This window comes from Methylomonas sp. MgM2, from assembly GCF_054172045.1.
In genome coordinates this window covers 57,022-102,595 of the sequence record NZ_JBSYXO010000017.1, presented here as the reverse complement: position 1 = coordinate 102,595, position 45,574 = coordinate 57,022, and the positions used below count along the sequence as shown (strand labels likewise).

General features: G+C 48.8%; 40 protein-coding genes (1 of these 40 cut by a window edge). 26 read left to right on the top strand and 14 right to left on the bottom strand.

Translation table 11 applies throughout. From position 1 onward, the window contains the following. Both ACW73I_RS13915 and ACW73I_RS13910 read left to right on the top strand, forming a co-directional pair. The coding region (locus ACW73I_RS13915) for a pyridoxine 5'-phosphate synthase (protein WP_458029988.1) at positions 1 to 590 on the top strand (590 nt) is incomplete at its 5' end. Beyond that, positions 590 to 1,333, top strand: coding sequence for a PP2C family protein-serine/threonine phosphatase (locus ACW73I_RS13910; protein ID WP_458029987.1), 744 nt, complete (start codon positions 590 to 592; stop codon positions 1,331 to 1,333). The genes ACW73I_RS13915 and ACW73I_RS13910, both read left to right, overlap by 1 nt. Positions 1,334 to 1,375: 42 nt before the next feature. Here the strand turns inward: ACW73I_RS13910 and ACW73I_RS13905 are convergent, their stop codons facing one another. From ACW73I_RS13905 to epmB, 5 genes are all read right to left on the bottom strand, one after another. Beyond that, positions 1,376 to 2,332, bottom strand: a complete 957-nt coding sequence (locus ACW73I_RS13905; RefSeq protein WP_458029986.1) for a sigma-54 interaction domain-containing protein — start codon at positions 2,330 to 2,332, stop codon at positions 1,376 to 1,378. A gap of 11 nt (positions 2,333 to 2,343) precedes the next feature. After that, positions 2,344 to 3,069 (bottom strand): sulfite exporter TauE/SafE family protein, encoded by a 726-nt coding sequence (locus ACW73I_RS13900; protein WP_458029985.1) that lies wholly within the window; start codon positions 3,067 to 3,069, stop codon positions 2,344 to 2,346. A 71-nt stretch (positions 3,070 to 3,140) separates the two neighbouring features. After that, a complete protein-coding gene (locus ACW73I_RS13895) occupies positions 3,141 to 4,067 on the bottom strand; it encodes a diguanylate cyclase domain-containing protein (RefSeq protein ID WP_458029984.1) in 927 nt (308 codons plus the stop codon). Beyond that, positions 4,064 to 8,035, bottom strand: coding sequence for a PAS domain-containing protein (locus tag ACW73I_RS13890; RefSeq protein ID WP_458029983.1), 3,972 nt, complete (start codon positions 8,033 to 8,035; stop codon positions 4,064 to 4,066). Before ACW73I_RS13890 ends, ACW73I_RS13895 begins: the two co-directional genes overlap by 4 nt. An 89-nt stretch (positions 8,036 to 8,124) precedes the next feature. After that, a complete protein-coding gene (gene epmB / locus ACW73I_RS13885) occupies positions 8,125 to 9,111 on the bottom strand; it encodes an EF-P beta-lysylation protein EpmB (protein ID WP_458029982.1) in 987 nt (328 codons plus the stop codon). A 74-nt stretch (positions 9,112 to 9,185) separates the two neighbouring features. Between epmB and efp the strand changes: the two genes are divergently transcribed. From efp to ACW73I_RS13860, 5 genes are all read left to right on the top strand, one after another. Further along, positions 9,186 to 9,755, top strand: a complete 570-nt coding sequence (gene efp / locus ACW73I_RS13880) for an elongation factor P (RefSeq protein ID WP_458029981.1) — start codon at positions 9,186 to 9,188, stop codon at positions 9,753 to 9,755. Continuing rightward, entirely contained in the window at positions 9,755 to 10,735 is a 981-nt protein-coding gene (epmA, locus tag ACW73I_RS13875; protein ID WP_458029980.1) for an EF-P lysine aminoacylase EpmA, read from the top strand. The genes efp and epmA overlap by 1 nt, the downstream gene beginning before the upstream one ends. 181 nt (positions 10,736 to 10,916) lie before the next feature. Then, the gene (locus tag ACW73I_RS13870; RefSeq protein ID WP_458029979.1) at positions 10,917 to 11,846 is read left to right on the top strand and encodes a ZIP family metal transporter; all 930 of its coding nucleotides are present in this window, start codon (positions 10,917 to 10,919) and stop codon (positions 11,844 to 11,846) included. 97 nt (positions 11,847 to 11,943) lie between these two features. Further along, entirely contained in the window at positions 11,944 to 12,597 is a 654-nt protein-coding gene (locus ACW73I_RS13865) for a TMEM165/GDT1 family protein (protein ID WP_458029978.1), read from the top strand. Positions 12,598 to 12,633: 36 nt separating this feature from the next. Further along, positions 12,634 to 16,731 (top strand): EAL domain-containing protein, encoded by a 4,098-nt coding sequence (locus ACW73I_RS13860; RefSeq protein WP_458029977.1) that lies wholly within the window; start codon positions 12,634 to 12,636, stop codon positions 16,729 to 16,731. Between the two features lie 9 nt (positions 16,732 to 16,740). On the opposite strand, the gene rnd is transcribed toward ACW73I_RS13860, so the two are convergent. Continuing rightward, positions 16,741 to 17,895 carry a ribonuclease D gene (rnd, locus tag ACW73I_RS13855; protein ID WP_458029976.1) on the bottom strand — a complete coding sequence of 385 codons (1,155 nt, stop codon included), beginning with the start codon at positions 17,893 to 17,895 and terminating at the stop codon, positions 16,741 to 16,743. Between the two features lie 202 nt (positions 17,896 to 18,097). On the opposite strand from rnd, the gene ACW73I_RS13850 reads away from it, so the two are divergent. After that, a complete protein-coding gene (locus tag ACW73I_RS13850; RefSeq protein WP_458029975.1) occupies positions 18,098 to 20,425 on the top strand; it encodes a TonB-dependent receptor in 2,328 nt (775 codons plus the stop codon). Between the two features lie 61 nt (positions 20,426 to 20,486). On the opposite strand, the gene ACW73I_RS13845 is transcribed toward ACW73I_RS13850, so the two are convergent. The 3 genes from ACW73I_RS13845 to lptD are packed head-to-tail and all read right to left on the bottom strand — an operon-like array spanning position 20,487 to position 25,138. Beyond that, positions 20,487 to 21,020: a DbpA RNA binding domain-containing protein gene (locus ACW73I_RS13845; protein WP_458029974.1), complete on the bottom strand. Its 534-nt coding sequence runs from the start codon at positions 21,018 to 21,020 to the stop codon at positions 20,487 to 20,489. A gap of 15 nt (positions 21,021 to 21,035) precedes the next feature. Beyond that, a complete protein-coding gene (locus ACW73I_RS13840) occupies positions 21,036 to 22,319 on the bottom strand; it encodes a peptidylprolyl isomerase (RefSeq protein WP_458029973.1) in 1,284 nt (427 codons plus the stop codon). An 8-nt stretch (positions 22,320 to 22,327) separates the two neighbouring features. Continuing rightward, positions 22,328 to 25,138 (bottom strand): LPS assembly protein LptD, encoded by a 2,811-nt coding sequence (lptD, locus tag ACW73I_RS13835; protein ID WP_458029972.1) that lies wholly within the window; start codon positions 25,136 to 25,138, stop codon positions 22,328 to 22,330. Between the two features lie 92 nt (positions 25,139 to 25,230). On the opposite strand from lptD, the gene ACW73I_RS13830 reads away from it, so the two are divergent. From ACW73I_RS13830 to ACW73I_RS13820, 3 genes are all read left to right on the top strand, one after another. After that, the gene (locus tag ACW73I_RS13830; protein WP_458029971.1) at positions 25,231 to 26,232 is read left to right on the top strand and encodes an aminoglycoside phosphotransferase family protein; all 1,002 of its coding nucleotides are present in this window, start codon (positions 25,231 to 25,233) and stop codon (positions 26,230 to 26,232) included. Beyond that, positions 26,229 to 26,909 carry an N-acetylmuramate alpha-1-phosphate uridylyltransferase MurU gene (gene murU / locus ACW73I_RS13825; protein WP_458029970.1) on the top strand — a complete coding sequence of 227 codons (681 nt, stop codon included), beginning with the start codon at positions 26,229 to 26,231 and terminating at the stop codon, positions 26,907 to 26,909. Before ACW73I_RS13830 ends, murU begins: the two co-directional genes overlap by 4 nt. A gap of 231 nt (positions 26,910 to 27,140) precedes the next feature. After that, positions 27,141 to 27,311, top strand: a complete 171-nt coding sequence (locus tag ACW73I_RS13820; protein WP_458029969.1) for a rubredoxin — start codon at positions 27,141 to 27,143, stop codon at positions 27,309 to 27,311. An 81-nt stretch (positions 27,312 to 27,392) separates the two neighbouring features. On the opposite strand, the gene ACW73I_RS13815 is transcribed toward ACW73I_RS13820, so the two are convergent. Further along, positions 27,393 to 29,102, bottom strand: coding sequence for a proline--tRNA ligase (locus tag ACW73I_RS13815; protein ID WP_458029968.1), 1,710 nt, complete (start codon positions 29,100 to 29,102; stop codon positions 27,393 to 27,395). Between the two features lie 171 nt (positions 29,103 to 29,273). On the opposite strand from ACW73I_RS13815, the gene ACW73I_RS13810 reads away from it, so the two are divergent. Further along, positions 29,274 to 29,912 carry a response regulator gene (locus ACW73I_RS13810; protein WP_458029967.1) on the top strand — a complete coding sequence of 213 codons (639 nt, stop codon included), beginning with the start codon at positions 29,274 to 29,276 and terminating at the stop codon, positions 29,910 to 29,912. 40 nt (positions 29,913 to 29,952) lie between these two features. Here ACW73I_RS13810 and ACW73I_RS13805 read toward each other — a convergent pair whose 3' ends face one another. The 3 genes from ACW73I_RS13805 to ACW73I_RS13795 all read right to left on the bottom strand — a co-directional run bounded on the left by ACW73I_RS13805 (position 29,953) and on the right by ACW73I_RS13795 (position 32,706). Next, positions 29,953 to 30,858, bottom strand: a complete 906-nt coding sequence (locus ACW73I_RS13805) for an NAD(P)-dependent methylenetetrahydromethanopterin dehydrogenase (protein ID WP_458029966.1) — start codon at positions 30,856 to 30,858, stop codon at positions 29,953 to 29,955. 49 nt (positions 30,859 to 30,907) lie between these two features. Continuing rightward, a complete protein-coding gene (locus ACW73I_RS13800) occupies positions 30,908 to 31,816 on the bottom strand; it encodes an NAD(P)-dependent methylenetetrahydromethanopterin dehydrogenase (protein ID WP_458029965.1) in 909 nt (302 codons plus the stop codon). 95 nt (positions 31,817 to 31,911) lie between these two features. Beyond that, positions 31,912 to 32,706, bottom strand: coding sequence for an inositol monophosphatase family protein (locus ACW73I_RS13795; RefSeq protein ID WP_458029964.1), 795 nt, complete (start codon positions 32,704 to 32,706; stop codon positions 31,912 to 31,914). Between the two features lie 91 nt (positions 32,707 to 32,797). Here ACW73I_RS13795 and ACW73I_RS13790 point away from each other — a divergent pair, with 91 nt between their 5' ends. The 5 genes from ACW73I_RS13790 (at position 32,798) to ACW73I_RS13770 (ending at position 36,306) form a co-directional block, all read left to right on the top strand. Further along, positions 32,798 to 33,523, top strand: coding sequence for an RNA methyltransferase (locus ACW73I_RS13790; RefSeq protein ID WP_458029993.1), 726 nt, complete (start codon positions 32,798 to 32,800; stop codon positions 33,521 to 33,523). Positions 33,524 to 33,528: 5 nt separating this feature from the next. Beyond that, the gene (cysE, locus tag ACW73I_RS13785) at positions 33,529 to 34,281 is read left to right on the top strand and encodes a serine O-acetyltransferase (protein WP_458029963.1); all 753 of its coding nucleotides are present in this window, start codon (positions 33,529 to 33,531) and stop codon (positions 34,279 to 34,281) included. A gap of 97 nt (positions 34,282 to 34,378) precedes the next feature. Next, complete coding sequence (gene iscR / locus ACW73I_RS13780; RefSeq protein ID WP_458029992.1) at positions 34,379 to 34,864, top strand: Fe-S cluster assembly transcriptional regulator IscR; 486 nt, start codon at positions 34,379 to 34,381, stop codon at positions 34,862 to 34,864. Then, positions 34,865 to 35,986, top strand: a complete 1,122-nt coding sequence (locus ACW73I_RS13775) for a cysteine desulfurase family protein (RefSeq protein ID WP_458029962.1) — start codon at positions 34,865 to 34,867, stop codon at positions 35,984 to 35,986. Beyond that, positions 35,983 to 36,306 (top strand): HesB/IscA family protein, encoded by a 324-nt coding sequence (locus tag ACW73I_RS13770; protein WP_458029961.1) that lies wholly within the window; start codon positions 35,983 to 35,985, stop codon positions 36,304 to 36,306. The genes ACW73I_RS13775 and ACW73I_RS13770 overlap by 4 nt, the downstream gene beginning before the upstream one ends. A gap of 43 nt (positions 36,307 to 36,349) precedes the next feature. Here ACW73I_RS13770 and ACW73I_RS13765 read toward each other — a convergent pair whose 3' ends face one another. Beyond that, the gene (locus ACW73I_RS13765; RefSeq protein WP_458029960.1) at positions 36,350 to 36,658 is read right to left on the bottom strand and encodes an HvfA family oxazolone/thioamide-modified RiPP metallophore; all 309 of its coding nucleotides are present in this window, start codon (positions 36,656 to 36,658) and stop codon (positions 36,350 to 36,352) included. 184 nt (positions 36,659 to 36,842) lie between these two features. Between ACW73I_RS13765 and def the strand changes: the two genes are divergently transcribed. From def to rapA, 9 genes are all read left to right on the top strand, one after another. After that, entirely contained in the window at positions 36,843 to 37,370 is a 528-nt protein-coding gene (def, locus tag ACW73I_RS13760) for a peptide deformylase (RefSeq protein ID WP_458029959.1), read from the top strand. 10 nt (positions 37,371 to 37,380) lie between these two features. Then, positions 37,381 to 38,295 (top strand): quinoprotein relay system zinc metallohydrolase 2, encoded by a 915-nt coding sequence (locus tag ACW73I_RS13755; RefSeq protein ID WP_458029958.1) that lies wholly within the window; start codon positions 37,381 to 37,383, stop codon positions 38,293 to 38,295. A 31-nt stretch (positions 38,296 to 38,326) separates the two neighbouring features. Continuing rightward, a complete protein-coding gene (locus tag ACW73I_RS13750; protein ID WP_458029991.1) occupies positions 38,327 to 39,145 on the top strand; it encodes a quinoprotein dehydrogenase-associated SoxYZ-like carrier in 819 nt (272 codons plus the stop codon). 9 nt (positions 39,146 to 39,154) lie between these two features. After that, the gene (locus tag ACW73I_RS13745; RefSeq protein ID WP_458029957.1) at positions 39,155 to 39,481 is read left to right on the top strand and encodes a DUF2845 domain-containing protein; all 327 of its coding nucleotides are present in this window, start codon (positions 39,155 to 39,157) and stop codon (positions 39,479 to 39,481) included. A gap of 67 nt (positions 39,482 to 39,548) precedes the next feature. Further along, positions 39,549 to 40,160, top strand: a complete 612-nt coding sequence (gene cysC / locus ACW73I_RS13740; protein WP_458029956.1) for an adenylyl-sulfate kinase — start codon at positions 39,549 to 39,551, stop codon at positions 40,158 to 40,160. Positions 40,161 to 40,175: 15 nt separating this feature from the next. Then, positions 40,176 to 41,165 (top strand): DHH family phosphoesterase, encoded by a 990-nt coding sequence (locus ACW73I_RS13735; protein WP_458029955.1) that lies wholly within the window; start codon positions 40,176 to 40,178, stop codon positions 41,163 to 41,165. A gap of 23 nt (positions 41,166 to 41,188) precedes the next feature. Beyond that, positions 41,189 to 41,593 (top strand): hypothetical protein, encoded by a 405-nt coding sequence (locus ACW73I_RS13730; RefSeq protein WP_458029954.1) that lies wholly within the window; start codon positions 41,189 to 41,191, stop codon positions 41,591 to 41,593. Between the two features lie 128 nt (positions 41,594 to 41,721). Further along, positions 41,722 to 44,988, top strand: a complete 3,267-nt coding sequence (locus tag ACW73I_RS13725) for a VanZ family protein (RefSeq protein ID WP_458029953.1) — start codon at positions 41,722 to 41,724, stop codon at positions 44,986 to 44,988. Positions 44,989 to 45,001: 13 nt separating this feature from the next. Further along, positions 45,002 to 45,574, top strand: partial view of an RNA polymerase-associated protein RapA gene (rapA, locus tag ACW73I_RS13720; RefSeq protein ID WP_458029952.1) — the start only. The gene runs 2,199 nt beyond the window's last position; only the first 573 of its 2,772 coding nucleotides appear in the window; the start codon lies at positions 45,002 to 45,004; its stop codon lies beyond the right edge, outside the window.

The following is a 45,574-nucleotide window of genomic DNA, read 5'->3' as shown; positions in this document are numbered from 1 at the left end:
GTCATATTCAAGATAGGGATATCCATTTGTTGAAAGATCTTTTGCATACCAAGCTGAATTTGGAGATGGCGGTTACCGATTCGATGATTGAGATCGCGCAGGAAATAAGGCCTCACGCGTGTTGTCTGGTTCCGGAGAGGCGAGAAGAACTGACTACTGAAGGCGGACTGGATGTCGCAGCTTCTGCCGGAAATATGTTGGATGCTTGTCGGACCTTGACTGCAGCCGGGATTGAAGTGTCGCTGTTTATCGATCCCGAGTTCAAGCAAATCGATGCGGCCGTCAGAGCCGGCGCGCCCGTAGTCGAATTACACACCGGCCGTTATGCCGACGCCCCTACATCACAAGAGCGTAGGCAAGAGTTGCTTCGCATTCAGCGTGCGGCGGAATATGCCAATCGCGCAGGTTTGCAGGTCAACGCGGGGCATGGTTTGAATCTTTACAATGTGGAGGCAATTTGCCGGATACCTCAAATTGTAGAGTTGAATATTGGTCATTCAATTATTGCGCAAGCCGTTTTTTCGGGTTTGGATCAATCTGTTAGGGATATGAAACGCTTGATGCGCGATGCCCGATTACAGGTTTCCTGATGAGGACCAAACTCGAATTTTACCAGTTGACTTCGGCAGGCGATAGGAAGCTTAATCAAGATTGCATGGCGCATAAGATATGCGCCGACTATGCGGTTTTTGCCGTGGCCGACGGTTTGGGCGGGCATCATGCCGGCGAAAAGGCCTCGCATTTCTTTTGTAGTGCATTAATTTCGCTGGCATCCAGTTTTCATCCCCAAATCAAGTTTAACGCAAACCAAGCGGTCAACAATTGGCTTATTGCCACCGTGGCGAAAATGCGTGATTTGTTCGGCGACGACCCTCACGCGGCTGATGCGCATACAACCTGTGTGCTCTTATATCTAGACGATGAACGAGTGATCACCGCGCATTGCGGCGACTCGCGTATTTACCGCCTCAGTCCCGAGCGCATGATATGGCGAACCAAAGACCACTCGCGTATTCAGCAACTGTTTGACGACGGTGAACTTAGCGAATGGGAAATGGGGATACACCCCGAACAAAACCAATTGACGCGTAGTATTAATATCGGCGTTCAACCGTGTGTCGATATACAGGAGTTTTCGGCGATGCAAACAGGCGAAACCTTTCTGTTGTGCAGCGATGGTTTTTGGGAGTCGATCAAAGAACAGGAGTTGCTCAGTCTGTCCCAGCCCGAAAGCGGGAAAGCCGAACTTAAAAAGATGGCGAAAATGGCGATTTTACGCGCTCAGGGGAGGAGCGATAATTGCACGGTGCAGTGGGTGCGAAAGCTGTGCTAGCAAAGGAGCTGCAGGCGCATTGGCCGGCAACCCCGATATACACTAATGCGTGGCTAAACCGTGCTTTTGAATACGGTAAAGCAATGTATCTCTTGATATGCCCAATAAGCGTGCCGACTTGCTGCGGTTGCCGTTAGTCCTGGTTAGTGCTTGATGTATCATGTTGGCTTCGAGTTCATCCAATTGTATGCCGGATTCAGGCAATTTAAAGTCGGTGGCTTTCGCATCATCTGTGCCACGGGTAAATTCGTGAGGCAGATTTTCCGGCTCTATGACTCTGCCCGCAAGCAAAATGCTTAAGCGCTCGCAAAGGTTGCGTAATTCCCGAATGTTACCAGGCCATCTATAGGCAGACAGGGTTTTCAACGTCTGTTTGCTGAGGGTGGGCGCTTGCAGCGAATGGGTTTCAGCGAAGTGGGCAAAGAAATGTTTGGCAAGTAATTCGATGTCTTCGCACCGCTGGTACAAAGTCGGGATTTCCAGAGGAACTACGTTTAATCGGAAATATAAGTCTCTACGAAATTCACCGGTTTCTATCAGTTTGTTCAAGTCTGAGTTCGTTGCCGCGATGACTCTGACATTGACACGATAAGGCTTGGTGCTGCCGATAGGTAAACATTCACCGGACTCTAAGAATCGGAGTAATTTGGATTGAATCGATAAAGGCAGCGAGTTGATCTCATCAAGGAATAAGGTACCCCCGTCTGCAGCTTGAAAGAGTCCCTGTTTATCGTTTATCGCGCCGGTAAATGCTCCTTTTTTATGACCGAATATCTCCGATTCGACCAACCCTTCCGGTAACGCGGCGCAGTTCAATGTGATAAATGGTTTGTCGGAACGGTTACTGTCTTTCTGGATGGCGCTGGCAAGCACTTCCTTTCCAGTGCCGGTTTCACCTTTAATTAAAACTGTGACGTCAGTAGCGGCGATCATTCTGGCGCTACGAATCAATGATTCCAGTGCCGGAGAACGACCAATAATTGAACTGAAATGATCCACTGTAAAACCCCTCAAAACGACATGATGTGTTCAATACGCATCGGATTAAGCCATGGGAAGGCCGCCAGTAGCGCGAAAATAATTAGTAAAATCCCGACTGCTTGTTTGAAATGCTGAATCCTGGAAAGTTTAGCCAGCATCGAAGTCATTATACCAACCCCGACAACAGCAGGTAAAGTACCTAGTCCGAATGCCAGCATGGTCATGGCGCTATGCATTACGTTACCCGTCGTTGCCGCTAACGCTAATGCAGTATAAATCAAGCCGCACGGCAGCCACCCCCAAACCATACCGAATAGTAAAGCTTGGATGCGAGTTTTGACGGGAATCAATTTTCGGCCGAACGGTTCAATGAGTTTCCAGAAACGCGACCCAAGTTTCTCGATATAGGCGAAGCGAGGAAACCAGCCACCGATATATAAGCCCGCTCCACTCATGATGACGGCTGATGCGACCTGTAGAATCCGATATGCTTGTCCTTGACTGAAAGGGAGGCTTAGAAACGCGTGCAGAGTACCGACAACGGCGCCCGCCAATGCGTAACTGGCGATGCGGCCTAAATTATAGCTGAGTACGATACTGAATAAGATCCGCTTGTTATTACGGATATCCGCGCTAAGACTGTAGGTCAGGGTGCCTATGATCGAACCGCACATGCCGATGCAATGCAGACTACTGAAAAGGCCTATGAAGAAAGCGGCGGCATAGGACGCATTAAAATCGAGATAAAGGTGCATAAAGTGAAACTTTGACTATCGAACTGGCTCGATTATAAACGGGATACCAAAAAACAAGCCAAAATTGATGATTATAATTCCGGGCTGGACAAGTTTTTGTAACAGACTTGGTTGCGGCCTTGATTTTTAGCCTGATACAACGATTTGTCCGCGGCTTTAAGCAAGTCGCTTATATGGTTAGTTTGTTTAGGAGTGATTGTCGCTGCACCGATAGATATCGTCACGCAACGAGTAGGATCATTTGATTCGTGTTGGATATTCAGACCTTCCACGCTTGCTCGGTACTGTTCGGCTCGCATGGTTGCGCCCGTGCTGTCCGTATTCGGTAGCAAGATGGCAAATTCTTCGCCGCCTAGTCGCGCCACTAAATCTTCAGGCCTGTGAGTGATTTCCATCAAGGTCGAAGCGACCCGGCGTAAACACTCATCGCCCATGGGGTGGCCGTAATGGTCGTTAAATTTTTTAAAATAATCAATGTCCAGAATCAGCAACGAAAGTGGCGTTCGTGTGCGCTGGGCCTGATTGAATTGGCGTTCTAGCGCGTTGTCGAAAGCTCTCCGGTTGGGAATCTCGGTCAGGCCATCGAGTGAGGCCAATCTTTCCAGAAGATCGGTTTTCGCTTTTAATTGAATATGGGTCTTGATACGCGCAAGCATGATGGCTGGCGAAAAGGGTTTGGTGATGTAGTCGCAGCCGCCGATTTTAAAGCCCTGTATTTCATCCGCTTCCGAACGTTTGGCGGTCAGGAATATGACGGGAATATTGCGCGTCTTATCGTTAGATTTTAGCTCATGGCAGATTTCATAGCCGTTTATGTCGGTTAAAACGATATCCAAAAGCACCATGTCCGGCTGTTGAGTACGAGCAATATGCAGGGCTAGTTCACCTGTCGGGGCCACTTTTACCGAATAATAGGGCTCTAGTATGTTTTTGATCAGGTCAAGATTTTCCGGACTATCGTCGACGGCAAGGATCGTATAACAGGGGTGCTTTTTCATGTCGTATTTGTCCGAAAATCTAGGATTTTTTTCAAAGCGTTAGCCGCATCGACGAATTGGTAATCGGCTATTTGATTTTTGATCCGATTCAGTTCTTGGGTCAATGACGATTGCGTCGTATTCGCCAAAACAAGTTCCAATTGCTGATCGGCATCGGAATCGAATGCTTGAAGCTTGTCGAGTAATATTTCGAGTTGATGTTTAGTTTCGGCTGCTGAAAACGATTTTTCCCGTTTTAAAGTTGCTACTTCGGCTCCCGGTAGCGAGGTTTGGATACTGTGAATTATCCGGCTTAACTCAACGGTGGCCAAACTGACGAGTTTGCTAGTAAGCGTGGCGTTAGCGTCGGTTTGCAAAAGCAGCTCTTCCAGGCGAATCAGATGTCCCTGCAGTTGAACGGCGCCTATCGAACCTGCTAAGCCTTTTAACGTATGGACCAACTGTCGCGCTAGGCTTTTATTGTTATCGTATAGGGCTTGTCCAATTTCGTCCATGTCGTCGATGTGATTTTCGGCAAACTTTCGTAAAACATTTCTGAAAACCGATTTGTCCTCGGCCGTGTGCAGCAGGCCGATTGAATGATCGATACCGTACAGATAAGGAATATCATCCTTAAGTTCCGGGAATTGGTCGAATTCGGTGTTACTCATACGTTCCGGCTTTATCCATTTGATTAACGCGGCATAAAGGGTTGCGGGCAGTATCGGCTTGCCGATAAAGTCGTCCATACCTGCTTGCAAACATCTTTTGCGATCGTCACTCATGACATTCGCAGTCATCGCGATTACGGGTATTGAGGTGCAGTTAGATAATTTTCGTAGTTTATGGACGGTTTGATAGCCGTCCATTACAGGCATTTGTAAATCCATCAGCACGCAATCGTATTGATTTTGCCGTAATTTGGACAATGCAATTTCGCCGTTTTCGGCAGTATCGACTTGTAATTGAGCTTGAGCCAATAGCTCAGTGGCAACTATGCGATTCACTTCATTGTCTTCCACCAATAGAATACGGGCATTGCGAATGGTTTGAAATCGAACGGTGTCGAAATATTTAACCGGTTCTTCGGGCCGGTAAAGAGTATCGGTAATCCCCAGCTTCACAGTAAAGCTAAAACAGGAGCCGATATTTTCTTGACTGCTAACTTTTATGGTTCCACCCATTTGTTCGATCAATTGTTTGCTGATAACCAAACCAAGCCCTGTGCCGCCATAATGCCGGGAAACGCTGTTGTCGCCTTGCGTAAAGGCATGAAATAATTTGTCTTGCTGCGCTTGAGACATACCAATACCGGTATCGCTAATACTGAATTCCAAAGTCGTTTGTCGATTAGTACGGTCCAGTTCTTGCAGCGTTACGCTAATTTGTCCTTGATGGGTGAATTTAATCGCGTTACCGATTAAATTGATCAGTACTTGCCTTAGCCGCTGAGGGTCACCGATTACGCTTTGGTAAGGAAGATTAATGGTCGGGCGAATTAAGGTAAGTCGTTTCCCGTTACACAGTCCGGCCATGGTTGAAAAAACTTGATCAAGCATATCTTCCAACACAAATGGTACAGAGTCTAAGCTGAGTTTGCCAGATTCCATTTTCGTGAAATCCAGAATGTCGTTAATCAAAGACATTAAACTATGGGCTGCGGTTTCCGTGCGTTCGAGGTACTCACGCTGCTTGGCGTTAATCGGGCTGTTCAAACATAACTCTACTAGTCCGACGATGGCGTTCATCGGCGTACGAATTTCGTGGCTCATATTAGCTAGAAATTCCGATTTAACCCGGTTAGCTTTTTCCGCTTCCTGTTTGGCTTCCAATAATCGTTCTTCCGTTTCCAGGCGGTCGGTGATGTCCTGCATGGTGCCTTGAATGCCGATTGCCCTATTTTGGTCGTCGTGGATAACCTTGCCGCGCTGGTGGACATGACGGATTTCTCCCTCAGGCGACATGATGCGATGTTTAAAATCGATGGCATCGTTCGTATTGGCATTTTGTAGCGCTGTTTTGAACAAGTTTCTATCATCGGGATGCACCAGCTGCGTCAAAATGCTGGCAAACGACGGAATGAACACGGATCGGCTGGTCCCTGTGATTCGGTACATTTCGTTCGACCAGCTAAACCGGTTGTCAGACCAATGCCATTGCCAGTCGCCGATGTGCGAAATGCTTTGAGCGTCAACCAGGCGTTGTTTTTGGGTTTCCAATGCTTTCATTGCCGACGTTCTTTCGAGTTCCGACGTAATTTGCACGGCAAAAAGTTTGAGGATACCTTCGGCAAACTGCGAATCCGGTATCGCATGGCAATACATGGCGATTACATAGCCGATCGTTTGTTGTCTGTCGTTTTGTAATGGTATGCCGATAAAGCCTTCTATGTCGTGTTTGATTAACCACGCTTCACCGGGAAAATGCTGGCTAACGCTGTGCCGGTAACTGCATATTTTGCCGGTCGCCAACATTGCTCCGATACTCGGATGCATGGTGTAGTCGTTCTGGTCACCGGACCGAGACGTCGGATAAAAAGATAACGTCCGGCAAGTCCGGTCAGGCCGTATCTCGCCGATTAAGGTGTAATCCGCGTTCAGCGTTTCCGCGGTTAACAAGGTCAGGTTGTCCAGCGTCAAAGGAGATTGTTTTTGCCGAGCGCTGGAAATAATGTTGCGGATCGCGCTGTTTTGCTGACTTTGACGGCTAATATCGGTCACCAAACCTTGATAGGCGATGACTTCTCCGCGATCATTACGGCTAAGGACTTTGTGATCGTAGACCCATTTGGTGGTGCCGTTTCGAGACACAAGGCGATACGGTTGATGGGTTATTTCAAAGCAGTCCGGTTTGTCTCGGCAGCTGGCGAGTTCTTCAACAACCGCGGGCCTATCCTCGGGATGGATCAGATTTAGATAAAGCACTTTGTCTTTCAGCAGGTCTTCCGCGGAATATTCGAGTAGCAGCGATGCATTTTCGGTAGCGAATTCAATGGGTAAGCCGTCAGCGCCATTCCACTTAAATACCACGGAAGGGCTTCGGCTGATGACTTGGTAGGCCGTTTTCAATTTATTCTCGATTCGCTTTCGAGCGCTGATGTCTTGGTTGACTCCGCAAAGTCTGACGGGGCGGCCGCTAACCGGGTCTCGTTGCGCCACGGCCCCGGAACATTGAACCCATATCCAATGCCCTTTTTTGTGTCGTATTCGGAATTCGACTGTATACGGTGTATTCGATGCGATATGTTTCGCTATCACGCTTTGGACTTGTTCGCGGTCCGCGGGGTGTATGCGGCGCCCCCAATCGCTTAGGTCATGATCCAATTCGTCCATGTCTAAACCAATCATATCCAGCAGGCGAGAATTAACTTGAACTTTAGCCGTCGTGTAGTCCCAATCCCAATAACCTAATCCGGCGCTATTAATGACTAACGCCATTTGTTCTTCGTTTCGTTTTCGTCTGGTGATGTCGATATGTAATTCAATCAATAGATCTGTGTTTCCATTGGCGACTTGGTTCAACGAAATCTGCTGCCAGTTTTGACCTGCAATAGCGAAATCGGTCGCCGCCAACGTCGCGCCCATCCTAATATGTCGACAAATCAAGCACTGTTCGCGAGGCGTTTTCGGCGGATGGAATAAGTCATGGATTGGTTGGTTGATTATTGCGTTTGGCGCGAGTTTGACGGACCGTGCCGCCGCCGGGTTAACGCTCAAAATCCTGCCTTGCCGATTCACCAAAATGGCGGGAAGCGGTAAACGGCTTTGGCGAAGACCGTTGATGTCGCTTTCCGGAGGGGCGTTTATCGGAAAACGCCGCATGCTGTACACCAGTAACACGAGGAAAGCCGCTGCAATTGTCAGGTGCATCAGTGGAGCAACAACGCCGGCTCCGGCTTGTTGTTCCAGAACGGCAACCGCTAGTTCCGATATAAACAATATCAGTGCAATCAGCAGAACGTGGCGTAATCTATGCGGGCTGGAGAACATGGGGAATTGATGTCATAAGCTTCACACGGAAAGAAATTGCGTTTTGAATCTTAGACGGCATATTCTTGAACAATTCCTATTCATATAGCTTAGCCAATCCTAATTTTATAAGGAGCGCCGCGCTGTTCCCGAACGAGTTTCGGAACCAAATAACCCGGCATTTTTTTTTGTACTGCTTGTATGAGCTGTTTGGCTTGATGTTCAAGAACTTCGAAATGCGTAACGCCGGCCGCGCGATCGAGGCAATGCAAATAATAAGGTAGAACACTGAAGTTGAACAGTTTTTCACTGAGTTCGCACAGCGTATCGCAGTCGTCATTGATTTCTTTTAACAGCACGCTTTGGTTCAAAAGCATCACTCGGTGTGCTTTTAAACGCTCGCAGGCTAGTCCGACGTCATGACTCAACTCGTTCGGATGGTTGGCATGTAAAACCAATGTCACGAGTTGAGCCTGCTTGGCCAGAATATCCAGCAGTTGGCCGGTAATCCTGGCAGGCAATACCACAGGGATACGGCTATGAATGCGGATGCGACGGACATGCTTGATGTTTCCAAGCCGCCGAAACAGGCGTTCCAATTTGTCGTCGCTCAGTAACAGAGGATCGCCGCCACTGAGTATGACTTCCTTGATGTCTTCGCGTTCGCCGATATAAGCCAAGGCTTGATTCAATTTTTGGCTGGATAGCCGCACCTCGTCGTAGGGGAAATGGCGACGAAAACAATAGCGGCAGTGAACCGCACAACCGCCGGTCGTAATTAATAATACCCGGCCGTGGTATTTATGTATGACGCCGGTTTCGGCAGTTGCTTCCAAATCACCCACCGGGTCAAGGCTATAACCGGGATAAACCGCGAGTTCCTGCCGCAAAGGCAGAATTTGTTTTAATAAAGGGTCGTCGGGGTTGCCTTTTTCCATACGGTCCACAAAGCTATGCGGCACGCGCAGCGGAAAGTCCTTAAAATTTGGTAATAGCGGGACGTCGGATGGGTCAATTTCCAGATGCCGGCATAAATCGTTAACATTGGAAAATGCCTCGGCGAGTTGACGTTGCCACGGTGCGGTAAGGGTGTTCAATGATGCTCCGGTTTCCGAATAAAATCCTTATCCATTATAATCGTCCGGATTATTGTTTGTTTCACGAGGAAAAAATGGCGACTTACAGCACCAACGAGTTTAGGGGCGGTTTAAAAATCATGTTGGACAACGATCCTTGCTCGATTATCGAAAACGAGTTCGTTAAACCCGGCAAGGGCCAGGCCTTTAATCGGGTCAAAATCCGTAACTTGAAAACCGGCCGTGTCATCGAGCGCACGTTCAAATCCGGCGAGACCGTTGAGGGAGCTGACGTCGTCGACATCGAAATGCAATATTTATACAGCGATGGCGAGTTTTGGCATTTCATGGTGCCGGATAGTTTCGAACAGTATCAAGCCGATGCCAATGCTGTTGGTGAAGCGATCAAATGGCTGAAAGAGCAGGACAAGTGTACGCTGACTTTGTGGAACGATTCGCCCTTGTCGGTATCCCCACCTAATTTTGTCGAATTGGCAATTACCGAGACCGATCCGGGGCTGAAAGGCGATACCTCCGGCGGCGGCGGTAAACCGGCGACGCTGGAAACAGGGGCCGTCGTGCGTGTTCCGCTTTTTGTGCAAATCGGCGAGCTCATCAGGGTCGATACCCGTACCGGCGAATACGTGTCACGCGCTAAAGAATAGTGACTGCCAATTGGCGGCCTGCGGCCGGGATGCGGCAATTGCGGTTGCGGGCGCAATTGTTGGCCCGGATTCGCCGATTTTTCGCCGAGCGCGGCGTATTGGAAGTCGAGACGCCGCTGCTATGTCGGGCGACCGGAACCGATCCTAATTTGGATTTTTTTTCCAGCCGGTTTCATCATTCTCCGCAGAATGAGTCCCTATTTCTGCAAACCTCCCCGGAATTTGCGATGAAACGCCTGCTGGCCGCCGGCAGCGGCAGCATTTATCAAATTTGCAAGGCCTTTCGTAACGGCGAATCCGGACGTTACCATAATCCGGAGTTCACGATTTTGGAATGGTACCGTGTCGGTTTCGACTTGCAACAGCTGATGACCGAAGTTGCCGCTCTACTGTTGAGTGTGTCGGAAGGGCTCATGCCGCGAATGCCCATCAAGCAGATTAGCTATCAAGAACTTTTCGTCCAGATGACGGGAATTGCCCCGTTGCTTTTTAGTCGCGAGAAATATAAGCAATTCGCTTGTAATCGAGGTTATCCGGAGGCGGATGCCATATGCGGGGACGACCATGCCATGTGGTTGGATTTTCTATTCAGCCATTGTGTACAAGAATATATGCCGAAAGATGTCATCTGTTTTGTCCATGGCTATCCGGCCGTTCAATCTTCATTGGCCCGGCTTGACCGCAACGATTCCCGCATAGCGGAACGCTTTGAAGTCTTTGTTAACGGTATCGAACTAGGCAATGGTTTCTTCGAGTTGAGTGACGCCAAAGAACAAGAAATGCGATTCGAACGGGAAATCGAATATCGCCGCGCGCAAGGTTTGGCGGAGGTGAACAAAGACCGGTTGTTTCTGGCGGCGTTGAAGGCGGGTTTACCGGATTGCAGCGGAGTGGCGATCGGTTTGGATCGACTGTTGATGATAGTTTGCGGTTGCAATTCTATCGACCGGGTTCTGGCTTTTCCGATTGCCAACGCCTGAAGGTTTCTTCCCATCGCTCCGGTCACGCATGAAGAATTAGGCGGATTCCGCCGCTTGTTTGCCGACGCCTCAGGCAAGGCTTCGCTTCATTCAGAGTCAAAGTTTCGAAGAAATCACCTACTAATTTTGCGGTGTTCAGTATAATCGTCTGTTGCTATCTGACCATAAGACGGGGATTCCAATGTTCAATATCAAAACCTTTTTCGAAACCCAATACTCAAACTTACAGGCCCACCCGCAATACATAAAAGTAATGTCCCTGCCAACTCCGCAACGTTGGGCCGTTCTTGCCGGACTGTTCTTGCTGAGTCAGGTTTTCATATTCGGTAGTCTGTATTTGATTTTCGACGAAATTGTCGTCGTGGGGTTTTTGGCCAGTATTCTGGCCGGGTTGGCGACAGGGCTGGGCGCATTGCCCGCGTTGTTTTTTAAGGATATCTCCGTACGTTTGTTTAATGGGATGCTGGGCGCGGCCGCTGGGGTTATGTTGGCCGCCACGGCGTTTTCTTTATTAGTGCCCGGCATGGATTACGGCGAATTGGTTTGGCCGGGGAAAGGTTTATTGATCGTATCCGCCGGTATGCTTATCGGTGCGATATTTTTGCATTTAGCCGACGAAAAATTACCGCATCTGCATTTCGATGCGGTGGCCGATGAAAGTCTGGATTCGCTGCAAAAAATCTCTTTATTCATCATTGCCATCACCATCCATAATTTTCCCGAAGGCATGTCGGTGGGAGTGAGCTTCGGTTCCGGCGATATGAAAAACGGCCTTGTGTTGTCGATTGCAATCGCCTTGCAGAATTTGCCGGAAGGTTTGGCGGTGGCGTTGCCGTTAGTGGGATTGGGCTATAACAAATGGAAAGCCGTCGCAATAGCGACATTGACGGGTTTGGTAGAGCCTGTCGGAGGTTTGTTGGGGATTACTATGGTAACGATATTTTCTTCGGTTTTGCCCATTGCCATGGGGTTTGCCGCCGGTGCGATGCTGTTTGTAATTAGCGAGGAAATCATTCCGGAAACGCATTCCAAAGGCCGGTCCCGCGTAGCCACATTTTCGTTGATGGCCGGTTTTATCATCATGATGATGCTGGACAAGATATTGGGCTGACGAGGCTAAAATAAAAGGAGGAAGGTAAACGGCATACTGGCGGCCGCATTGTTTACCTCCCGTCAATCAGAATTGTCACTGTTATTTTTTTTTCGCTATGGACGCTTTCGCTCAAATTCCTGCCTATTTGCACAGCGCTAACATTCCTCAATTCGCTACCACTACTATCACCAGTTTTGCGTTGATCGCAGCAGCGGAAATTGGTGACAAAAGTCAGTTGGTGTGTATGACTTTGGCATCTCGGCATCGGGCGATTCCCGTTGTCTGGGGGGCGATTTTCGCTTTTGCTTTTTTGAATACGCTGGCGGTGGTGTTCGGGGCTGCGATAGCCAGGTGGTTACCCGCTTATCTTGTTGCAGCCGCCGTCTCGTTGCTGTTTGGTGGTTTTGGTTTGCACGCGCTTTTAAATCAAGCGCATGAGGATGACGAAGAAGTCGTCGAAAAAAGTGGACATGGGATTTTTTTTACGACCTTTTTGTTGATTACCGTCGCCGAATTTGGTGATAAAACCCAGCTGGCAGTGGTTGCTTTCAGTAGCACGGCTTTGCCGTTCGCGGTTTGGACGGGTTCGACATTGGCGTTGACGTTTACTTCCGGGTTGGGAGTATTAGCGGGGCGCACGGTATTGCAGCGCATTCCGCTGACACTGCTGCACAGAATCAGTGGGTTAATTTTCCTGGGATTGGCGGGAATGGCGGCATTTAAAGCTTATGAGGATTGGTTGGCAGCAGGTATATCCCGGGTGTATTAGCATCCTAGTGTCGTCTTATTTTATAAGGGCTCTAGCATGAGAATTCGCCGCTATCGTTGGCAAGACTTATCGGGAATGCTTATTCTGGCGGGACTTTACGCAGGCATCGCGAATTTAGTCCTTAGCCAATTTTCTGAAACCGGTAATGTGACCCTCATCTGGTTTTCGGGAGGGGTGGGGCTTTCCGTATTGTTGCTTAAAGGCATCCACTATTGGCCGGGTGTTTTCATCGGTGCCTTCGTGGCTGGATTGACGGTGGATGACGCCATTTGGATGTCCTTGTTGATAGCGTCCGGCAATACCTTGGAATCGGTAGCTGCAGCCTGGTGGTTACGCCGGAATCCCAAATTTTCGATTTTACTGAACCGGCCGTGGCATTTTTTCCACTTAGTCTACATTGCCGCCGCTTGTTCGGTGATTAGTGCAATTTTGGGGCCTTGGGCGATATGGTGGGGGGGATTGATTCCCACGCCGCTAATGTCGCAATCGATGTTGCATTGGTGGATGGCCGATGTATTCGGTATTGTTTTTACCACGCCCGCCTTACTGATTTGGCGGCGATGGCCGCAGGAATGGTTTAGGCGCGAACGGGCACTGGAAGCCGTGGTGTTTATCCTTGCCTGCCTGTTTTTCGGCCAGCTGGTGTTTCTCGGAAAATTCACAGGGTGGTTCGAAAAAATTCCCCATGGATACTGGATGTATTTATGCATGGTTTGGGCCGCACTGCGCTTCGGTCGCCATGGTGTGATGTTGGTTTCCAGCATCGTAGTGGTGATGGGCTTATTTGGCGCCGTGCGTCACCATGGCTTGTTTGCCGGCGATTTTCAGCAAACGGGCATGTTGAATTTCTGGTGTTACACGGCCATTTTGTCCTGGACCGGTACCATTTTGGTACTGACACTACAGAGTAACCGGCATTACGCGCAAAATATAAGGATTAGTCAGCGCCGATTGCAAGCTATTATCGACGCCTCGCCGATACCTTGCGCGTTGAACGATAAACACCAAAGAATTACTTCACTGAATCCTGCGTTTGTTAAAACCTTCGGATATACGCTAGACGACATTCCAACCTTGACGGATTGGTGGCGGAACGCCCATCCGGATCCGGATTATCGAGAATGGGTTAGGTCCACTTGGCGAGCACATTTGCAAAAAGCCGAACAAACCGGCAAGCCGTTTGAGCCTTTTCAGAAATCGCTTCGCTGTAAAAACGGCGATATTTGTCACGTGATGGTCGGGTCCGGACCCTTAGGCGGGATATACGATAACGAGTATTTAGTCACGTTTATGGATCTGACCGAACAAGTCCGAACCAATAAAGCGTTGTCGGATTCCGTGGTATTGCTGCAGACCATTCTGGAGACTTTGCCGCTAAGAGTTTATTGGAAGGATAAGCAGTCCCGTTATTTAGGCGCTAATCGATTATTTGCGTCTGATGCGGGAATAGAGAGCGTAGATGCTGTAATCGGTAAAAGTGATCATCAGCTTGATTGGTGGGCGCAAGCCGAGCAATACCAGTCGGATGACCGGAACGTTATGGAAAGCGGTCTTAGTAGGGTCGGCTACGAAGAACCTCAAATCAGATCGAATGGAGAAACCGTTTGGTTACGTAGCTCCAAATTGCCGTTACGGAATGCCGACCGGGAAGTGATTGGCGTGTTAGGTATTTATGAAGACATCAGCATGCGCAAGCGCATTGATGATCAGTTACTCTGGCGCACTACGTTTCTTGAGGCCATCATGGAATCCACGTTAGATGGTATTCTCGTGGTCGATGCGGATGGAAGCAAGCTGCTGCAAAACAAACGCTTGGCGCAATTATGGGACATACCGGATGACATTGTTGAACAAGACGACGATCGGGTTCAGCTTGAATTTGTTAAAGATAAAACCAAAAACCCGCAGCTATTCGTAGAAAAAGTGGTTTATCTGTATGAGCATCCGGATGAAGTTAGCAGGGATGAAGTCGAGTTATCTAATGGTACGATCCTTCAACGTTTTTCGTCGCCGGTCCGGGACCGGCTGGGTAATTATTACGGCCGCATCTGGTATTTCAGCGATATTACCGAAAGACGTGAAATCGAACAAAGATTAAAGCAACAAGAAGATCGGCAGCGTTCGCTGCTGGATAATTTCCCGTTTTCAGTTTGGCTGAAAGACAATGAAGGCCGCTATTTGGCTGCGAATAAAACCTTTTGCGATCAATGTCACGCCGATAGAAACCAAATCATAGGCCGAACCGATTTCGACATCTTTGCTAGGGATTTGGCCGAACTTTATTGCCGGGATGATGAAACGGTGATGGCCGAAAGGCGGCAGAAGACAGTTGAACGGAAAGCGATAATAGAAGGAGTGAGCCGCTGGCTTGAGGTCTATAAAGCGCCGTTAATCGACATTAGCGGCGAAGTCTTGGGAACTGTGGGATTTTCCAGCGATATCAGTCAGCGTAAGGAATCCGAAGCGGCATTGAAGCTCGCGGCCTTAGTCTTCGATAACAGCAGCGAAGCGATGGTGGTTACCGATGCGGACAACAAAATCTTAAAAGTAAATAACGCTTTTAGTGAAGTGACAGGTTATTCGTTTGCGGACGTCGACGGAAAAGATCCGAAAGTCCTCGCCTCGGGACTTCATGACAAAGACTTTTATCAGTCGATGTGGCAATCCATTCTTGCTACAGGTAGATGGCGAGGAGAAATTAAAAATCGTCGGAAATCGGGCGAATTGTACGTCGAGGAAATTGTGATCAACACGATTTTCGATCGTGACGGACAAGCGTTGAGGCGGGTTGCGCTATTTTCCGACATTTCTCAGCGTAAGCAATCGGAAGAACAAATTTGGCAGCACGCCAATTTCGATCCGCTAACCGGTCTGCCGAATCGGCGCCTGTTGCGCGAACGCTTAAATCTGGAAATTAAAAAGGCGCATCGTATGCAGCAACGCTTCTGCTTAATGTTTATCGATTTGGATCGATTTAAGGAAGTCAACGATACCATGGGGCACGAAATGGGCGATGTGTTGTTGCAAGAGGCCGCGCGACGTTTGGCATCCGCGGTTCGCGAATCGGACACCGTCGCTCGGCTCGGAGGCGATGAGTTTACCATCATATTAAGCGACCTCGATCATATCGACAGTTCCGAGCGGATTGCCCAACATTTGATACGCCAGTTCAGCGAGCCTTTTTTATTAGACACGCAGCCGGTTTATGTCTCGGCAAGTATCGGTATCACCCTATATCCGGATGATAGTCTTGAGCTTAGCCAACTGCTTAGAAATGCCGACCAAGCGATGTATGCCGCCAAAAATTTAGGTAGAAACCGTTACAGTTTTTTTACTTCATCCATGCAGGAAGCTCTGAATGCGAGAGCGGCGCTGATCAGCGACCTGCGTGGAGCGTTAAGCGGCCGGCAGTTTTCGCTGGTTTATCAGGCCATCGTGGATTTGGCGTCCGGCAGTGTGCATAAAGCAGAGGCTTTGCTGAGATGGCGGCATCCGGAGCGAGGTATGGTGAGTCCTGCGGAGTTTGTGCCGTTGGCCGAAGATGCGGGCTTGATTAAAGACATTGGCGACTGGGTATTCAGAACGGCGACTGAGCAAGTCGCTATTTGGCGGCAAACCTTGCACCCTGATTTTCAGATTAGCATTAATAAATCACCCCAGCAATTTTTGGACGGCCGACACGATGCCAACGATTGGTTGGCATGGCTGCAAAAATTGGGCTTACCCGGCCAAGCCGTTGTCGTTGAAATTACCGAAAGTCTCCTATTGGAAGCCAATACCAAGACGAGCAAACATTTGCTGGTATTTCGAGATGCCGGTATTCAAGTGGCTATCGATGACTTTGGAACAGGTTATTCCTCTTTAGCCTATTTAAAAAAATTCGATATCGATTATCTGAAAATCGATCAATCTTTCGTACGCAATTTAAATCCGAATTCAAGCGATTTCGTATTGTGTGAAGCTATCATCGTGATGGCTCACAAACTGGGATTAAAGGTCATTGCCGAGGGCGTGGAAACCGACGAGCAGCGCGCCCTGTTAAAGTCGATAGGTTGCGATTTTGCACAGGGCTATCTGTTCGCCAAGCCAATACCGGCGGGCGAATTCCAGCACCGCTATTGCGCCGGAGCTTGATTGGTTCGGCTAGGTCGGTTTATCGGTCAGTACTACCGTGTCCGGCGTCAGGCTTAGGTGATATTCGCCTTGCAATAAACTTTGTAATTCTTTGCCCGCCATTTTGTAACGCCAGCCATGTAACAGCGCGCAGCTTTCTTCACCGAACAACAACTGTTCGAGGTCTTTACGCGTCGCAAGTATTACGGGATTCAAAGAGTTTTCTTCCGCGCGAATGCGGACGACCGCATTTAGGACGTCCAGTATGGCTTCATGTTGCTGTGTTTTCTTGACCGGGCGGTCTTTTTCTTTCAGCGGTTTGGGAGGGTTCTGGCGGGCGGCTTCGATTAACGCGCAAATGGTCTTTCCGTAACGGTTGACGCTACGCTCGTTGATATTGCGAATTTTGTTCAGCTCCGGCATCGTCACGGGTTGTAGTTTGGCCAGTTCCAGCAGCATATCGTCCGGAAACAACCAATTGCGAGGCTTGTTTTCAGTTTGAGCGGTTTGTTCCCGCCATTCACTTAACGCTTGCAAAATCGAGAGTTGGCGGCCGGTCAGCTTATTTTTTCCGCGTATTTTCAGCCAGGCGTTCTCCGGGGTTAGTTGATACAGCTCGGGATCATTGAGCAACGCAAAATCGCTTTCCAGCCAGTCCAGCCGACCCAATTTTCCGAGTTGCTCGCACATGAGCGAATAAATTTTGCATAGATATATAACGTCGTCCGCAGCGTACTGAATTTGGTCCCGGCTGAGTGGACGTGTGGACCAGTCGGTACGAGTATGAGCCTTGCTGAGGTTGATGTTTAAAAAGCTGGAAACCAGCATGGCGTAACCGGGGTTTTCCTGAAAACCCAGCAACGGTGCGGCAATTTGAGTATCGAAAATCGGGCCGGGGATTCTGCCGGTGATCTGATAAAAAATTTCCAAATCCTGACGGCAAGAGTGTAAGACCTTGGTGATGGCGGGATTGTATATGGCGGTGAATAACGGACCGAGGTCGGCAATCGAGAGCGGGTCGACGCAAGCGACCCAGCCGGGCGCCGCAATTTGCAACAGGCAAAACCTTGGATAATAGGTTCTTTCGCGCAAAAATTCGGTGTCCAGGGCTATCCAGGGTTCGCGGCTGATTTGTTCGCACAGTTGAGGCAATTGTTCCGGGCGGTCGATATATTGAATATTCATGAGGCCTAATGGGGAATGATCTTTCAGAAATTTTAACTTTGTATTTTAACCCGCCCATATTAGACGGTGTGGCAAATATTCAGCGACCGTTCGTACTTTAATACAGGGAAAAATTCCTTTTTCAAGTATGGCTGTGGCGGCAATTGCGCGTGCTAGCTATCATGCGGCATTTTTCGATTGATAGATGCGTTACGGTGAAGCTATGAGAACAATTGCCGCGGGTTTATTACCCTGGTTTGTGTTGTTGCCCTTGACTAAGGCCGTCGCCGAACAAAGGGCCGGCGAAACTGTGGCTTTGGATGATGTGACGGTGGTTGCGGTGTCGCCTTTGCAATTCGGCGCTATGGACGTCAACAAGATTCCGGCCAATGTGCAGACCTTGACATCGGAAGACATACAAGAATCTCAAGCTCTGTCTTTGGCCGATTACATGAATCGTTATATGGGCAGTGTCAACGTCAACGATGCCCAAAACAACCCTTTGCAGCCCGATATTCTATATCGCGGGTTTAGCGCTTCTCCGTTAATGGGAATGCCGCAGGGCTTGGCAATTTACGTCGACGGTGTGCGTTTCAACGAGCCGTTCGGCGACATGATCAACTGGGATTTGATACCGCAAGGGGCGATCGACAACATGGCTTTGCAGCCGGCTGTCAATCCGGCGTTCGGTTTGAATGCATTAGGCGGTGCAATTACGATCAACACCAAAACCGGTTTTTCCGCGCCCAAGCATGTTTTGGAAGTACAGGGCGGTTCTTGGGATAGAAACTCGGAAGAAATTAGCAGCGGTTGGAATAACGGCACCTGGGGGTATTTCATCGATTTCAATCATTTTTCCGAAGCCGGCTGGCGCGATCATTCACGCAGCGATGTCAATCGGGGATTCGGTACTCTGAGTTGGCGCGGCGACGCATCCAGCCTGGATTTGAATATCGCCGGCGCGGACAATTCCCTGCGCGGCAACGGGGCGGTGCCCGAAGAGTTGCTGCCGTATGGCCGGGACAAAGTCTTTACCTATCCCGATCAGACCACGAATCAATTCTTGATGGTGTCTCTGGACGGAGAGACTTGGTGGAACGACAAGAACCAATTGTCCGGCACGGCTTACTATAGGCGCAACAATATCAGTACTTATAACGGCGATGGTAGCGAACTGGGCGCATGCGACGACGATCCCAATTTGATTTGTGAAGAGGGTGACGATGATCCGGTGCTCGATCTCTCGGGCAACGACATTGCCGCTAATGAAGATCTATTGGGCGGGACTATCAACACTTCGGAAACGAACCAACAATCCTTCGGCTTCGTGTTGCAGAACGCGTTTCACCACAAACTGTTAGATATGCCCAACCAATTGGTTGCCGGAGCTACTTACGATCACAGTACGGCGCACTATAGCGCCGACACGGAATTGGGCAGTTTGACCTATGACAGAGGTGTGGATGCCGGTGGTGTTTATTTGCTTGAGTCCCATGTGCGCTTAAACACTGAAGCCAGTAATTACGGCGTTTATTTGACCGACACTTTGTCGGTCACCGATAAATTGGATGTGACCGTGTCGGGGCGATACAACATGACCCATCTGGAATTGAAAGACCAGTTTCCCGGAGACGATCCCGACGAGAACCTGAACGGGTACCACAGTTATAACCGCATCAATCCCGCGGCAGGCCTGACCTACGCCTTCATGCCGGAGTTAACCTTTTACGGCAACTACAGCGAGTCTTCGAGGGTGCCGACCCCCATGGAACTGAGCTGCGCCGATCCGTCCGCCCCTTGTAAATTGCCCAATGCTTTCGTGTCCGATCCGCCTCTTCAACAAGTGGTTGCCAACAATTGGGAAACGGGTTTCCGTGGTCGTCTGAAACAATTGATGAATGGCTACATGGACTGGAATGCCGGTTTTTTCCATATTGTCAACAATAACGATATTATCTGGCAGGGCGACGGCTCTATCAATAGTATGGGGTATTTCGCCAATGTCGGAAAAACTCAACGGCAAGGCGCGGAAGTGGGACTGTCCGGCGTGTTTTACGATCGCTGGCGCTGGTCGGCTAATTACACCTACATCGACGCTACCTACCAAACCTCGTTCTTGAGTCAGAATGCCGCGAATCCGGAAGCCGATGCAAACGGGAATACCGCCGTCAATCCTGGCGACAAGATTCCCGGAATCCCGGCGCATATGGCTAAGTTCAGCACGGATTACGACATACTGCCCGAGTGGACATTGGGCTTTGACATGCATTACAACAGCTCGCAATATCTGCGCGGCGATGAAGCCAATCTAACCGCCCAAATTCCGGGATTCGTCATTTTCAATCTGCGCAGCGAATATCGGTTCAACCAGTACGTTGCTTTGTTTGGCCGGGTCAACAATTTGTTTGACAAAGACTATGTCAATTTCGGTGCGTGGGGAAATACGGGCGATGTTTTGGAGGATGACTTCGGCATAGGCGAACAAAACAGCCGTTTTGTTGGCGTAGGTGCGCCAAGGGCTGCCTGGATCGGGGTGCGGTTTACCTTGTAAGGAACGGTTGAGGTTTCATGTTTATTTTTGCGCGATACCGCTATTTGCGGAAGATACCGACTTAGCCGACATCTTCAGGCCGCCGATTGCCCGCTAGTTTGGGATCTCGATATTTTCGGCGGTTTTGTTTAACCCGCTTGATATTGAGCCGCCGGTCTCCTACCGCCGCTTCGCTTAACAATTGGAAAATGTCTGCCGGCATTCCGTCAGGCAAGTCAACCAAGGAATAAGTCTCGTGCATTTCAATGCGGCCGATACGTTTTCGATCGACGCCGGATTCTTCGATCAGCACCTCGATTAAATCTTCCGCTGTAACTTGATGTTGAGTGCCGACATCCAATCGGTAGCGAACGTTACGCCGTGTTGCCGGCTTAAAATGCGAGGTCAGTGTCTTTACCGATTCGTTTTCTTTCGGGCATTGAAATAAGTGCGGCTGGCTAATAAACAATAGTCCGGCCGCGCAATCGGTTGGATCTATCATCAATTCCTGACTAAGCTGCTCGACTACGGCACGGTGTGTCTGAAGATTTCTTTGGTTTAAAACGGTTTGCAAACGTTTCTTCAGTTTTTCCAGCTTACGAGGTTGAACGGGCATATGGTTTATTTCCGTTTAAAGTCTATCCAAGTCGATTTCCACATAGGCTTCGTCGCGCAAACGTCGTAACCATAATTCGGTTTCTTCTTCAATTTTTTGTTTGCGGATTTCATCTCTAACTTTGTCTTTTCTATATTGTTCGCTATCGTCCTGACTTTCACGGCCCAATACTTGGATGATATGCCAGCCGAACTGGGTTTGCACGGGCTTGCTGATTTCGTTGATGGCAAGTTTGTTCATGGCTTCTTCGAATGGAGGGACGAGGGCGCCGGGACCGACCCAATCCAATGAACCGCCATTGATCGCAGACCCTTTATCGTCGGAATGAGACCGGGCCAGTGTGGCAAAGTCATCGCCATCGATGATACGTTCTCTTAGTGCCAATAAGCGTTTTTTGGCTTCTTCGTCGTCAATCAGTTCGTTGGTTTTGATCAGGATGTGGCGGACGTTAGTTTTCGTGACGATATGGTGAACAGCGCCTTCGGTTTCCAGCATTTTGATGATATGAAAGCCACTGGGACTGCGAATAGGGTCGGAAACATCGCCCTGCGCCATATGAATGACTATATCGGTGAAAAGGGTGGGGATTTGCGCCATGCTCCGCCAACCAAGGTCGCCGCCGTTCAAGGCATTGTCATCGTCCGACACGCTGATTGCCGTCTCACTAAAGTCCTTGCCTGCGCGTAACTCGTTTACGGTTTTTTCAGCTTTGTCTTTAGCTTTAGCAATCGTAGCGGACGACGCGCCGGAAGGTATCGAAATTAATATGTGGCCTAGATGGTATCGCATGTCGGCCGAACCGGTATTTTGGTGGGTTTCCAGATAATGGTTTACTTCGGCATCGGTGACTTTGATGCGCGAGCTGATTTCACGGCCGCGTAGCTGATTGATGATGATCTCATTGCGTAGATTTTCTTCAAAGGCCTGATAATCCATGCCTTGATCGGCTAGTTCCCGTTTAAACCGGTCCATTGACATATTGTTTCTGGCCGCGATATCGGCAACCGAATTTCTCAACATTTCGTCGCTGACTTGAATGCCTGATCTTGCCGCCAATTGACGCTGCAATTTATCGACGATCATGCGCTCCAAAACTTGCTTTTTCAGCACAAACTCGGGGGGCATCATCACATTTGTGCTGCGTAATTTATTACTAACCGCGGCGACTTCTCTGTCGAGTTCGCGCTCCAAGATCACATCATCCTCGACGATGGCTACGATTCTATCCAGAGTTTGAGCTTGAACTTGCAACAGTATGCCGAATGTCACTAACAACGTAGTGAAAAAAATTGTTTTCATGTGAAGGCTTAATCTTGAAAATAGTCGTAAGGATGATAGCCGGGCAAACCGCGTTGTAGAAATTTATCAATTTGGTTGCCGAAGCCGGTCAAGCCTTTGAGTTCCAATTGCACAAAAATAGCATTCTCCGGTTTGGCGTCCGGCTCTAGAAGGCTGCTATTAGTCGCGCCGTTGATATAACGGCGGCCAATCAGGCGCAAACGCCAACAGCAGGTTTCCTTTTCGATGCCGATAAAACTTTCAGTGGTTTCGCCGAAGTCAAACGAATATTGCCACCTACCAAGGCCATACCAGCCTTGCGCTATCGGCCAGCGAAACGAGGTGTCGAATTGTGATATCGGTCTTTGTGCCAATGTAGACTCGTCATAAGGCACTTTTCGGCGGTAACGATAGCTGATGTCAAAAATCTGATTGGGTTGGTTGCGGAATTTTAAGCCGATTTGATTGCGGGTGAAGCTGTTTAAGAAAGGGTCCCATTGGGTACCGGCCGCATAAGACAAATGATGACTAATCTGGCCGCTGATCTCGCCGATAAAGTTGGAAGTAGTGCTCGTGCGCGGCGCCTGGACATTAACTAAATAATCTAAATCGACAGTACGGTCCTCAAAATAAATGATTTGGCCGAGGTTCAGTTTTACCGGTTCCAAGCCGGTCTGCGAGTCGACCAATCGCGTCGTACCTGCAAGAGTGATCTGGTTGGCGTTTTGTATCCTATCGATGCCGTTGTACCGGTTTTCACGAAATAGACTGTAGAAGTTGGTGTCGTAAGCGGAGGTGTCGAACAAAGGGATTTCGGTTTGATCCTTGCGCGGAATATACAAATAAAATAGGCGAGGCTCCAAGGTATGGACGTAGTTGGACCCTCCAAGCGTAATGTCTTTTTCAAACGTCAGTCCGCTGTCTATCGAAAAGATAGGTAGAAGACGGCTGATGCTGGTAGCTTGATCGGGTACGTTGGTATTGCTTAGTTGATACTGCGTATATTCGCCGGTAATTTTCGGAATAAAAAATCCTGCGCTGGATTCGAAAGGGAAACTCACCGATGGCGCGATATTGAGCCGTTGTGCGTTGACTTTGATATCGTGATAAAAGTGGACGTATTGATTATTCAATGCCAAGTAAATCGGCAGGTTGTTAAACTCGTGCGCATAATTTAAGTCAACGCGCGGGAGTCTATCGTAAGGCACGCTGGTATCGGGTACGCTTATATCAACAGATTGATAATAATCGATTCCGGCTCTGAAAGATGTTTCCGGCAAACCTGAGTAGTTTACGTAAGCGTTGCTAGGCAAGAAACGGTTGGTTTGAAAGCCCAGGACATTATTAAAATCGTTGAAATACGTCTTGTCCGATACGTAGTTCAGATTGGTATCCGTTCTTAAGTGCGGTGTAAATTGCGTGATATCTTTAATCGACCCTAAATAGCGAGTCTTGTTTTCCTCTTGATCATAAGGCACGATTTCGCCGGCAAGAGTGCCGCGCGACATCTCGGTTAAATAGCGAAATTTATTTCGCAACATAAAACCGCGTTTTTCCATGTAGCGAGGCGTGACGATAGTGTCGTAGTTTGGTGCAATATTCCAATAAAACGGTTGCGAAAAGTCGAAGCCGTTACGCTGTGAATACCTAAACATGGGGGATAACAAACCCGTGGTGCGGCGATCATCCACAGGAAAAGAAATATAAGGGGTATATAAAAACGGGACGCCTTTGAATTCTAACCAGGCGTTTTTTGCCGATCCTTTACCTGATTCTTTGTTAATTTTGACGCGCGAGGAGTGGGCGACCCAATCCTGATTGCCGGGCGGACAACTCGTGAAGGTTGCTTCGTGATAACGCGACAGGCTGGCGCTGTCTCGATACATGACTTCGGCAGTGCCTCGCATCGGTGCTTCGGCTGTGATGAACTGGGTTTGTCTAAGACGCGCCTGATCTTTGCCTAAACTTAAGGAAGCTGTGTCGGCGGCTAATGCCAAGGTCGACTCGCTATAAATCACATTGTTTTGGGCATCCAGCGTATCGGCAACCGTATCGTAGCTAGCCTTATTAGCGGTTAAGTGCTGATCGGCTCGAGTTAAGTCGACATTACCGCTAAAATTTAAAATTTCGCCGTCGAACACTTCGGAAAAATCAGCCGTCACATCGGTATCGGCTGCAGCACGGGCTTCGTTGGATACTCTGGCAAATTTGGGTTTTTCCGCCGCCCACGAGTCGCAATTTTGCCATGGGTCTTGTTTGAATTCGCTGCGCAGTGTCTGAAACATGCGTTCTTGCTGATTATTGTAAGTCGGTGTCAGCCAAAATGAACTTGGTTGTGTGCCCGCGACAATTCGCGCTTCGCCTTTGGGATCGGGGCCGACTAAGTTACAGTTCCAGTTGTTGTTTTCGTCGCCGGATTTGCATGTCCAGCCGGGCACTTGCGCGATTTTTTCAGTGGGTTCGCTCCGGGCCGGCGGTACTTTTTCGATGATGGGCGTTTGATTCTCCCTGATTTTGGCGTGCAGTTTTTCCGGCTTGCCGGTTGCGGTCTGAACCGGTTTACTTTCAGTCGGCTCGTTTGCCTGTATCACGGGTTTAGCCGGCTCGGGTGTCACCGGTTCGGGCACTGCGACAATCGGCTCGCTTTCTTGTGCGGCTGCAGGTGGTTTTGTATTAATAATCTTGGGCTGTTCCGGCACCGGTCCGTTTCCTTCCTGATTTAAGCAGGTCCATTCGCCGTTCTTGGCTTGCTCACAGTCCCAAGCCGCATTGTTGGCTGCCGCGGCGAATTCTGTGCATGAAAGCAATGCCAAATAAACAGTATAAAACCTAAGATTCATAGAAAGATGAATTGCTAAACTAACTTAGCGGAACGGAAATCGAATAGAATACCGAGTCATTTTACCTTAGGTTGCTTTTCTGTTAATAAATAATGTATTACCCTAGTTCGGATTCGCGTGCAAAGACTCTCTTACATTGGCTCAGCAATGATCTCGTATTACCAATTCAAACAATAGAATCGGCATCCAGCGATGCCAGTTTCAGGCGCTATTTTCGAGTAAGACACTCCGGTGCTTGTTATATCGTTATGGACGCACCGCCGGACAAAGAAGACGTCGGCCTTTATATCCGTAATGCGGATTTATTCAGAAAAGCCGGTATTCATGTGCCGGACATTTTTCAACAAAATCGCGAACTGGGTTTTTTATTGCTTGAGGACTTGGGCAATCGGCGATACCTCGAATGCCTAGCGCAGGATAATGCGGATGCTTTGTATCGAAATGCGCTGGATAGTTTATTCAGGCTACAAAGCGAAATCGATATTGATGCATGCGAACTGCCGCAATACGATCGTAGTCTATTGAGCCGGGAACTGGGAATTTTTCACGAATGGTTTTTAGAGAAACGACTGGGTATTGTGCTGCCGGTTTCCATCAGGCAGGCTTTAGAGGCGTGTTTGATCGAATCGGCGATGCAGCAGCCCAGGGTTTGCGTACACCGCGATTTTCACTCTCGTAACCTGATGATCCTAGACAATCATTCGCCGGGAGTGATTGACTTTCAAGATGCGGTGGTCGGACCCATTACTTATGATTTAGTTTCTTTGCTGAGGGACTGCTATATCCGCTGGCCCGAAGCGCGGGTACAGGAATGGATGGAGCGGTATTATCGACGATTGATAGATGCCGAGTTGACGGACGTTACTCTTGCAAAGTTCAAGCGCTGGTTTGATTTGATGGGATTGCAACGCCATCTGAAAGCGGTGGGTATATTTTCGAGGTTGCATTTGCGTGACGACAAGCCCGGCTATTTGTCCGATATTCCACGTACGATAGGCTATATCACTGATGTATGTGAAAAGTATTCCGAATTGGAAAGCTTTAATGCTTTTTTGCAGCTGCAAGTGCTACCGTTCTATCAGACCAAGTTATGAAAGCCATGATACTTGCCGCTGGCCGGGGAGAGCGGATGCGGCCCTTGACCGATGCAACGCCTAAGCCTTTGCTGAAAGTGGCGGGCAAAGCTTTGATCGAATACTGCTTGGAGAGTTTAGCGAAAGCGGGTTTTCGCGATATTGTGATTAATGTGGCCTATCTTGGCAGGCAGATTATGGATTATTGCGGAGACGGAAGCCGTTGGGGGGTAGTCATTCGTTATTCCGACGAAGGCGAAACGGCATTGGAGACTGCGGGCGGTATAGCGAACGCCATGCCCTTGTTAGGGAGTGATCCGTTCCTCGTCGTAAACGCCGACGTCTTGTCCGATTACCCGCTGGAGGAACTGCGCAGAAAGACGATTCATTCGGCTCATCTGGTCATGACTGAAAATCCGCCTCATCATCCGCAAGGCGATTTTTGTTTGCATGCTAACGGTCGGTTGTCGGAACAGGGTGGCGAAAAGCTGACATTCAGCGGGATTGGGGTGTATCGCCCTTCCTTATTTGCTGGAGCGGAAGCAGGGCGGCCGTTAAAGTTACGAGCGGTTTTGACTCGCGCAATGCAACAAGGCAAAGTCAGCGGTGAGCGTTATGAAGGATTATGGCTGGATATCGGCACCCCCCAGCGCCTGCAGCAAGTGAGCAATCGGTTTTACTCGCTTCGCGCCGTCTGAATGTATCCCTATTCGACAGTCTACGCTGTCCGGCTTGGTTTCCGATATTTGAATGCCCATCGTATCAACATCCGCAAAAGGTAACGAATTGTTTGGTTCTAGCGTTGCAGGCAGACGGCATAAGCAAGTATTCCCGGCCTATTCAAGTAGAATATTCATGGTTTTTTTTCGATAAACGCTTGGGCTACAATCCGTTCGCATTTCAACCCGTCATTCATAGTGGAGAATAAAATGGCAGAATTTAGAAAGTACAAATGCAAAACCTGTGGTCATATATATGATGAAGCGGTCGGCGACCCAAGAAATGGAATTGCTCCGGGCACGCGGTGGGAAGATATTCCTGACGATTGGGGATGTCCAAAATGCGGCGCAGTTAAGTCTATGTTTACCTTGATGAGATAAGACTTGCGATTTTGTTCGGTCGAATAAAGACTGACGAACCGAAAAAATAAAAAGGGCGCTTTAGCGCCCTTTTTGTCTAGGCTAGCTTAATTTGCTTTTGATGAAGTCGACCAGTTCGGCAACCGGTACTTGTCGGCTTTCTTTGTCGGTGCGGCCTTGGTACTCGATTGTTCCGCTATCCAGGCCGCGGTCACCGATGACTATGCGGTGCGGAATGCCGATTAGTTCCATGTCCGAGAACATAAAACCGGCTCGAACTTTTCGGTCATCCAACAGTACTTCAATACCTGCGTCTAGCAAGTCTTGGTAAATTTGCTCGACTGCGTCGGCCAAACGATCGGATTTATACATATTCATCGGGCAGATGGCGACTTGGAACGGGGCAAGTTCATTCGGCCAGATGATGCCGCGTTCGTCATGGCCTTGTTCGATCGCGGCTGCAACGACGCGGGATATGCCGATGCCGTAACAGCCCATGATCATGATCTGGTTTTTGCCGGCTTCGTTGACTATGGCAGCGTTCATGGCTTCGCTGTATTTGACGCCGAGTTGGAAAATATGGCCAACTTCTATGCCGCGGGCTATGGTTAGTTCGCCTTTGCCATCCGGGCTTGGATCGCCTTCGACCACCATGCGCAAATCGGCGGTTTGTGCCGGCAAAGGCAAGTCGCGTTCCCAATTTACTCCGCTGTAATGTTTGCCGTCTTGGTTTGCGCCGCAGATGAAATCCGCCATAACCGCGGTGCTGTGATCGGCGATGATTGTCATGTTCAGTCCGATTGGCCCAAGAGAGCCGGATTTGCAGCCGCAGGCGGTAACGATTTCTTCATCACTGGCAAATTGTAGTGGCGAAAGCATGCCGGGAATCTTTTCGGCTTTGATTGGATTTAACTCGTGGTCTCCGCGCAGCAGTAGCGCAATCAGTGTCTCGTTCTCGCCCCTTACGATCAGGGTTTTCAAGCATTTGTCGGGTGAGACATTAAAGAACCGACTGACTTCTTCGATGCTGTGCTGATTGGGCGTGTCGACTAGGCTTATGTTCTCGGTCGGTTCCGGACGCGAACCCTGCGGATTAAGGGCTTCGGCTTTTTCAACGTTGGCGGCGTAATCGCTGCTATCGGAAAAAGCGATGGCGTCTTCGCCGGAATCGGCAAGTACGTGAAACTCGTGTGAAACCGCACCGCCGATAGCGCCGGAATCGGCAATTACGGCTCGAAACTTCAAGCCGAAACGCGTAAAGATATTGGTGTAGGTTCGATACATAAGCTGGTACGTTTGCTGCAGCGACTCCTGGTTGAGATGGAAGGAATAGGCGTCCTTCATGATAAACTCGCGTGAACGCATCACGCCGAAACGCGGGCGAATTTCGTCGCGGAATTTGGTTTGGATTTGATAATAGGTGACGGGCAGTTGCTTATAACTCTTCAGCTCATTCCGGGCCAAGTCGGTAATGATTTCTTCGTGGGTGGGGCCTAAACAAAAGTCGCGTTCATGGCGGTCTTTCATGCGAGCTAATTCCGGGCCGTATTTGTCCCAACGCCCGGTTTCCTGCCATAATTCGGCCGGTTGTAACGCCGGCATCAATACTTCGAGCGCGCCGGCTTTGTTCATTTCTTCACGGGTGATTTGCTCCACTTTTCGCAGCACTCTCAATCCGAGCGGCAGCCATGTGTAAATGCCGGCCGCCAATTTGCGGATCAACCCGGCGCGTATCATGAGTTTATGGCTGGCGATTTCGGCATCGGCAGGGGTTTCTTTGACTGTGCTTAGTGGAAATTGAGATGTGCGCATGTTGATGAAAAAGGTTGAGTAAACAAACCGGCATTTTACCGTTTAAGGGGTGAACTGAAAATTTTCGCTGGTGTATTTTTGTTCGGAAACTTATCATGTTTCCTGCATGGGTGCTTAATCTAGAGGAATTTACGATACTCCATCGATAGTGTCTTCGACGTATGGGATAAGATGATTAAGGTTTTGTTGGTTGATGATCACGAATTAGTCAGAAGCGGTATTGAGGCGTTATTGAATACGGTTGCAGGTATTAGCGTCGTAGCCGTTTGTGAATGTGGCGAAAAAGCCTTGCAGGTAATCACGGACGATGCTCCGGATATAGTCTTAATGGATGTCAATATGCCGGGCATGGGGGGATTCGAAGCGTGTCGCCGGATTTTGCATGATTTTCCCAAAGTTAAAATTATCGGATTGTCGGTGCATAATGCGGGGCCTATTCCGCACCAATTATTGAAAATAGGCGTCTCAGGATTTGTGTCCAAGGCTTCGTCCGCTAGCGAGATGGTAGCGGCGATTAGAACCGTGATGGCTGGAAAGCGCTACTTGTGCCAGGATGTGGCCAGCAACTTGGTGTTTGAATCCATCGAGAGCGAAGAGGTTTCACCCTTCTTTCAGCTTTCTCAACGTGAAGCCGAAGTGGCGCAGATGATATTAAGAGGCAAAAAAATTCAGGAGATCGCCGAAGCGCTGACATTGAGCGATAAGACCGTCAACACGTATCGCTACCGCTTATACGCCAAACTCAAAATCAAGAATGATGTGGAATTAACCAGGCTAGCGGTGAAGTACAATCATTTCGAGACCTTTTGACCTGGTTTGCCCGGCTTACAATAACAGCCGGGCAATGCCTCTACGCCAAGCTACGCGCCTTGATAAAGGCCTCTCTAAAGTCGATGAATACCGGCTTTTCCGTTTCCAGCATCGATTTAAGCAGCTCGTGCTGGGTCTGATATTTGACATTGCCAACTGCCAGTGCGCCTACGCCGACGGCATTCGGTGCTTGAGCGGCATGAATCAACGGCGCGGCCATATCGTTCAAGCCTATGCCTTCGATGCCGGCCGGCGGTACGGCGTTGACGTCGCCCGCCACTTTCAATTGTTGAGTTTGACTCAATACTGCAGCGCTTAATACCCGAATGCCTGCTTTAGCGGTACAAAACACGATATCGGCATCCGCCAACAAAGCAATTTTCTCGGCGTCGTTTTTGGCGACGGCGCCGGTCAATTTAGCATTGAAGCGTCGATTGTATTGCTTAGCGGCGTCGTTTGCGGTGTCTAGCGACAAATGATCCACCAAGCTTGCATCGGCGCCTTGCAACGACGCAATGACGCCGGTAGCGATACCGACAGGGCCTGTGCCACCAAAAACCAAAGCCTTGCAATCGGTTAATTTCTTGCCGTGATTCTGTTGCAGAGCCTTTTCGACGCAGGCTACCAGCGCGGCAGCCGTTGTGTAGGCGCCGCTAGGGTCGGCAAAAACCGAAACCTCGAAGGGCGGAACCATGGCTGGTTTGGTCGCTTCCAGCATGTCGATAGCCAACCCGATGTCCCGGCCGCCGATAAAGATGCCGGTTTTTCTTATGCCGGACGGGCTACGGGAGAAGATCGCGTCCTGAGTTAAATGTTGTATGTTTTCCAGCTTAACGTTGGAGTAGGGCATCAAGACGTCAAAACCGGCGTCAAGCGCCATATTGATGTCAAACGGGCTGTTGTTTGGCATCGGATCGAACATATGAAGTATGCTGCGTTTCGACATTTTGATTGGACTCCCGGTTGTTGACGGATATGGCGGCTTACAAAACGCCTTAATCAGACGATTTAATGAAATCGCGGGCGACTTCAAAAGCGTGTTCGAAATGTAAATACAATGGTTCGTCGCATTCCAACATGCGTCTCAGTAAGCGGTTTTGCGCTTGATATTTGATGTTGCCGATCGCAAGTGCGCCGATCGCAACTGCGCCGCTCTTGGAACCGGCCAATGGTTTACCGTTATCGAATGCGTCGACGCCGGCGATACCTGCGGGCGGTACCGCGTTAACATCCGCAACGACTTTCAGTTGCGGTGCCGCAGCGATCAGCTCCGCACTCAACAGTTCGATGCCCGCGGCACCTGTGGCGAACACGATATCCGCGGCTTGCATATATTCGGCTTTGTCGGCATCGATTCCAGCGGTGACGGTGATTTTGCCGTCACCAAATTCTTGGCTGCACAGCTCGGCGATGCGTTGGGCCCTGTCCAGTTGTCTGCCGATGATTCTGACATGGGCGCCCGCTTGCGCGGCGATGACTGCGGCGGCTTGGCCGACAGGGCCTGTGCCGCCCAAGGCTAATACGGTTTTACCTTCCAGAGTACTTTGGAATTTGTCCGCCAATTCTTTCTCTACAGCAGCCACCATACCTGCGGCAGTAGTGAATGCGCCGCTCGGGTCGGCAAACACCGAGACCTCAAACGGCGGAACCATGGAATTCTTCGCAATCTTTAGCATGTCCATCGCTTGCTTGGTTTCGCGTCCGCCGATGAAAATACCGGTGCGTTTCAGATTTTTCGGGCTGCGCGAAAAGATCGCATCCTGAACCAAACCTCTGACTTCACTGGGTTCAACGTTGATATAAGGAACAGCTGAAATCCAGCCGGCATCCATCGCCATGTTGACGTCGAAGGGACTTAAGTTTTTAGCTGTGGTCAGCATGTGTAGGATGTAAGGTTTTTCCATGGTTTCCTCTTAGATTTACAGTTAGCCTTCAAGTATAAAGAAAAGCCTATTCGATAACAATTTTAGGGTTGAAGCTCATAGCGGCACGCTAGGGCCTATTTCAGTTTGTCGGTCACATGCGGTTCGATCGCGTGATACATCAATTGATGCATGCGCGGGTTGGCCGCGATGATGTTGCCGGATTGCAAGTATTTGTCGTTAAAGGAAAAGTCGGTCACGACGCCGCCGGCTTCGTGAACGAGCAATACCCCGGCCGCAACATCCCATTCCCTGACGCCGATTTCCCAATACGCATCGAGGCGCCCGCAGGCTACGTATGCCATGTCGAGTGCGGCCGCTCCTGCGCGGCGTATGCCGGCGGTGTCTGCGGAGATCGCTTTAAACATGCCTAAATATGGCTCGATGTGGTCCATGGTCTTGAACGGGAAACCCGTTCCGATTAGGGCGCCACGCATACTGTTTTGTTTTGTCACGCGTATGCGGCGGTTGTTAAGCATGGCGCCTCCGCCACGCTCAGCGGTGAAGAGTTCGTCGCGAAGCGGGTCATATATGACGCCGATCTCCAGTTTTTTTTTATGTTTTAATGCAATCGATACGGCGTATTGCGGAAAACTGTGTAAAAAATTGGTAGTGCCGTCTAAAGGGTCGATGACCCAGACGTAATCGTTTCCTTTGTGTTCGCCGCTTTCTTCCGCCAGAATCGCATGATCAGGGTAGGAGGTGCGAATGATTCTGATGATTTCTTGTTCGGCGGCGCGATCGACTTCCGAGGCATAGTCGTTACGACTTTTGTGATCGATGGTGAGTTTGTCGATGTTTTGTGAGGAACGTTGAATCAAATCGCCGGCACTGCGCGCTGCGCGCACGGCTATATTGAGCATGGGATGCATAGATCGAATTGACAATGAGCAGTTGGGAAATCCGATTAGGATAGCAAATCTTTTGTTAGAATGGCCGGCTTTTTAGCATATGGGGCGAATGTTGCTGTCGAACTTTAAAGTGGTTTTGGTGGAGACATCGCATCCGGGCAATATAGGTGCGGTAGCGCGCGCAATGAAAAACATGGGTATGAACCAATTGCGTCTGGTCAAGCCGAAGTTATTTCCGCATGCTGACGCCACAGCCAGAGCATCGGGAGCCGATGATGTGTTGCGCGCGGCCAGCGTTCACGCGTCATTGCCTGATGCTGTTGCCGATTGCCGGATTGTATTGGGGGCAAGCGCACGGGACCGGACCATCAGCTGGCCGTCGATGACCGCGCGCGAGTGCGCCGGAAAATGGGTGGAAGCTCCTGCTCGAGATAACATAGCGTTGGTGTTTGGCCGAGAAAATTCCGGTTTGAATAACTGTGAACTGGATTTATGCCATTACTTGCTGCGTATTCCCTGTAATCCGGCTTATAGTTCGTTGAATCTGGCGGCCGCCGTGCAGGTCGTCTGTTACGAATTGTTTGTCGCCAGTGCTCGAGAACATGCGACTAGTATCGGGGACCGCGGTGAAGAGCCTTTAGCCACGGTTGAGCAGATGGAGGCTTTTTATGAACATTTGTATCAAACCATGGCGGATATCGGTTTCTTGCATCCGGAGCGTTCGAAATCCATCATGCGCCGATTGCGACGCCTTTTTAACCGTACTCATCTCGATAAGAAGGAATTGGATATTTTGCGCGGCATCTTACGTTTTTCACAAAACCATAATCTGAAGTAGACAGTATGTTCAGAAGAATAAAAGAAGATATCCAGTGTGTGTTCGCGCGCGATCCGGCTGCGCATTCGGTTTTCGAGGTGATTACCACCTATCCGGGGTTTCACGCTTTGTTGCTACATAGAGTCAGCCATCGCTTATGGATGCGGGGCTTTCATTACCCGGCGCGTTATCTGTCTTTTCTTGGGCGCTGGCTCACAGGCATAGAAATTCATCCGGGCGCGCAAATCGGTAGGCGTTTTTTTATCGATCACGGCATGGGTGTGGTGATCGGCGAAACTGCCGTGATCGGCGACGACTGTACGCTCTATCACGGGGTGACCTTAGGCGGCACCAGTTGGAATAAAGGCAAACGACATCCGACATTGAAAAACGGCGTGGTTATTGGTGCTGGTGCTAAGGTACTAGGGCCGATCGAAATCGGCGAGGGCGCTCGCATCGGCTCGAATTCGGTGGTGGTGAAGCCGGTGCCGGACGGAGTGACGGTGGTCGGGATTCCTGCCCATATCATCGACGCTCAGGCCAAGCAAGATAAGGCGCGGCGCGATGCGATGGCACAGAAAATAGGTTTCGATGCTTACGGCGCGACGGGCGATATGCCTGACCCGATCGCGAATGCGATTAATTTGATGCTGGATCATATTCATCAGATGGATAAGCAGTTGGATGTTATGTGCCAGAAATTGACCGAAGCAGGGATTCAATGCGGAGAGCCGGTGATTCCGCATCTGGATGATTGTCAAATTAAAGATAAAGATTGAGAAAGCCCGGCGTCGAGTGCGGTTATAATACTTGACTGAATTACTAGGTTTATTTATAGTCACCATACAAAATTTGGGTTTTATTTTTGGGGGCTTTATGCGATTAACCACAAAGGGGCGCTATGCGGTCACAGCCATGTTGGATTTGGCCTATCACAGTCAGAAGCATCCGGTAACGTTGACTGATATTGCTACTAGACAAACGATTTCGTTGTCGTATCTTGAGCAATTATTTGCGCGCTTGAGGAAGGCCGGTATGGTCAAGGGCGTCAGAGGGCCGGGTGGCGGTTACACTTTGAGTCGTAATGCCCACGATATCAATATTGCCGATATTATCGAAGCGGTCGATGAACCGGTAGACTCGACCAAATGCGGCGGTAAATCCAACTGTCATAATGATCAGCCTTGCATTACCCATGATTTGTGGATGGGCCTGAGTGAGCAGATACGTTCTTACTTGAAGCAGATTACGCTTGGTCAGCTCTTAGAGAGAGACCAGGTTAGCGAAGTTGCGAAAAGACAAGAAAAGACTGCGGAGAAAGTGATCGATATGCAGAATATTCAGGGAAGAAAATTGGCTTAAATGATCTATTTTGATCACAATGCCACTACTGCGGTTGATTCCCGTGTGTTGGACGCCATGCTGCCGTACCTGACGCGGTTTTACGGCAACCCTTCCAGCTTGTATAGACTTGGCCGAATCGCGCGCAGCGCGATTGACACTGCGCGAGAACAAGTCGCCGCCCTAGTCGATGTCCCTGCCTCGCAGGTTTTATTTACCAGTGGAGGAACGGAAGCTAACGCGATTGCCCTATTCAACGCTTGCGGTAAGCGGTTGATGCTTTCTGCAATCGAGCACCCTTCGATAACTGAAAATGCTGCTCGATACCCTGAGCGTTTTCGAGAAATCATTTCGCTTCGGGTCAATACCGATGGCGTTTTTGATCCGGAGTCTATAGACCGGTTTGCGCCCGAAGCGGGCGATTTCATCTCGCTAATGTTGGCAAATAATGAAACCGGCGTTATCCAAGATGTAGGGGGCCTGATTAATCGGCTTAACGGGATTGATGTGCTGGTACACAGCGATGCGGTACAGGCGCTGGGTAAAATACCGGTTAGTTTTCGTCATATCGGTGTGGATCTGATGAGTTTATCCAGCCATAAAATATACGGTCCTAAAGGTTGTGGCGCGTTGGTCTATCGCGCCGACCTTGGATTGCACGCCTTGCAATATGGCGGGGATCAAGAGCATGGGTTCCGAGGTGGAACCGAGAATGTGGCGGCGATTGTCGGTTTTGGCAAGGCTGCTGAACTGGCACGCCTGGAATTTGAACGGCGAAGCGCACATTTGCTGCGGTTAAGGCAGCGGCTCGAACAGCAGTTGAAAACGATTCCGGGCTTGCTTATCTTTGCCGAACAAGCGCATCGTTTACCGAATACAGTGCAATTCGGTATTCCCGGCGTTAACGGTGAAATGCTATTGATGCAGTTGGACCAAAAAGGGATCGCTGTTTCCAGCGGCTCCGCTTGCGCGACCGGCTCGGAACAAATCAGTCCTGTGTTGGCCGCGATGAATGTCGAAGCCGGTTTGGCCAAATCTGCGGTCCGCATCAGCTTGGGCAAAGACAATAGCGAACAGGAAATTGATCAATTTGTCAGCGTGTTGAAGGCGCTGCTTGTTAGAAGAGAGGAATTCCAAGTATGACGATTAATGTAACAGAACGGGCGGCCAAACAAATTCAGAAGCAATTGGAAAAGCGGGGCGCCGGGATAGGGTTGCGCTTGGGGGTGAAAACTGCGGGTTGTTCCGGCTTCGCTTATGTGTTGGATTACGCCGACGAACCTGCGGCCGACGAGATCACGTTCGAGCAGTACGATGTCAAGCTTTTGGTCAAGCAGGCCGATTTGGATAAGTTGGACGGCGTGGAGTTGGACTATGCCAAGGAAGGATTTAACGAAGCGTTTAAATTTAACAACCCAAATGCCAAAGCAACTTGCGGCTGCGGCGAAAGTTTTAGCGTCTGAGGTTGCTGGACACCGGCTTTGCAGCAAAGCCGGTGTCTTCGGCTTATTTTTTCTCTTCTGATTTCTTGTCGTCGCTTGGTGCCGGAGCCGGCTTATTGCCAGCGCATTTGCCTTCCATCGCTTTGCTATCGGTGCTCTGCTCCATCATTTTTCCGCCGCATTTGCCTTCGCCGCATTTGCCCTCGGGCATTTTGGCTTCACCGGACTTTTCGGCTTCGGCTGTCTGCATATAACCTGAATTCAAATCCGATAAAACGAATGGATTGGCGTCGATTTCAGTTGCATTGGAAGCAAAAGGTAATAAAGAAGCGCTCATTGCGATAGCAAATGGCGTTTTTTGGATTTTTTTCATGTTATCTCCTGGTTTGTCGGTGAGGTTAAACAATTTAAAGCCGTTAGCTGTTACGTGGCGCGTTGACATTTACTATCACAAAAAAAACGAACAAAGTAAAGGTGAGTAAACTCTAATAAACCACGTTATACTGATATTTCAGACCTAAAGAGTGGTCGTTTAATTTGTCTACCAGGTTTTTAAAATGTTCGAAAAAACCGAAATTGTACAACTTGGCGCCGAAGTGTTACGCCTAAAAGCGCAAGCTGTTGACGATTTTACCGCTGCCGAGTTCCATCGTTTTATCGATGTGATGCATGCCGCGATGTTGGAGAGTAACGGCGTCGGTATCGCAGCCCCGCAATTGGGATACTCACGGCAGCTTGTAATCATCGCGTCACGGCCTACCAAGCGCTACCCCAACGCGCCGGAAATGGTGCCGCTGCTAATGGCGAACCCCCGCTATGAAGTGATCGACAACACCGTTATCAGGGATTGGGAAGGCTGTTTGAGCGTGCCCGGCATCCGGGCTTTGGTTCCGCGATACCGATCACTGAAAGTGCATTACTGCGATATTGATGGCAAAGCCTGTCAAATCGAGTTACACGACTTTCCGGCGCGAGTGTTTCAGCATGAATATGACCATTTGCAAGGTTTAGTCTATTTGGATCGGGTGGAAAGCAATCGAGACATCATCTCGGAGAGCGAGTTTTTTAAACGTTTGGCCGCATAAGGTGAAGAGCATGCGTTCCATGGTCATATTTTTTGGATTACTGATCAGTTATGCCAGTTTTGCGGTAGCGCCGCTATCAGTGTCCGAAGTGGCGCCGGGCATTTATTTACATTTATCGGATCATCATTGGCCGGATAGGGACAATCACGGCGAGATCGCCAATATCGGTTTTATAGTCGGCGAACAGTGTGTAGCGGTCATCGACAGCGGCGGCAGTCCAAGGCAGGGTATCGCGCTGCGCAATGCGATCAAACAAACCACGTCCACTCCGGTTTGCTATGTCATCAATACCCATGTCCATCCCGATCATATCTATGGAAATAGCGCGTTTAAAACGCCGGGTGTTCGCTTTATCGGACATCATAAGTTGGCACGGGCCATGGCTACACGGGCACCGCATTACTTGAGCAAGGCCGATGAGTTGCTGGATATTCGCGTTACCGCCGACAATATCATCCCGCCGGATTTGCAAGTCAAAGACACGATGACGCTGAATTTGGGTAATCGGGAATTGGTATTAACGGCGCATTCCACTGCCCATACGGACAACGATTTGAGCGTTTACGACAAAAATACCGATACCATGTGGTTGGCTGATCTATTATTTCTGGAGCATATCCCTGTAATCGACGGCAGTATCAAAGGTTGGTTGGAAGAACTGGATAAGTTGGAGAAAAATAACTACAAACTGGTTGTTCCCGGGCACGGGCGCTTAGTGACTGATTGGCCCATAGCCATGCAAGCTGAAAAAGCCTATTTATCGCAATTGGCCGAGGAGATTCGAGCCGCAATCAAGCAAGGCAAAACCTTGGAATATGCGGTCGAGCATGTTGGCTTGTCGGCCGAGCATCAATGGCAATTGTTCGAACAATTCCACCGAAAAAATGTCACTATTGCTTTCGCCGAACTCGAATGGGAAGACTAAATAAATGAAAGAGAGATATGTTATGAAATCGATGCGTAAAATCGCCTGTTTGCTAGTGTTGCTGCCTTCGATTGCGCTGGCGGAAGGTGATGATATAACCTGGAACGAGACATTGAAAAGCCAATTCTTTTCCGGCAAAACCATTGCGGAATCAAATGCAGTGATCGACCTGGATGTGCCTTATCGGGCGGAGGATCCGGCCATCGTGCCGGTGAAGGTCGTTAGCAAAATCCCGCAAACCGAAGACAGATACATCAAGAAAATTTGGATGTTTGTCGATAAAAACCCTTTTCCATTGGTGGGCGAATTTGAGTTTTTTCCTGAAAGCGGCAAAGCGGATTTAGCGATGCGGATACGCGTGAATACCTACAGCAATATTCGCGCGATTGCCGAAACGAATGACGGTAAGCTGACGATGGTCAAGAAGTTTGTCAAGGCTAGCGGTGGTTGTTCCGCACCTATTGGCGCCGATCTGGACGAAGCCATGAAACGGCTGGGCAAGGTCAAATTCCGTCTGGATGATCAGATCAAGGCCGGCCAGCCTAACCAGGCGCAGTTAATGATCAGCCACCCCAATATCACCGGCATGCAAATGGATCAGATGACGCGTTTTGTTAGAAAATCCCATTTTATCGATCAATTGAAAGTTAGTTTCAATGAGAAGCCCGTGCTGAATGCCAAGATCGATATTGCCATCAGCGCCGATCCCAATTTCCGCTTTTATTTCGTCCCGGATAAAGCCGGCGAATTGAAGGCCGAGTTTAGCGATGTTTCATGCGAGTCACCTATCAGTCGTGCCGTTTGTGACAAAGGAAACAACTATTCGCAGGAAACCAGCGTTACGCCGTAATCAAAATTCATGCGAAAACCCGCTATTCTGATATGTCTGCTGTTGCTGAGCCTGAGCGATGCGTGGGCTTTTCGCTGCGGTCATCAATTAGTGCAAGTCGGCGATTACAAATGGGATGTATTGGAAAGATGCGGTTATCCCGAATGGCGCGACCAACGCATCGCCCTGCGCGGTAGCCGTTTGCGGCATCCATATGGAGCGCTGGAAGAAGATCGCTATGAAGAAGTCGTGATCGATGAATGGATATACAATTTCGGTCCTACAAAATTTAAACGGCTGCTTTATTTTGAAAATGGCGTGTTGAAGAATATCCAGCAATTGGATTATGGGCGCTGAGACGGGTGGCTTGTATCGACGATTGCTTACCTGGTCATGGTTTATGACAACTTCTTAATGGGATTTTATGACGAAACAAAGTAGCAATACCGTGTGGCATCACGCCACCGTTACCCGCGTTCGGCGCGAGAACCAAAACGGGCACAAAGCCGTTGTATTGTGGTTTACCGGTTTATCGGGCGCAGGCAAATCGACGCTGGCCCATGCGGTTGAAGAAGAACTGCATCAAAATGGATGCCGTACCTTTGTATTGGACGGCGACAACGTCCGCCACGGTTTATGTGGCGATTTGGGCTTTACCGATGAAGATAGACAAGAAAATATCCGCCGCATTGCGGAAGTTTCCAAATTGATGCTGGAATCAGGCACTATCGCTTTAACGGCATTTATTTCGCCGTTTAAGGCGGAAAGAGAACTCGCCAGAAAATTAGTGCCCCACGGCGATTTTTTTGAAATCTATTGCGCGTGCGACTTGGCCATCTGTGAACGGCGTGACGTCAAAGGCTTGTATAAAAAAGCCCGGCAAGGTGAAATCAGGCATTTTACCGGTATCTCTTCGCCTTACGAGGTTCCGGATAAACCGGAATTGATCGTCGATACCTCTAAACATGATTTGGAAACTTGCGTTAAGCAAGTGCTGGGGCTCCTGCAGGAACGCGGCGTGATTACAATTAGCTGATTTTGAGGTGAATGGATGAACTTTGATGTGTTCAACGGCGATGCCGACGGAATTTGCGCGTTATTGCAACTACGGCTGGCCGAGCCGCGCGAATCGATATTGATTACCGGGGTAAAGCGAGACATTGCACTTTTAAAGAATGTCGACGCGAGCACAGGTGATCAGGTTACGGTTTTGGACGTTTCCTTGGATAAGAATCGGCAGTCGCTATTGGAATTGCTCGATAAGCAAGTCGATGTGTTTTACGTCGATCATCATCAGTCGGGCGAGATACCGGTGCATCCTCGACTCAATGCAATAATTGATACCGATGCCAATGTTTGTACCAGTCTATTGATAGACCAATACCTGAATCACCGTTTTCGGGCCTGGGCGGTAACTGCAGCATTCGGCGACAATTTGGATGAAAGCGCGTCACGCGCCGCTGAATTGTTGAATCTGACTCAAGCCGAGCTGGATAAGCTAAAACAACTTGGTATATGCATTAATTACAATGGCTATGGTTCAAGTATCGAAGACTTACACTTCGCACCCGATACTCTATATCATCAATTATCCGGGTATCAATCGCCATTCGATTTTATTGCCGATCGAGCGGATATTTACCAGCAATTACGCGACGGATATGCCGGCGATATGGCCTTGGCGGAACAAACCAAAGCAGAATACCTGACAGATAAAGTTGCAGTTTTCGTCTTACCGGATGCAAAATGGGCTCGCAGGGTAAGCGGTGTTTGGAGTAACGAATTAGCAAATCAACATCCGAATAGGGCGCACGCGGTGTTGACGCATAATCAACAAGGAGGCTACCTGGTGAGCGTAAGGGCGCCATTGAATAATAAGCTTGGAGCTGATGAGATATGCGCTAATTTTCCGGGAGGAGGCGGGCGGAAAGCGGCGGCTGGAATTAATCACTTGGCGAGCGACATGCTTACTCAGTTTGTTGAGTCAATGGTGCAATTTTACGGAGCTCGTGACCGTATCGATATAAATTCGTCTAATTAAATTACAAATCTTTGGAGTGAATTATGAATCATTTTTTGTTGGTCGTATCCCTATTTTTGATTGGTTTGGGGCAGGTCGAAGCAGCTTGCCCGACTGAAAGAGTTGTTGGAAACGCTATTAGCAGATTATTGTCCGGCAAGACCGTTTGTGTAAGAGGCGATAGCGATTGGGAGAATCAGGAAATCCATGACACCGACGGTACGCTGTCTGACTTTAAGAAAGGGCCCAACGATCCTGTCGATCCGACCAAAGTAATAGGGAGTTGGGGCAGGCGGGGAAATAACGTTCTATATCGTTATTCTGGTGGAGATACTTTCAGTTATGAGGTTTATTATAGCGCGAGCACTGCGCCGGCCATATGTCTTGTAAATTCGACTACAACTGTTGAAGGCACGCTAGTTGCCGGCCCTGGATGCGGAGACTTTTAACTTAAAAAGTAGATTAAGCTATATTTTATATTTCTATGATTTGTATTAATTACCGCAAATCCGGATCTTATTATGAGATTCGGATTTGTTTTGTTGGTCCGACCTAATCATTGTTGTTTTGGCATTGGATGTCAAAGTATTTTTTTATTGGCGCTATATACTGGCTTTTCGTTATTTATGGTAGCTTGGTTCCTCTGGACTACAAGCCATTGCCATATGACCAAGCACTCACTCAATTCGAAAACATTCGGTATCTTAATTTAGGCATAGATTCCAGAGCCGACTGGGTTGCCAATATTCTGCTATATATACCGCTGGCTTTTCTTTTTCTAGCGAATTTTCGGCCTTTTCTAAAAACCGGTTTTTTTTCTAAGGTCATTATTTCTATATTGACCTTTGCTTTCTGTATTACGACCGCTGTTGCTATAGAATTTTTTCAACAGTTTTTTCCGCCGCGTACAGTCTCCTTAAACGATTTAATTGCCGAAGCGATAGGCACCGGTTTGGGAATGGTTTTGTGGTTTTTGGGCGGAGAGAAGGCTATCGCATATAGTCGGCAAATGACGATAGGTAATTGGGTATCTATAAAGGCGGCTATTATTCTTTATTTCCCAATCTATCTATTTCTGAGTCTTTTCCCATTCGATTTTGTTACTTCGATTAGCGAGTTGAATAACAAGCTTGCCAACGGGTCGGATACTTTTTTTATCGATATAGACAAGTTTCTTAATGAACCGTTTCGTGTTTCTTTAAAGTGGTTATTGGAAATTGTTGTTTTAATGCCATTAGGTGCTTTATTTGCAGCGTTACCTTATGTTCCGAATAGGAAAGCTTTGGCTGTCGTTTTGGGTTTTTTACTAGGTTCGGTGATCGAATTTACTCAGCTATTCATATACACGGGTAGTGCGCAAGGTTTTTCGATTGTCACGAGAATATTAGGCATGGCTTTCGGGGTTAAGGCTTATGACTATTTGGTAGATATAAATCTTAAAAAACTAAGGCCTTGGCTGGGCGTGCTGGTAGGTTTCTCCTGTATTCCATATGTGGTCATTCTTGCTGCAGTTAATGGCTGGTTTGAAGGTGATTGGGTTTCGATTACCGCTGCACAACAAAAATTAAACGAAACACATTTATTACCGTTTTATTATTTCTATTACACGACGGAAACCGTTGCGCTAATTAGTTTGCTAAGCAATATCGGTATGTATATGCCGGTTGGAATTTTGTTTTGGATATATGGTTTAAAAAATAAAGACGGGCAAACGATCAATGGTTTTTGGGTCGGAATGACGGCTTCAATACTGTCGATCGTCATGGAAACAGGAAAGCTGTTCCTGAAAGCTAAGCATGTCGATCCAACTGACGTTTTAATAGCATTTGTCGCCGGTGCCGCTACCTATGGCGTACTGGGAAAAATTCAGGCATCTCGGCGCGAGTCTGATAGTGGCGGTCGTCATGCTCGGTATGTATACGAGCAGGATTCGGCTACAGTTGATTATGTTTCTTCGGCCGAAAGGTTGTCGATAAATAAAAGCCGGCTGTTGCCGGCCGGTTTGATCGGTATATTGATCGTATATCAAGTGATTCAATATCCCGTTAAACCCGGTTTACTCGCGCTTTTTTTATGCGGATACTGTTATGTGTTGTCGCGGTGGCCTTTATCCGGGTTATTTGTTCTGCCCGCTTCATTACCGCTGATGGATTTTGCTCCATGGACCGGCCGATTTTATTTCGATGAATTCGATTTGACGATTCTATCGACAATAATGATGTTTATGATTCGTCAGCCGGATAGTGCCGAACAGCGGCCGACCTTTCGGTTTATCGATTATTTTATTATAGACGCGTTTGTGTTATTGCTTTGTATCAGTTTTTTTATCGGTTTATTGCCATTACAGAATATCGATGCGAACTCGTTTAGTAGTTATTACAGTCAATATAATGCGTTAAGAGTTGTAAAAGGTTTTTTCTGGGTCGTTTTGCTGGGTCCTTATCTAATTCGATTATTAGCTTGCGATAATGGACGAAAGGTCTTTTCGACCGGCGTTCTGGTTGGTTTAACCGGGTTGACTATATTTTCTATTTTCGAACGCTGGGTATTTCCCGGGTTGTTTGATTATTCGACGGACTATCGAATCAATGCCTTGTTTTCCACGATGCACACCGGCGGCGGCCATATCGAGTCTTATTTGGCATTAACCATGCCCTTCATTGCCATACTGGTTCTAAGCGATAAGCCACAGGTGTTAACAAAAGCGGCTGGTGCATTGCTGTTTATGTTAAGCCTTTATACCTTGCTCATGACTTTTTCTCGCGGAGGGGCAATTGGGATTTCTGTCGGCTTTTTGGTATTACTGGTAGGCGTGTATTTTTATTATGATCGCCAGCATCGACTAAAAATCGGTTCTGGTTTGGTATTGGTCTCGCTGTTATTCGTCGCGGTTGCTGTGTTGGCGGTTCCCGTATTCAAAGGCGATTTGATGAAAAGTCGCATCAGCGTCGCGGAGAAAGATAGCGAAATTCGCTACAAGCATTGGTCCGATGCAATCGAGATGATGGATCGCGATTTTCTGACCCAATTATTCGGCATGGGGCTAGGCAGCTTTCCCCGCACCTTTTTCTGGTCAAACCAAGAAAACGCTTATCCTGCGACGTATCGTATCGAATCGGAAAGCGGCAACCGATATTTAGCCTTACAAGGCGGTGACGCTTTGTTCATGGGACAGTACATTTCTCTGGAGCCTAAACAGCCGTTAAGCTTATCCGCTGACGTCCGCACTAGGGGGCTGAATGCGGCTTTATCTATTCCTATCTGCGAGAAATCACTACAATATTCATTCCGATGCGTGTCCGTGGAAATCGATGCGACATCGCAACAATGGCAGCATGTCGAAATAGAAATTGATAGCGGGGATGTCGGGGTGCCGTCACCGGACATTGCCGGAGGCTGGCTGACACGGCCCGTGCAACTGGCGTTATACGCCGGTGGCGATGCGGAGCGCATCATTGAGGTCGATAACCTCGGCTTGCGGGACACAAAGGGTAATAATCTCATCGTTAACGGCGATTTTTCCGATGGTACCGATCATTGGTTTTTCTCGACTGAACAACACAATCCCTGGCATATATTCAACATTTGGGTGCACGTTTTATTTGACATGGGCTGGCTAGGCCTAAGCACGTTCTGTTTGTTAATAGCCTATATTTATTATCGCCTGATAAAATCGACACCGGTTGATATTTATGCGCCAGTCCTGTTAGCCGCATTTACCGGCTTTATGATTATCGGATATGTCGATAGTCCGTTCGACGCGCCCCGCTTGTCATTCTTGTTTTTTGCGCTGGTCATTTTTGCCGTGTTCGGCGTTAAAAGACCCGATAGATCTTTCAGATAATTAGAAGTCGATAATGAACGAATTTGTCCCCGGCCAACGCTGGATTAGTAACACCGAGTCGGAACTCGGTTTGGGTATGATTTTGGAAGCGGAGTTTTCTCGCATCACGGTGTTGTTTTTAGCAACGGGAGTTAAGCGCGTATATGCGAGGGATAACGCCCCATTGACTCGAGTAACGTTCGCGGAAGGCGATATCGTTGAATCGATCGATTACGTTAGAATCACGGTACAGCAGGTGCGACAGTATAACGGTTTGTTGAGTTACGCAGGGTTGGATCAAAATGGTCAGTTCCAACAAATCGACGAGATGGAGCTTAATCATCACATCCAATTTAACAAGCCGCAAGACAGATTGTTTACCGGTCAATTTGATCCGAGCGCATGGTTTAGTTTGCGTTACGAGACATGGCGGCGCCAGCGGCAATACCAGCAATCGGCCGTAAAAGGACTGCAAGGAGCGCGTGCGGCTTTGATTCCGCATCAAATCTATATCGCTTATCAAGCTGCTAATCGAGTGGCGCCTCGCGTTATGCTGGCCGACGAAGTGGGTTTGGGTAAAACCATAGAAGCCGGGTTGATCTTGCAG

Excerpts from the sequence above, each read along its gene's own strand:
- ACW73I_RS13745 (WP_458029957.1), top strand. The coding sequence starts at position 39,155 with ATGCGAAAACCCGCTATTCTGATATGTCTGCTGTTGCTGAGCCTGAGC.
- efp (WP_458029981.1), top strand. The coding sequence starts at position 9,186 with ATGGCGACTTACAGCACCAACGAGTTTAGGGGCGGTTTAAAAATCATG.
- ACW73I_RS13770 (WP_458029961.1), top strand. The coding sequence starts at position 35,983 with ATGACGATTAATGTAACAGAACGGGCGGCCAAACAAATTCAGAAGCAA.
- ACW73I_RS13810 (WP_458029967.1), top strand. The coding sequence starts at position 29,274 with ATGATTAAGGTTTTGTTGGTTGATGATCACGAATTAGTCAGAAGCGGT.
- ACW73I_RS13900 (WP_458029985.1), bottom strand. The coding sequence starts at position 3,069 with ATGCACCTTTATCTCGATTTTAATGCGTCCTATGCCGCCGCTTTCTTC.
- rnd (WP_458029976.1), bottom strand. The coding sequence starts at position 17,895 with ATGAATATTCAATATATCGACCGCCCGGAACAATTGCCTCAACTGTGC.
- ACW73I_RS13815 (WP_458029968.1), bottom strand. The coding sequence starts at position 29,102 with ATGCGCACATCTCAATTTCCACTAAGCACAGTCAAAGAAACCCCTGCC.
- ACW73I_RS13755 (WP_458029958.1), top strand. The coding sequence starts at position 37,381 with ATGCGTTCCATGGTCATATTTTTTGGATTACTGATCAGTTATGCCAGT.
- ACW73I_RS13735 (WP_458029955.1), top strand. The coding sequence starts at position 40,176 with ATGAACTTTGATGTGTTCAACGGCGATGCCGACGGAATTTGCGCGTTA.
- ACW73I_RS13840 (WP_458029973.1), bottom strand. The coding sequence starts at position 22,319 with ATGAAAACAATTTTTTTCACTACGTTGTTAGTGACATTCGGCATACTG.
- lptD (WP_458029972.1), bottom strand. The coding sequence starts at position 25,138 with ATGAATCTTAGGTTTTATACTGTTTATTTGGCATTGCTTTCATGCACA.
- ACW73I_RS13850 (WP_458029975.1), top strand. The coding sequence starts at position 18,098 with ATGAGAACAATTGCCGCGGGTTTATTACCCTGGTTTGTGTTGTTGCCC.
- ACW73I_RS13870 (WP_458029979.1), top strand. The coding sequence starts at position 10,917 with ATGTTCAATATCAAAACCTTTTTCGAAACCCAATACTCAAACTTACAG.
- def (WP_458029959.1), top strand. The coding sequence starts at position 36,843 with ATGTTCGAAAAAACCGAAATTGTACAACTTGGCGCCGAAGTGTTACGC.
- iscR (WP_458029992.1), top strand. The coding sequence starts at position 34,379 with ATGCGATTAACCACAAAGGGGCGCTATGCGGTCACAGCCATGTTGGAT.
- ACW73I_RS13845 (WP_458029974.1), bottom strand. The coding sequence starts at position 21,020 with ATGCCCGTTCAACCTCGTAAGCTGGAAAAACTGAAGAAACGTTTGCAA.
- ACW73I_RS13730 (WP_458029954.1), top strand. The coding sequence starts at position 41,189 with ATGAATCATTTTTTGTTGGTCGTATCCCTATTTTTGATTGGTTTGGGG.
- ACW73I_RS13800 (WP_458029965.1), bottom strand. The coding sequence starts at position 31,816 with ATGGAAAAACCTTACATCCTACACATGCTGACCACAGCTAAAAACTTA.
- ACW73I_RS13895 (WP_458029984.1), bottom strand. The coding sequence starts at position 4,067 with ATGAAAAAGCACCCCTGTTATACGATCCTTGCCGTCGACGATAGTCCG.
- ACW73I_RS13750 (WP_458029991.1), top strand. The coding sequence starts at position 38,327 with ATGCGTAAAATCGCCTGTTTGCTAGTGTTGCTGCCTTCGATTGCGCTG.
- ACW73I_RS13890 (WP_458029983.1), bottom strand. The coding sequence starts at position 8,035 with ATGTTCTCCAGCCCGCATAGATTACGCCACGTTCTGCTGATTGCACTG.
- ACW73I_RS13820 (WP_458029969.1), top strand. The coding sequence starts at position 27,141 with ATGGCAGAATTTAGAAAGTACAAATGCAAAACCTGTGGTCATATATAT.
- cysE (WP_458029963.1), top strand. The coding sequence starts at position 33,529 with ATGTTCAGAAGAATAAAAGAAGATATCCAGTGTGTGTTCGCGCGCGAT.
- ACW73I_RS13805 (WP_458029966.1), bottom strand. The coding sequence starts at position 30,858 with ATGTCGAAACGCAGCATACTTCATATGTTCGATCCGATGCCAAACAAC.
- murU (WP_458029970.1), top strand. The coding sequence starts at position 26,229 with ATGAAAGCCATGATACTTGCCGCTGGCCGGGGAGAGCGGATGCGGCCC.
- ACW73I_RS13765 (WP_458029960.1), bottom strand. The coding sequence starts at position 36,658 with ATGAAAAAAATCCAAAAAACGCCATTTGCTATCGCAATGAGCGCTTCT.
- ACW73I_RS13795 (WP_458029964.1), bottom strand. The coding sequence starts at position 32,706 with ATGCATCCCATGCTCAATATAGCCGTGCGCGCAGCGCGCAGTGCCGGC.
- ACW73I_RS13865 (WP_458029978.1), top strand. The coding sequence starts at position 11,944 with ATGGACGCTTTCGCTCAAATTCCTGCCTATTTGCACAGCGCTAACATT.
- ACW73I_RS13860 (WP_458029977.1), top strand. The coding sequence starts at position 12,634 with ATGAGAATTCGCCGCTATCGTTGGCAAGACTTATCGGGAATGCTTATT.
- ACW73I_RS13775 (WP_458029962.1), top strand. The coding sequence starts at position 34,865 with ATGATCTATTTTGATCACAATGCCACTACTGCGGTTGATTCCCGTGTG.
- cysC (WP_458029956.1), top strand. The coding sequence starts at position 39,549 with ATGACGAAACAAAGTAGCAATACCGTGTGGCATCACGCCACCGTTACC.
- ACW73I_RS13725 (WP_458029953.1), top strand. The coding sequence starts at position 41,722 with ATGTCAAAGTATTTTTTTATTGGCGCTATATACTGGCTTTTCGTTATT.
- ACW73I_RS13910 (WP_458029987.1), top strand. The coding sequence starts at position 590 with ATGAGGACCAAACTCGAATTTTACCAGTTGACTTCGGCAGGCGATAGG.
- ACW73I_RS13830 (WP_458029971.1), top strand. The coding sequence starts at position 25,231 with ATGTATTACCCTAGTTCGGATTCGCGTGCAAAGACTCTCTTACATTGG.